This is a genomic window from Mesorhizobium sp. CO1-1-7, assembly GCF_020164885.1.
In the GTDB taxonomy this organism is placed as follows: domain Bacteria; phylum Pseudomonadota; class Alphaproteobacteria; order Rhizobiales; family Rhizobiaceae; genus Mesorhizobium; species Mesorhizobium australicum.
Genome location: NZ_JAIUHA010000009.1, coordinates 114318 through 170741, shown reverse-complemented (window position 1 = coordinate 170741; position 56424 = coordinate 114318). Strand labels below are relative to the sequence as shown.

The following is a 56424-nucleotide window of genomic DNA, read 5'->3' as shown; positions in this document are numbered from 1 at the left end:
GCGAGATCAAGCGGCTTTGCCAGCGGCTTGGCGCAACAACCCTCTACGTCACGCACGATCAGGTCGAGGCCTTGACCATGGCCGACTTCGTCGCGGTCATGCACGCCGGTGAACTGCAGCAGATGGCGCCGCCGGCCGATATCTACGACCGCCCGGCCAACCGTTTCGTTGCCACCTTCGTCGGCAACCCGCCGATGAACATTCTGCCGGTCGCGCTTGCTGAACAATGCATCGCAGTCGGCGGAGTAATGGTTCCGATACAGGCGCCCCGGCTGGCGACATGCCGCGCTGCCCGGGCGGTCGAGATCGGGCTGCGGCCCGAAGACATGAGTGTTGCAGCACCCGGCACGCGGGCCGCTCTACCCGGCGAGATCTATGTCGTCGAACCGATGGGCAACGAGACCTTGGTCAATGTCCGCATCGGCAGCGGCAATGTCTCGGTTCGTGCCGGCCGCGACTTCCGGGGGGCGGTGGGCGCCAACATCGGGCTCACTTTCGATGTGTCGAATGCATGCTTCTTCAATTCCGCCGGCCTGACGGCCGTCCACAGGGTCAACAGTGATGGAGAGTGAAATGACGCAGTCCAGCATTAGCAGACTTACTCGCCGTTCCGTGCTCAAGGGGGGAATTGGCCTTGCACTTGCCACGACGGCCCTTACCGCCCTCGGCCTGCCTGTCCCGGCGAGCGCCGCTGGCAAGAAGGTGATCATTGGCGCCTTCGCCGATGGCGGCCTGACGCCGTTCAAACAGAAGATCATCCCACTGGCCAAGGATGCTGGCTTCGACATCGAATTCCTCGAGGATGAATACGGCGTAACGCTCGAGAAGTGGTTCGCCGACGCCAAGAACAGCGCCGGCCAGTACGACCTCTATCTTCTCGACGATCCATGGGTGCCGCAGTTCGGCGCCGCCAATGTGCTCGAGGATCTTGGAGCGGCCGGCATCGATGGCGGCGACAAGGACTGGATCGGCTCGATGATCGACATGGGCTACTGGCCGCCTCAGAAAGGCCCGCGCGTGAAGGGTTTTGAAACCGCCGCGCCGGCGCTCATCTGCGTGCCGTTCGTCGGCGATCTGCAGACGCTGACTTACCGCAACGATGTCTACACAGGCGGTGCGCCGAAAACCTGGGACGAGGTCATCGCCAAAGGCAAGGCAGGCGTGGTGGCGGGCAAGATCAAATATCCGGTCGTCTTCCGCGGCGTATCAGGCAATCCGATCGTGACCAGCTGGTACCCGGTCTTCCTGTCGTTTGGCGGTTCCTTCTTCGACGACAAGTGGAACCCGGTCTTCAATTCCGCCCAAGGCAAAGCCTCGGCCGAATTCTTCGTCGGCACCATGAAGCAAAACGCGCCGAGCGGTGTCGTCGAGTTCGACTCGGACCAGGAAGGCGCGGCGATCCTCGGCGGCGAAGCAGGTGCAATCATCCAATATTCCGGCAATGCGCTGAAGGCCGACGATCCGACGCAGACAAAGGTGGCTGGCAAGCTCGATTTCGGCGTAGTGCCGAAACAGACGGCGGCGATCGCTCAGATGGGCATCTTCATTGCCGGCATTCCGAAATCGGCGCCCAACAAAGCCAACTCGATCGAGTTCCTGAAATGGTATGTCAGCGCCGACGTCCAGGCCAAGCTGTCCGAAGCAGGTTCCATCCCGGTCAAGCGGAGCGCCTTCGGCGTCGCCAAGCCCGGCAACCGGCTGATCCCCGTCGCCTTGCAGCAGCTCGACGCTGGCGCGCTGCCGAGGCCGCGCACGCCAGATTGGGCCAAGGTTGAGGAACTGCTCGGCATCGAGCTCAACAAGGCGCTGCAGGCTGGCTCGGGAGGCGGGGCCGCATTGGACACCGCCGCCAAGCAGGTCAAGGATTACCTGTCGTCAGTCGGCTATTACTGATGCCAAATCGCGGGGCGCAGAACCGCAAGTACCGTCTGCAGGGGGCGGGGTTCGACCTTGCCCTCCCTTATCTCATGCTCGCGCCAGGCGTGCTGATCGTGCTCGGCGTGCTCGTCTATCCCTTGTGGGACGGCCTGCGCGCCAGCACCAAGGCCTATCGTTATGGCTCGGTGGTCGCCGATGCCGGCATGGGGAACTATATAAAACTGTGGAGCGATCCCCAGTTTTTGAATTCGCTTTTGGTGACGGTCAAATTCGTCGCCCTGGCGGTCACCTTCGAGGCAATTCTGGGCTTTGCCCTGGCGCTGTTTTGCCTGCGCGAATTTCGCGGCATTCGCCTGCTGAGAACCATCCTGATTATCCCGATGGTGATAACGCCGGTCGTGGTCGCCATCGTCTTCCGGCTGATCTATGCCAGCGACGCGGGCATGCTGACGGCAGTCTCCGAGTGGATGGGCGGCGGCCAGGTGCAAATTCTCGGAGATCCCGTCAAGGCGTTCATCGGCCTTGTCGTGCTCGACGTCTGGGAATGGACGCCGCTGATGTTCCTGATCCTTTTGGCCGGCCTGCAGTCGCTGCCGCATGAACCCTTCGAGGCCGCTCGCGTCGACGGCGCTGGCGCGTGGCGGGTGTTTGCCGATCTTACCTTTCCTATGATGCGGCCCGTGCTGGCGATCGCCATCGTGCTGCGAACGATTGAGGCCTTCGGCACGTTCGACCAGGTGTTCGTGCTCACCCGGGGCGGGCCGGGCGAGGCGACGCGGCTGGTTTCGATCTATGGCTACGACACCGCCTTCAAATTCCAGCAGACGGGCTATGCGGCCGCGCTGTTCGTCACTATCGGGCTCGTCGTGCTTGCGCTGGCCCTGAGCGCCGTGCGGCTTCTGCGCAGGGTCGATGCGTCATGAACAATCGTCTGGCGCGGATCGGGTTGATGAGTGCCGTATTGGCCATCGTGCTCTTGCCCGTCTACTGGCTTGTCTCGACATCGCTTAAATCCAATCGCGAGATCACCCAGGAAGGCACACTCTATCCACACGGTCCGACGCTGGACAATTATATCAGGTTGTTCACCGATAAGCAGTTCGGCGCCTATCTGACCAACTCGCTGGTGGTGACGTTCTTCTCCGTGACGATCGCGTTGCTCGGCGGCACCCTTGGCGCCTATGCGATCGCCCGCTTCCGCCTGCCTTTCATGATGGAGCGCAAGGTCGGGCTGTTCCTGCTGACGCTGCGCATCGTGCCCCCGGTCGTGATCCTGATCCCGGTCTATCTGCTGATGCTCAAGCTCGGCCTGCTCGACAGCTGGTTGGGTTTGATCGCCACCTACACCGCCTTCAACATCACCTTCTGCGTCTGGATGATGGAGAGCTTCTTTCGGGAGATCCCCGTGGATCTCGAGGAAGCCGCCATGGTCGATGGCGATTCCCGCTTCGGTGCGTTCCGGCGCATCACGCTGCCGCTGGCAGCTCCCGGCCTCGCGGCGACCGCCATCTTTGCCGTGCTTGTCACTTTCAACGAATTCCTGTTCGCCCTGGCGCTGACGGCCACGCCTCGCGCGATGACGATGCCGCGCGGCACCGCCACGCTGATCGGCCGCATCGACACCGACTGGGCCTCGATGTCGGCCGCCGGCGTTATCGGCGCGTTGCCGATCGTCGTCTTCGCGCTGCTGGTGCAGCGCCACCTGGTTCGCGGACTCACCATGGGAGCCGTGAAATGACGACCCGGCTGGGCAGCCGCTCACGTCAATCAGTCGCTGTCCCGGCCAGGCTGACGGCCGCCCCGGCACCATGCTGCCTTTTAGGAAAATCAAAGAGATGATCGATGTCTGTCTGTTCGGAGCGGGCCTTATCGGCCAGGTACATGCGGCCAACCTCGCGCGCCACCCCCGCGTGCGCCTGCGCTACATCGTCGATCCGAACCCCGAGGCTGCATCGAAGGTTTCGGCCCTGACAGGGGCCGAGATCGCCGACACCCAGACTGTGATGAACGACCCATCAATCGGCATGGTGTTCATTGCTTCGGCGACGAGAACGCATGCCGACCTGGCCATGGCCGCGGCCGCCAGCGGCAAGGCGATCTTCTGTGAAAAGCCGATCGATCTCGATCTCCAGCGCACCGATCAATGTCTGGCGGCTGTCGAGAAGTCAGCTGTGCCCTTTCAGATCGGATTCAACCGTCGGTTCGACCCGAGCTTTCGGGCGCTGAAGGCGCGACTTGCGCAAGGCGAGATCGGTGCCGTCGAACAGGTCATCATCACCAGCCGGGATCCGGAGCCGGAAACCGAGGAAGCGCTGGCGGGAGGAGGGGGGGTCTTCCGGGAGATGACCATTCACGACTTCGACATGGCACGAAACCTGTTGGGCGAGGAGCCGGTCGAGCTCTTCGCGACCGGGTCGTCGCTTGTCGCGCCGCAATATGCCAAGCTGGGGGACTACGATACCGCGATGTTCGTGCTGCGCACGGCGTCGGGCCGGCAATGTCACATCAATAACAGCGTCAGGGCCGCCTACGGCTACGACCAGCGCGTCGAGGTGCATGGCGCGGACGGGATGCTGAGGGCCGGCAACAGGGTGCCGACATCGGTCGAAATGTCAGGCGCAAAGGCGATATCGCGCGACAAGCCCTACTACTTCTTCGTCGAGCGCTATGCCGAGTCCTACGCGGCCGAGATCGATCATTTCATTACCTGCGTTGAAACGGGGCGACGGCCCGACGTCACGGCAAGCGACGGCCGCAAAGCGATGATCCTATGCGAGGCAGCGCTTGCCTCCGCCAAGTCGGGCCGGTTCGAGACCGTCAGGTTTTAGATCAACCGAAATGAGGAGCTTCCGATGAAGATCGGCATGATTACGGACAGCCTCGGCGACCTCTCATTCGACGAGATGTTAGCCGCCTCCGCCGAGCTTGGGCTTCAGACATTGGAGTTCACGTGCGGAAACTGGTCGTCGGCGCCCCATATCGACCTGCAAGCCATGCTCGCGAGCGCTGCCGCGCGCAAGGAGTTCGTCGCCAAGATCCGGGATCACGGGCTGACGATTGCAGCGCTCAATTGCTCGGGCAACCCACTGCACCCGGGCCCCCAGGGGAAACTCCATCATGGTGTGACACAGGACACCATTCGCTTGGCCGGCCTGATGGAGATCGACCGTGTCGTCATGATGTCAGGCTTGCCGGGCGGACCGGGCGACGCCAACCCGAACTGGATCATCACCGATTGGCCGCCGGAATGCCTCAAGATCCAGCGCTATCAGTGGGAGGAGCGGATCATTCCCTACTGGCGCGACCTCGTGGCGTTTTCAAAGAACCTTGGCATTCACAAGCTATGCCTGGAACTGCATGGCCATCAGGCCGTGTACAATGTCCAGACATTGTTCAAGCTGCGTGACGCTGTCGGAGAGACGGTCGGGGCCAACTATGATCCCAGTCACCCGCTGTGGATGGGGGCGGATCCGATTGCCGGCATTCGCACGCTCGGCTCGGCCATCTACTATGTCCACGCCAAGGATACCCGGGTCGAGCCCATCGTCGCAGCCATCGACGGCACGCTGGACCCGCGCCCACCACAACTCTATGCCGAACGAGCGTGGAATTACATCACACTAGGATACGGTCACGGTGAGACCTGGTGGCGGCAGTTCTGTACCGCTCTCAAGCAGGTTGGCTACGACGACGTCTTGTCAATTGAGCACGAGGACATGATGCTGACCCCGATGGAAGGTATGCGAAAATCCGTTGCGCTGCTGCGCAACGTCGCAATCAACCTGTCTTAATCGGCGACTTGGCGAAGTTGGCTGCAAGCGCATCGGGCGCGCCCCCGTCATTGGAGCTGACCGCGATGGCAGCCCGGGTTGGATGGCTTGCCGAACGCAATGCCGCGACTGAATACGTCATCCTTGGCCACGGGGTCACTGCCGGTGTGGACAATGAACGGCACGCCGCGAGCTACGAGCGTCTTTGCCAAGGCGGAGCATTCTCCGTCCTTCAACGAGACATCCAGCACGGCGGCGTCTGGTCGGGCTGCCGCCAAAAAGGTTTCACCTTCCGCACATGACGCCAGCACAACCGCGTTGAAGCCACCGTCATTCAGCGCGGCCTCGATATCGAAAGCGATAAGGGCCTCATCTTCCAGGATGAGGACGACGGGTTTTTCCGAAGGCATCCGTATCAGGCAGGCAGGGGTTGGCTAATCGAGTTCTGCACAGTCTTTGGTTGCCATTTTTCCCGTATGCCCCCCATAACAAATGGTGGTATCCAGTCGCAGACAAGGAAGATGATGGTCGTTTCCAGCCGAGCGCGGCTGCGGAAGCCATCGGGCCAATGCACGTCGGGAGTAATCGCCGACCGCTCCGGCAGGGGATCGCTTGCACCAGCCTTGCAGGCGCGCGGATCGGGCCAATGACAATTGCCGCGTTGAGGCCGCTCCGGCAGTGCTCGGCTCCCGGCGACCTCATGCGTGACCGAAGCGGCACGATCCCTTACCGCCGGAATCGAGGCGGCAAGGGCAGCAAAGTTGGACAGCACTGCCAAAGCACGCCGCACTGGCTTCACCTCAGGCTGCTTTCCTGATGACTGCCTTGAACGGGTGATCCATGGTGAAGGCGTCTGGACGCACCCCCCGTTCAACCTGGCCCCATGTCACAGGGTGTGCGATGGGAAATCCGAGGCGTGCTCGTGGAGAGAACGCGCCCACGGCCGTGTTGCCTCTCCCGTTGCGAAGGTAATCGATGAAAATACGTCCCGTTCTTGCCGCCGGGGCAGCAGACAGGAGGTAGCGGTGGGGATGAGCGTCAGCGAGGCACCGGGCAAGCGATTTGGCGAGTTGCCGGGCGTTGTCGTGGGTCATCTTTGTCTCAAGAGGGGCCATCAAATGGATGCCCTTGCCACCGGTGACCTTGGCCCAACTCTTCAGACCTGAAGCCTCTAAGATGTCACGTAGCGCCAGCGCCGCTTCGATCACCTGCTCCCACTCGACGCCCTCGCCAGGGTCGAGGTCCAGCACGACGCGGTCGGCCCGCTCGATGTCGTCGATGGTGGCGTTCCACGGATGAAGTTCGATAGCATCCATCTCGACCAGCCCGAGTAAACCGGCGAGATCATCCACCCACACCCGCACGCCCTCCCCACCCTCGCGCTTCTGGACGCGCAGCTGATGCACGGCGCCCGGCACATCGGGCAAGGGACCCTTGTGATAGAACGTGGTCCCGCTCGCGTGGCGGACCAGCTTCAGTGGTCGGTGGCCGAGATGGACCAGCGCTTGCTCGGCAACCTGTCCCCAGTAGTGCATAAGGGCTTCTTTGGAAGGCGAGATCGCGTCCGGCAGCAGCTGAAGAACGTTCTCACGGGGAACTGCGTCTCCCTCGGCCCTGTTCCGCCGCTTCGACGGGGCGAGCGGCTTTGCGGGCATCGTGACGAGATCTTCGCGAAGGCCTTTGAATACTGCTTCGCGCAAGATGCCGCGGTCGGTGACGCCGCTGAACTGCACCTCGGCCAGAACGTCCGGCCTAACCCAGGTGGCCTTGGGCTTGTCGATCGGCTCCGACAATGGCGGCTTGTCGACAATCAGCGAGTCCAGTCGCTCCCGGAGCTGTCGCGCGATGCTCAAGCTGTAGCCGCTCTGGGCTTTGCCGGCATAAAGCAGCCGGTCGCCTTCACGCCTGCCGATGTAGAGCGAGGCGATCCGGCGCGGTTGAGCGCCAAGCTTCTCGACGAAAGCCACGACAGGAAAGGTGTCGCTCTTGATGCATTTGACCTTGACCCAGCTTGTCTGAACGCCGGAGCGATAGGGGGAATCGGCAAGCTTTGACACTATGCCTTCCAAGCCCATACGGCAGGCGTGGGCGAACATATCCATGCCGCTCACCTCGAGATGTTCTGCATAGGTTAGCGTCGGCGCTGAACCCATGAGCAGCTTCTCCAAGGCCGCCTTGCGCTTCAAAAGCGGCTGCTGCCGAAGATCGCTGCCGTTGAGATGAAGCAGGTCGAACGCACAGAAGATGAGCCTCGGCGAGGCCGGATTGCCTAGCTCCCGTTCCAAGGCCTGGTAGTCAGGGAGCCCGGTCTCGCCAAGAACGACAGCCTCGCCATCAATGATCGCGGACTTTGCCGGTAGGCTCGCGGCGGTCTCAACGATTCGCTTATACCGATGTGACCAATCGTAACCCCGGCGCGTGAAGGCTCGCGCTGTTGCACCCTCCACAATGAGTTGGGTCCGGTAGCCGTCATACTTGATCTCGTGAAACCAGCTGCCGCCGTCAGGAGCTTTCTCGACCAGCGTTGGCGATTGGAACTCGATGAATGACAGGCGGTATTCGGCCTTGCTCATGCGCACGCGAACTCCTGGAATCGGAGTCAAAACGTGGGACCGCGATGAGTTCCGATAATTTTAGCGAAATTGCATATATCCGGGATGGCGATGTGCCTGCTGACAGACACGTCGCGCGTCTATCCCTATCCTCACAGTTTAACCCAAGGCGCTTTGTACCGTGCGATAGGTCCTGGTAGACCATCCCAGAAGCGGATCAGTTGATCTGAAAAGCTGTTGACGTTGTGGTCTCAGATGCCGTGGCTGCCGCCGCCTCGTCCAGCTCTCGCCGGTTTTCATCCTATTCGTCGCCGGACTGGCGCGTCGGCTCCGCGGCGATGTAGCGACCCCGAACAAGCCTGCCGGGCAGGGCACGCGCGGCCCCTTGTCGCGCAGGGCCTTTTAACGGTCCAGAAGTGTTCATCGCTTATAGCGATCTCATGAAACTGCTGCGACATTTTGCCGAACCGACCGGTCGTCTCTTCCTGATGCGAACGGCTTTGCCCGTCATTGGGCTGACACTGCTCATTGCAGCAGCCGCGACAGGTCTATTGCTTTGGTCCACGATCCAGACTGACCACGTTGCCGCGGCGCGGCAGAAAAGTCTGGTTGGACTGATCACGTCCAAGCTGGAGAGCGCAGTAGCGCACGACCAGGAGAGCGTCACGGTTTGGGACGACGCGGTCAACGCACTGCGCAGCGGCGATGCGAAATGGCTCGATACCAATCTCGGCAGCTGGATGCACACCTATTTCGGTCACGACCAGGCTTATATTCTCGATGCCAATGATGCGCCGGTCTACGCGTTCACCGATGGGTCGACAGCTGACCCGGGCAGCTACCGCGCCATACGCGCGACCACCACGCCCCTGGTCCAGACTTTGAGGGCAAGGTTGAAACGAGGCGATACCGAAGGTGTGACGGAACAGGTGCTCACCATAGGCGCCTCCGATCTGGCCGTTGTCGCCGGCCATCCCGCGGTCGTCAGCATCAAGCCCGTGGTTTCCGACAGTGGCCGCATCGCGCAGGTGCCAGGCCAGGAATTCCTGCATGTGGCCGTTCGCTATCTCGACGGCAGTTTTCTCACCGCCTTGCGCCAAGACTATCTGCTCGATGGCGCGCGGTTCTCCTGGGCCGATAAGCTTGCGTCCGGAGAGGCTTCCTATCCCGTTGTCGACCGATCTGGAACTATCGGCTTCTTCGTTTGGCGGCCGTACCGGCCCGGAGCATTTGTCCTCTTTCAACTCGTGCCCGTTCTCGTCCCCTTGTTCGGCCTGGTGCTGGCGGGCGTCATCATGGCCCTCGTCGGCTTTCGCAGGCGGACACTAAAGCTGATCGAAACCGAGGATCGGATCTACCACCTCGCTCATAACGATCTGCTTACCGCGCTGCCCAATCGCGGTCAGTTCAACGAGCGTCTGGCAGATGCATTGGCGCGCCTGCCGTCGACGGGCGAGCAGCTCGCGGTTCTTTACCTCGACCTCGACCGCTTCAAGCAGGTCAACGACAGCTTTGGCCATCCAGCGGGTGACGAATTGCTCAGGGAATTCGCCGACCGGCTAAGGCGGCTGACGACTGAAGGAGACACGGTGGCGCGTCTGAGCGGCGATGAATTCGTCATCATTCAGCGTTCGGTCGGCGGCGAGGATGAGGTCAAGGCGCTGTGCGAGCACTTGATCGAGTCCGCCCGTCGGCCGTTTCAGGTCGCCGGGATCCAAGTCTTTGTCGGCGTGAGTGTCGGCGTGGCGGTTGCACCCAAGGACGGGTTGGACACGGTCGAGTTGGTGCGGAAAGCCGACGTGGCGCTCTACCATGCCAAAGCGGGGGGCCGCAGCAGCTACGCCTTCTTTGGGCATGAGATGGATCGGACGCTGGCGATGCGCAAAGGCATGGAACAAGACCTGCGCAACGCGCTGGATGCAACCGGTCGGATCCAGGTCCACTATCAGCCCCTATACGACGCTGACACAAACCGGATGACGGGTGTCGAAGCGCTGGCCCGCTGGTCTGATCCGGAGCGGGGCTGGGTTGCACCGGATTTGTTCATACCGCTATCGGAGGAAACCGGTCTGATTGAAAAGCTTGGCGAACTGGTTCTCAGGCAGGCGTGCCTTGACGCGGCGGACTGGCCCATCGAGACCTTGGCGGTGAATGTGTCGGCCCTGCAGCTGAATAATCCCAGTTTCGCCATGCGGGTGACCAGTATCTTGTTGGAGACGCACATGGACCCGCGGCGGCTCGAAATCGAAGTTACCGAAAGCGCTCTGTCGGAGCGCCGGAGCGAATGCCGAAACAACATCGAGGCTCTGCGCAGCATCGGGGTGCGCTTTGCACTCGACGATTTCGGCACCGGCTTCTCCTCCTTGGGAAGACTGCAGACGCTGGAAGTCGACAGGATCAAGATCGACCGAAGCTTCGTGCAGGGCTTTGGTCGTTCCAACGGTGACGAGGCCATCGTTCAGGCGATTATCAACCTGGCCCGTGCGACGGGACTTAGTACAACTGCCGAAGGGGTCGAGACCGAAAGCCAATGCGATTACCTGCGCGAGCTCGGCTGTGACCAGCTCCAAGGCTTTCTACTGTCGAGGCCACTGCCCAAGGGGGAGCTTCAAGAGCTTCTCGGGGTCGTGTCAGCGCGCGCCTCTGCATAGGAAGCCCAGCCGGGCCGAGCCATAGAAGGCTGACCAACGCGCAGCGCAGCGTTCCGGCAATCGATACGGCACTCCTGGCCGGGGGTAGTCTGTCCCGCGTCCCGCCTGCGGCGGCGCCATGCTGACGCTCCTTAGGCTACCCTTTTAACCGGTCTCGTCGTTGCAGTCGGTCCCGCGTCGCGCCTGCGCGCCGCAAGGGCTGACGCTCCTACGGCTGCCCCTTGCATCAGGTGGCCGCTGGCGAGCCCGAGGTGACCGACCTCGCTGGACGCCGCTGGCAGCGCGTAGCCGATCCGTTGAACTTGAGGAGCGGCCGAGGAGTCGGTGCTGCGCATTGGCCACGGGACAACGAGGTTGCTGACGTTCTGCATGGTTCGACACAGAAGCGAGCCGCCTGTCTCTAAAACGCAATTCGGCTGGCGCGCCATGTAACCGACCCTCAGCAGCCCTGGACCTTCAGTGATTTGACCATGCGAATGATAAGCGGATCATAAGGGACCTTCTCGGTGCGAGCATAGTTGACGGTAAACAATGCAGCTCTGTTCCGGCAAATCTTGATAGCCCGGACATAAAGGATCTGGCCCTCCTTCACTCCTGAATAGCTGGCCCATTGCGGCGTCACTCGCTTATAGGTCACCTTCCAGCCGTCGTTCTCGTTCACGGCAATGCGATGCTCGATCTCGGTGCGAAAGCTTGCCTTGCCGAGTTGCGCCCCCCAGACGGCAAGAAATGCTTTGTGTCGGCCTTCGAAGGCTGCCCCTTGATCGGTGCGTTGGGCAAGTGCAAACCCCGGGGGAACGTCGAATACGAACCCGAGATGCTTGATGCCAAAGCCCTCCCATTGCGCCGCACCCAGCAGTGTTGTGGGGATCATCATGGCGCCCAAACTGAGCAGAAAAAGGGGGAGACGTTTCATGGGTGTAATCCTGTCGTCGTGTGGCCTGCGCCTGACAGCGCAGGCCGGCCTGGCGGAGGGCAGCCACCCGCGGCTCCAAAGCCAGCGGACCTTTTCAAATCTGACTTGGCGCTCTTTGTTCCATTAGGAATCAAGAATATGCCAGGCACCCGCGTCGGGGCCTAATGGCGCGCGCCAGTTACAGGTAGCGCTGCCGGCCGGCACCGGCAGCGGCCGGGTTGCCGCGCTGCGCCAAGGTGACCGCTCCAGGAGCCACGGATCGCGCCTCGACGAAAACGGACATATCCACACTGTGTGCGTTGCTGACGAGAAGTGCTGCCGAAATCATTGGTCATCGCTGCCGCTTGCGTGCTGCGCCCGGCAAGGGAAGCGGCGCCGCGGTCTCGTCTGCCTCGCAAACCCGGCACAAATGCGCATCACGCCCGCGCCCTTGCCTGCCTTGCTCTTCGCGGCCTCCGGTCCCTGTCCAGAGAATATTGGGCGGACTCGAAACAGGGAGCGCGACAAGGTGCGCGAGCGAAGATGGAAAAAGTAAAGCTTGAAGAGCTGAAGGACAAGGTGCCCTGCGCCGCCGTGCTTGAGCACGCGGGCTTCGCCCTCGATCTCAAGGAAAGCACGCGCAAGGCGATGAAATATCGCCGCGACGCATCGATAATCATTGTTATCCACGAGGGCAAGGGCTGGTTCGACCCGCTCTCGGATGCCAAGGGAGATGTCTTCGGGCTGCTTGAGCATCTCGAGGGCATTCCCTTCGTCACGGCGATCAACGAAGTCGCGGACCTCGTTGGTATCGCGGTTACCGCGCCGGTGTGGCAGCGCAGCTTCCGTCAGCGGCAGCCCGAACTGTCGATAGCAGATCGCTGGCAGGCCCGGCGCAAGCCATGGCTCGGATCGGCGACTTGGCGCTACCTGCGAGACGGTCGCCATCTCCCCGAGCCGATTCTGCGCGCCGCGGTTATGGCCGGTCTCCTGCGCGAGGGGCCGCATGGCAGCATGTGGGCGGCGCACACTGATGCAGATGGCTCCGTCACCGGCTGGGAAGAACGTGGACTGCACTGGCGCGGCTTTGCCACCGCCGGTGCCAAGGTACTGTTCCGCTTCGGCCGCCCGGAGGCGTCCCGCCTCTGCGTCACCGAGGCGGCCATCGACGCCCTAAGTCTCGCTGCGCTGGAACAGCTTCGTCCCGACACTCTGTACCTCAGCACGGCCGGTGGCTGGTCGCCGGGTACGCACGCAGCGATCCACGCGCTTGCTGTCAGGGCAGGTGTCCAACTCGTCGCCGCCACCGACAACAATGCCCAGGGCGAGGTCTATGCCGGCAGGGTTCTAGCGCTCGCCGAGGCGGTCGGATGCAGCGCCGAGCGGCTGCGCCCAGAATTAGACGACTGGAATGCCGACCTGACATGAAGGCGCAAAAGGATGGGGAGGAGCGGTCTTGACCCCTCCGGTCGCGGTGGCAGCCGCAGGAAGCTGTCCGGAAGGGCTGAAGAAGATGGTGCGCCATAGGGGATGTGCCTGCATGAAGCCGGCCATGAGCCGCGGAGTGGTCGCGATCCGGGTCCGCCGCACTTGCTCGCCAGGCCCAGCTCTGCGCTCCACTGCCATCGAGCGCCCCGAGATCGGTGCGGGTCTCCGACCGGCCGGCGACTATGTCGAACTCGTTCATATCGGCCCCGCGTCGCGCAGCCGCCAAGCATGGCTCTTGGAGCTTGGCTATCCGATTGGGTGACCAAAGCGTCTCGTCGGGTTAAGCCGCGCCGTCGAGGCGGAGTTGCGGGGCCCGTTCACACCCTTCCTGGCGGAGCGGCAGCCGGAGATTGACGCGTTGCCGCGGCTAGCTGGCGCGGCGGACAAGCAATCGCCAACAGTTGTCGACCTGCAGGGCGAGGCGGGGATATCTGCGAGCAGGTGGAGCGATGCAGTTGTTCGCGCGAGACCTGGCGCGCTGCCGGCGATACCGCATCCGGCAAGCACACCGGCACCGTCTTGGTAAGGGTGCTCGCGGCACGATGGGACAGGTCCAGCCCGCTGGTCAGGCACATGGTCTTGAGCGCCTGTCCTTCCCTTTCCGTTTCGATAACTAGGCCCGTGCCGGTCCTCCCCGGGCTTGAAGCGGTCCTGAACCGGCGGTCGTTCACTTCAAGGCCGCGTTCCGCGCCGCGCGGCGGCCGGAGCGATCCAGTCTCGGCATAGCAGCCCCGCGTCCCGCGCGAGGGCTGGGAAGGAGCCCTGCTTGGCCGCAAACCTGCCCTGCTCGCCTCGGTCCACCCGGACCTTGAAGCGAACGCCGCTCGGCCGGTTCTGTGGGTCCGCGCCCGAGGGCGGGCCGGCACGGAGCCGGTCTGCGCTTCGGAAACCGAAGAAAGGATGTGTCATGATCAAGAAAGCTGCCAATCCTCGCTCTACCGCTCGCGTGGTGCCGCTGCGCAAGGCAACCACCTTGCAGATGGTGCGGTTCGCCTGCCCCGATGCCGCGCAGTGCTCTCGCGTTTCCGAGAGCTTCGGCCTGCCTGTCCTCGACAGCGACGGCATCCGCGACCTGCACGAAAAGCTGATCGTCGACACCGCAGCAGCGCTGGACGAGGGGCTTGGCGAGCGCGCCATGCAGATCCACCTGCAGCGCGTCGTCGGGGCCTTCGTCGGGTCCGCCTACGGCGCCGGCCAGTTCTACAGCCGGGCGGTCTCCCAAGCTCGCGACGCAACCGCCAAGTCCGCCTGTGACGATCGGGACGAAGATGTCGGTGGTCCCGTTGGTTTCGACAGCGCCGCCCAGCGCCAGCGCGAGTTCGCTGCGGACATGGCACTCCAGGCCCACGCTTTGCGCATGGCCGCCGAGGGGGCCATCATCGCCTATGAGCACGTTGTTGGCGAGGTCTGAAGCCTTTCGAGCGGTCGGTCGAGAACTCTGGCCCCACAGTCGACCGCAAGGCGGCCGAGCTGCAGATGGCAGCTCTCGGGTAGGCGCCTTCAGGGCGGGGCTCTGCCCCGCTCTTCGCTTGCCGCGCCCCAACTTCTCCCGCCTGCCTCGGCGGGGGAGGTCTACTGAACCCGGGACCCGCCAACTCAACGGATGGTCCTAGGGCGACCCGTTGGCTCGAGTGTTGGTGGCGCATGCGGATTTGCCTCAAGGATCGATAAAGATGGGTCAGGCACTACACAGCCGTTGAGAGATCACGTTGCCGCGGCAATTCCAACGCTGCTCAGCTTGGGTCCGGCAGGTCGCCCGGCCGCGCCAAATGTCCGACAGAATGGCCGCCGCGGTCACGCTGCCGATCCATGGAGCCGCCTTCAGGCCAGTGACATCGGATGCGGCCGAGCACTGCCGGCCCGGACTTGAGCAATCCAATCCCGCTCTTTCGTGATGGCTTTCCTGGTGCGGCGCGGTCTTCCACGATCAACCCGCAAGGGGTCCGCTAGCAAGCTGCGGCCGCTCGGCTGTCGCCTCGCGATGATCGCGCCCGCCGCCGCACCCCGACGCAGCCATTGAGCGGGGATTGGCCCGCTCCAAGATGGAGCCCTCAGATGTCGCACGATCTCACTCTTGCCCAGAAGGCCGCCTGGCATCTCGCCCGCACCCTCATGGCCCCAGTCGTTCTCTTCCAGGTCGACGCCGAATTCGGCATCCTGCCCGCCGACGAGCTCGATGACGCAGAGGTCGAAATCCTCTGCGAATACGATCCCTACCGGGGCGGCCGTGCGATTCGCTGAGCCGACCCTTCTTGCGAGACGTATCGAGGCGGCGCCCAGCGCCGCCTCTTTCGCGCCCCGTCTTTCCCGCGGTCCTGGCGCAGCAAGACAGTCAGCGCAACGGCTGCGCCGTCCTTCGCTGGCGCTATGGCCCTGCGGGTGCGCTGCCCGTCTTCCTTCGCCACCGGCGGACCGTGACGGGCCGCGATCGGCGCGGCCTCCAAAACCAGAGGTTCAGAGAGATGAGCAGAAAAGGGCCGCGCGTCGACATCTATGCGCGGATCACCGATCGGATTGTCGCCGATCTCGAGAGGGGCGTCCGCCCCTGGATGCAGCCATGGCACTGCGCCACCGCCGTCGGTCGGGTGACCCGACCGATACGGCATAACGGCATGCCCTACAACGGCATGAACGTGTTGTTGCTGTGGTCAGAGGCAATCGCGCGGGGCTTCTCCAGCCCGATGTGGATGACCTTCAAGCAGGCGCTCGAGCTCGGCGGGGCGGTGCGCAAGGGAGAGTCGGGCACCCTGGTGGTCTTCGCAGGCCGCCTCACCAAGACGCAAATCGACGCCTCGGGCGAGGAGTTCGACCGCGAGATCCCGTTTCTCAAAGCCTACAGCGTCTTCAACGCCGGCCAGATCGAGGGTCTGCCCGACCAGCTTTATGAGCGGGTTGAGCCGGTTCGTGAGCCGGTCGAGCATATCGTTCACGCCGACCGCTTCTTTGCCAACACCGGTGCGGTCATCCGACACGGCGGCGATCGCGCTTACTTTTCGCCTGCGACCGACCATATCCAGATGCCGCCGCTCCAAGCCTTCCGCGATGCGGCGGCCTATGTCGCGACGCTCAGCCACGAGGCCACACATTGGACATCGGCGCCGCAACGGGTGAACCGCGACCTCAGCCGGTATGCCAAGGATCGCAGCGAGCGGGCGCGGGAGGAGCTCATTGCCGAACTTGGCAGCTGCTTCCTTTGCGCGGATCTGGGCATCGCGCCGGAACTCGAGCCGCGGCCGGATCACGCGAGCTATCTCGCCTCCTGGCTTCAGGTCCTTGCCAGCGACAAGCGGGCGATCTTTTCCGCTGCCGGTCATGCACAGCGAGCCGTCGCCTTCCTGCACGATCTTCAGCCCGCGCCCTCAATGCCACCGGACTGAGCCATCGCTTCGCGGCCCCTCCGAGATACCCGCATTATCACGGTCACACTTGCCGGGCCTCAGGATCGCGCCTGGATATTGGACATAGCATCGCCAGCGGCGGTTTTGGCCTGGCCGAGGGTCCTCTGCTCCACGCAGTTACCAGAGGAGCGTCCACTACGGCCTTTCTTGGTGGCGTATCTCACACCGCGTCCAGCTGCTGCGCAGCCCGACTTCGATCCCGCAACAGCCATGCCGACCTTCTTCCCCGCCGTGCTGCGCGCGGCTTCCTCGCGCGCCAAGAAGCTCGGCGCTGCGCTGCCTTCCACTCGCGTTTTAGCCCTGCGGGTGCGGGCCGGTCGCGTGGTGCCCTGCGATCGCCATCAAGGCCGCGATGGTCGCGACCTGATACAGCAAGGAGAAAACCCATGGCTCAGATCGGCACTTTCACTCGCAACGAAGACGGCTCGTTTGTCGGAGTTATCAAGACGCTCAACCTCAACATCAAGGCCCGCCTGATCGAGGCCGAGAAGGAAAGCGATAAGTCGCCCGACCTTCGGGCCCTCGCAGGGACCATCGAGATTGGCGCCGGCTGGAAGAAGGCAGCCAAGGAAACCGGCCGAGAATACCACTCCGTCAAGCTTGATGATCCAAGCTTCCCCGCTCCGATCTACGCGAGCCTGGTCGAGAATGACGAGGGATACGCTCTCATATGGTCGCGCTGAGGCGGCCACGCATTGGACGCGGCGCTCCCCCGGGGCGCCGCGATCCTGCGAAGGGACAAGGCGAGAACTCCGGCGGCGAAAGCTCGACCGCAAGCCTGCTCATCCGACGGGTCGCGAGCCCTTTGTCGGCGAAGGGTCACCCACGGCGCTCAAGCCAACAGGGTCCCCGACGATCCCGGGGCGTCAGACGATCGTCGCTTCAGCGGCCCAATGCGCCAACCTGTTGGGGACAAGGAGGGGGCAGGTTTTCGCTGTTCCGTTCTCGATGGCCTGGCACCGGCAACCGACCGCGCAGCGCCCGCCGAACAGGCCGGGCGCTTGGCGCAAAGGCGAGGCATGAGGTCATTTGGAATTGGGCGCAGCATCGATGCGCCACGCCTGCCTGCTTACTTCGTGCCAGGGGTCGTGATGATCATCTGTGATGCCTTGCCGGCAAACGGCACCGGCTGGCACGCCGGATCGGGCGCACCTGCCGGGGAGACCTCATGGGGATTGGCCGAATATCCCCGATTGGACTTTTGCGCGGCGAGCCGCGACAGCGCCGCAGCTGCTTGCAGGCAATCGTCGAAAAACTCGACTTTCTGACGCCCACGTGTGCCGATGCGGCCCCATTGCCGTACAAGGGACACGTCACCGAACAGCGTGGGTTGCAATGCCATGACATAGTACCGCGCCATGTTGCGGGCACTGTCTATGCGCCGCAGGAACAGTGGATGGGTCGCGTGCTTCATGCATCGGATTATCTGCGTTCGCCCAAATACCGTCCAATGCATTTTCTGAATCGGTGGTTCGAGACCGATTCAAAACTTTGATCGAATAGCGGGCTTTCGGGCCGGGCCAGTTGCGGCCGGCATGAGCACGTTGCCGCCGGCCGGGAATCGGGGACAGGGCGCGGCGATCGCATCATCGATCGCCCGGATCGTCTCCGGCACTTGCGCCGGCGAGACCCTCGACAAGGTTCAACAGGCCTGATGCCGACGAAGCCGGCATATCAAGCACACGCAAAATCAGTTTCAGCTTATCGTCAGCTTCTTGCCGGTTCTGGCCGAAAAAATGCGGGGCAGCAAAATGGATCATTTCGATCGGTGAGCAGTCGAGAATCTCGCAAACATGAATGAGTCTCGTCGCATGCAGCTTCGAAAAGGCCCGCTCATAGCGTGCAAAGATAGTCTCATGCAGGCCGACCATGGTTCCCATCTGGGCGCGATTGAGCCTTCTGGCTTCGCGGCGTTCGCGCACAAACCGACCGAAGGCCTTCTCCATATCGCCGAAGCTCCGTACGCCTTCGAAGCCGGGTTTCCTGTAGACCGGCTTTTCGGATTCGGCGTCTTCCGTTTCGGTGAGTGCGTGCTCGTGAATGTATTTCTGAAGGTCCTTGATTGCCATTTCGAGGGCTTTTGCCAGCTCCTGTGCGTGTCGAGAAAGCACATCGATAGGACGTGCCTTTCCACCTCAAATTGCCCGATGTGAGAAAAATCAGAGCCAACTTGACCGCGAGTCTAGCAGGGGAGGGGTCTGACATCAAATTCCGCGATCCGCCAGGGAAGAACCACGTGGCTGGAGTTATAGGCCTAGCTCGTCCAAATACTTGACGATCGCCGCTTCCACGATTGCCTGCATCGTTGTGTCGTCATGGAAGGCTGCCAGTTTCAAGCGGCGCTTGGTTGGCCGGTCGAGGTTCACATTGACAAAGCAGCTTTGCCCCTTAACGCGCTCTCGTTTCATCCGGCGCAAGGCTTTTCGGGCCTCCTGTCGAAGGTCGCTCCGGTTCGGCGACGTGCGGTCTGAGTTAGGGTCAGTGCTGACTAGATCCGACGCACGATCTTCATCACCTCTCACCGCTTGCTTCCTGGCAGCGAGCGCGAACTCGTCGAGCGACAGGGTTTCCCTGCCGCTCATCAAGCGGGCCCCGCTTCTGCGCCGGAGCTCAGCAGTGCATCGATTTCGCTCACGATCTCTTGGGTCTCGCGCCGCGCTTTGGCGACAGCCTCGGACAGCGTCTGCATCTGGAGAGTGCCGATGCCGTTTTGAATGTCCTTGTAGACGTTACGCTCCATAACCTCGGTACGAAACAGATAGGTTCCGACCTTGTCCTCAATGATTGGCCTAATCTTGCGGTAGAGCTCTGTCTGGCGAACCGTCATCGAGATGCGGGTTCGCAAAACACCATGCCGGCATGCGCTGGCGCGAGCCTCGTTGATCCTGAGTACGGAGTGAAAGCAGTCGATCGCGCCAAGGACCTCGCGTTTAGACGGCTGCACAGGAGATATCACCAGGTCGGACCAACCAATCACCGGATCGATCGTAGAAATATCCTCTCCAGGCGTGTCGATGAGGAGGTAATCGAAACGGTGGCCATGGCGCTCAACGAACGCGTCCAAGGACTTGGCGGTCTTGTGGCTGAAAACGCTGATGCCTTCCGGCTGCGCGTTCTTGTCGTGGCACTCGCTCCACCATTTGGTCAGATTGCTTCTCCCGTCCATGTCGACCATGGCCACGGCTGAACCGCGCAGTGCGTACTCGCCAGCAATGTTCATCAAGGCGGTGGTCTTGCCGGCGCCCCCCTTGCCATTGATGGCGGAGATCACGACAGGCATGAGCGAGCTCTCCTCATAAACGTGTGTTCCTACATCCACTTGAATCCAGATCTGTTCGAAAGTGGATCAGTGGACAGATGGATTTCCATCAATATAGAAAAACACAGTCAAAACTACAAGAAAAATCAGTTCAATTGCGGTAAACAGGAAAATTCGATGTCAAAGCGGTTGGCAGGATACGCAAAAACGTGATACGTTTTTTCTGACGATCGAGGGACTGGCCCTCGATCCGCGGCTTCGGCCGCGAACAAGGCAGAAGCGTAATGACGAGAGCCGGCGCAGCTATCGCAAGACGGCCGCCGAGGCGGGAGAGGGTCGCACATATCCGGTTCGCCCCGGATGAGCTTGCCGTCATGAAATCGGCCGCGAATGGCGCCGGCATGTCAGTGTCCGCCTTCATCCGCACACTCGCCTGCGAGGGTGCGGGCATCCGCCCGTTTCTCAATGATGCCGATCGCGCGATCCTACAACTCCTCGCCGCGGATCTGAGTGCTGTTGCCAATGGCCTCAATCAAGCCGTACGCGCGCTCAACACGGGGCGGTTAAGCACGGTTTCGGATATCGCCGCAGCTGCCGATGATGCCCGCGCAATTTCATTGACGGTCGCTGCAGAGCTGTCCCAGATGAAGAAACGCGCCGGCGCGGCGCGGCGCTCGGGGGCTGGCTAATGGAATTTTTCCTGGGGGCTTTCGAACGGGAGTGGGAACGGCGTCGCGCAGCGCTGCTTCATGAAATGCAGCGGGGGCGCGACGCGCATGAATGTGACTGGCGGCGAAGGGGCGGGGTGGCGTTGGCACCAGACGAAACGGTAAAGCGAGGGGACAGGGCGCGCGCCGGCCACAATGCCAGCGCGCGTTCCTGTCGCACCGGAGCTGTCGCGCCGAACCGATCGATGCGTCAACGGTTCACAGCCGTGGCTCAAGGGAGCCAGCCTGCGGTGGTCAAGCTCACGTCCTATGGTCGTGGAGCGCGTATGGGTGCGATGGTGAGCTACGTCTCCCGGAATGGCGAACTGGCCGTAGAAACCGACAAGGGCGAGCAGATCATCGGCAAGGCGGGCCTGCTGCAACTTCGCACCGAATGGGAGCATCTTTTTGATAATCGTGCCTCGAGCCGGGACGTAAGTCTGTTCCAGGTGACGGTGAACTTAAAGGCAAGCGATCGCGAGCATGACCAAATCGTTCGCCACGTCCTGCGCGCCGCCTTCGGCGAGCGCCGGTTCGTTTATGCAATGGAGCAAGCGGACGGCGAGCGTTTGCGGGTGCAGGGGGTCCTGCTCCTGCGCGGGCCGGATGGCGAGCGCCTGACCGGCGACGCGAAGGCCGCGGCAATCGCCCAAGAGCGGTTGAACAGGAGCAAGATCGGCAGCGACGTCCAGGCACGGGTTCTGTTCCACGGTCACGGCAATGGCGTTGCCTTCGCAACGAGCCGGATTCGCCAAATGGTGGAGCGCTTCGAAGGGCGGGTCCGTGATGATACGGACAGCCATATCGAGACTGTCAAACAAGCCGGCGATCTCGTCCAGAAAGACTGGCGCAAGCAGATGCAAAGCCGCACAGGACGCGACATCATGCATCTGGTCGCCTCGGCGCGCGCGGGCACCGATCAAGCTGCATTTCGAGATGCCGTGCGGGAGTTCCTTGGCGATCAATTCCCCGGGCATCGGTATGTTTATGCCATGCACGATCCGTCTGACGATCCAAAAGTGGCAGGGCAGGGTGGCAAGCGGCCCCATGTCCACGCCCACGCGATCGTCACCATGCGTGCGGAGACAGGAGAACGCATCGAGACGAGCCCGCGGGAGTTTCGGGAATGGCGCTCACTGATGGCTGAGAAGGCCCGGGAGCACGGAATCCGCATGGAGCTGACCGACCGCCGCGAGTTTGCAAGTGCGCCGGCCTATGCTCGTACTCAGGTGCGTCCTGTCAGCTATGTCGGCAGAAGCGAGCATGAGGGCACCAGCCAGCCGGCACAGGCACGCTATGCAGCCAAACGTTCCAATCTCCGTCACGCGGCGAGGTCCATCCGCAGTACCAAATACGTGACGGAAGTTGGTCAGGCATGGAGCGCAATTGCGCGCGATAGCCAAGATAAGAAGGTGGCCGAGTTCGCCGCAGATCAGCTCGAACGAATCCGGGCCGCGTCACGTTTCACCCAGATCGCGACTGAGAATGAATTCTCTCGGCAAACACCGGACGGGGACGACCCCAAAGCCGTTTTGGCCCGGGAACTTTTTGGAGGCGAGGAAGCTGCCATGCTTGCTATGACACGTCCTGAGTTCGAGGCATACGAAAAGCGGATAGGGACTATTCTGGCGGACATTGAGCGCTCAATCGAGCCATGGGAGCGCAAACAATTCAACGAAGTCGTTGAAGCCGCGCGCGAAGTGATGACCGTCCGGCGGGAAAACCTCCGCATTTCGGAACAACAGCTTGCCGCCAGCGAAGCTGACCACAACACCCCAGTTCGCAGTGGCGAGCTTTCGCAGTTGTTTGAGAGCGGATCTCGAACCCCTCAATCCACATCGAACTCAAAGCACGAGCCGATTTCAGGGAATGCGCCTGTGGTCCGCAGCCGGGAGGTTGCCCAGGAGGATCGGCTGCGCAGCGCCCATCAAGCTCTTGATCCCCGCGATCTACGTGCGGGTGAAAGGACGGGATTGCCCAGGAAAATAGCGGGTCAACAAAGAGGGCTGCCGGAGCCGAGTTCGCCACGACAGGATCCACACCAGCAATCCGCGCAGCGTACGCCAGGATTGGAGCAGGAAATCGAAGAGAGGCACCCGCGTGACCGCAACGAGCGCGAGCGCTAGACCAATGACACCTTCGCGCCTTGTAGAGCCGAGATGTTAGACGGCCGCTCGTAAGTGTCGGATTGGCCTTCCAGGTGAAAGCGACTGCGCGGCTCGCGCGATGCTTTGCGCGTCAATTCCATGGTGCCGATAAAGGTCCGCGATGGTGCCCGACTGGCCGAAATGCTCCACGCCCAGTGAACGGGTCTTGTGACCCTCGACGGATCCGAGCCAAGCAAGCGTGGCGGGATGGCCGTCAAGCACGGTGATGAGCCCACAATGTGAGGGGACGCTGGCAAGCAGTCGCTCAACAGGGCTTTGTGCATGGGCGACGCCGTGCTCCCTGGCGCGCTGCGCGGCCGTCCATCCCGCATTCAGGCGATCTGCAGACGTTACCGCCAAAAGGCCCACATCGCGGCGATCCTCTGCAATCAACCCAATCGCATCAATGGCTTCGGGTGCAACCGCTCCCGTATAGGCGATCACAATCTGGGCATTTGGCCCTGGCTTTCGCATCCAATAGCCTCCATTGAGGATGTCTTCAGCCAACGTCTGATCAATGACGCGTTTGGGTTGTTCAATCGGCCGAGTCGACAGTCTGAGATATACCGAGCCTCCAGTGGCATCCCTGAGCCAGGTCACGGGATCGGGCTGGGTGTCTCCATCGCGCTGGATGTAGTCAAACGAAAATCGCAGAATGGTTGCAAGCTCGTCGACGAAGGCTGGCTCAAAGCTGGCGAGCCCATCCTGAGCCATGCCGATAAGTGGAGTTGCTATCGATTGATGGGCGCCGCCTTCAGGCGCCAAACTGATCCCGGAAGGGGTGGCAACGACAATGAAGCGCGCATCTTGGTAGCAGGCGTAGTTCAGCGCATCGAGCCCACGTTCGATGAACGGGTCATAAAGGGTCCCTATCGGCAAAAGCCGCTCGCCAAATGTCGAATGGGAAAGCCCCAGAGCCGAGAGGTTTATAAACAAGTTCATCTCGGCGATGCCGAGTTCGATATGCTGGCCTTTGGGCGAGAATTGCCAGTTGAAGGTCGACGGGATCCGCTCCTTCTTGAATAGATCCGCCTTCTCTTCCCGGGCAAAGAGCCCCCGACGATTGACCCATGCGCCGAGATTGGTTGAGACGGTGACGTCCGGCGACGTTGTGACGATCCGTCTCGCCAGATCAGTCTCCGTCTTGGCGACCTCGTGGATGAGAATTCCGAAGCCGTGCTGTGTGGAGACAGGAGATTGCACCTCTATGGCAAACGCCTCAGGGACAGCGATTTTCGGTGCCCGGTGGCGGCCACGGCGCCGGGCATTGAATGGAGCTTCCTTGAGGAAAGCAGCCAGCTCAGCGGCAGGCAGCTGAAGACCTTCAAACAATTCCCATTCGCAGCCCGGCCGAATCCGAAGACGAGCGCGCAGGTCTTCGGTCTGCGCGGTGGTCATCAAACCTGCATGATTGTCCTTGTGGCCCGCCAGCGGCAGGCCGAATCCCTTGATCGTGTAGGCGAGAAAGCAGATCGGCCGGTCATGCTTGCGGGCCTCTTCGAAGGTCCTCAACAACAGGGGCAGATCATGACCGCCAAGGTTTGTCATTAAGCACGCAAGGTCTTCGTCCGAACGCTTTTCAATCAACCGGGAGATTTGACCCTGGTCACCGATCTCATCGAGCAGGCGTCTGCGCCACGCTGCCCCACCTTGATAAGCCAGAGCCGAATAGAGCTGGTTGGGACAATTGTCGATCCAGGCGCGTAAAGCCTCGCCCCCAGGCTCCTCGAAGGCTTGCTCGAGCAGGGAGCCGTATTTGAGGATTACCACCTCCCAGCCGAAATCGCGAAACAGAGAGACGAAGCGCTCCCACAAGCCCTCCCTTACGACCGCGTCCAAGCTTTGGCGATTATAATCAACGATCCACCACGTGTTGCGCAGACCGTGTTTCCAACCCTCGAGAAGAGCCTCAAAAATGTTACCCTCATCCATCTCGGCGTCGCCAATAAGCGCGACCATGCGGCCTTCCGGACGGTCCTTGGCCATGCCTTTTGCTCGAAGGTAATCCTGCACCAATGAGGAAAACAGGGTTTGCGCGACGCCCAGTCCGACAGACCCGGTCGAGAAGTCGACATCGTCCGTATCCTTCGTCCGTGATGGATAGGACTGCGCACCTCCATAAGCGCGGAAGGATTCCAGTTTCGACCGTGTCTGGTTGCCGAAGAGATACTGGATGGCGTGAAAGACCGGACTTGCATGCGGTTTCACCGCGACCCTGTCTTCTGGATGCAAGACCGCGAAGTATAGCGCAGTCATGAGCGTGGTGAGCGATGCTGACGAGGCCTGATGCCCTCCAACTTTGAGCCCGTCGTCATTCGGCCGAAGGTTGTTGGCGTTGTGGACCATCCATGTGGAAAGCCACAGTACCTTGCTTTCGAGTTCCTTGAGGCACGCGAGTTGAGGATCGTTCATTTTATAACTCCACCGAGAGGAGGGAGGATAGGAAAATCCAGCGGGCGATTGCGGCTAAAAGCGCGATAAGCTAGAGCCGCTTCGGCCGGACTCAGCTAATTTTTATGCAGGAAACAAAAACCTATGCCAAAAGATGTGATTGACGATATCGATCGCAGGTTGCTGGCTGCACTTCAGTCGGATGCTCACGCGACAACGGAAGATCTCAGCGAGATCGCCGGGCTCTCTCCATCGCCTTGCGCGCGCCGAGTGCGGATGCTCGAAAAATCAGGCGTGATCAGAGCCTACGTGGCAATCGTTGATCAGGTGAAGGTTGGATTGCCCGTTAGCGCCTTTGCTTCCGTCAAGCTTGAGCGACAACGGGAGGAAGAGCTCGATGGTTTTTCGAGCGCGGTCCGTCGTTGGCCGGAAGTCGTCGAATGTTATTTGATGACCGGAAAAATGGATTTCTTGCTGCGTGTCGTCGTCAAGGATCTAGAGGCATATGAAACCTTCCTGAAGCAGAAACTCACCAGGCTCGACGGCGTGGCCTCGATCGAATCCAGCTTTGCGTTGGGCCAGGTGAAGCATGCTCACGGGTTGCCGATCGGCGTCTGACAGCCGGCCTGTAAATCTCGCGGGCGACCAGGGCACGGTAAGCCTATGGTGCCAGATAGCGAACGAATCCTATCGGGCTACGATATTGACGACGTTGATGCCGGCGCCGTTTCGTATTTGCGCTATTGCTAATATTAGTTCATGATCCTTCTGCCGGGGGGGATCGCCGGCATGGCCCGGTTGGGGACCTTCAAGCCCAAATCAACCCCTCGGTAGCCGGGCCGCTCATCATCAATTGGTTGACGAAGGCCGCCGCACAGGCCCGGTGGTATTCCAATGGATGAACTCGGTTCCTTCCCTGTCGATTCCCGCATAGACTTAACAGTCCCTCATGCGGGGTCCGCAAGGGCTCAATCTGGAATTCCCAAGTCTGCGTTTTGCTTCGAAGGGCCACTTCCATAAGCGTGGTCCAGCAGGGCAAGCAGTTTGCGGGCCGAGTCATTGCAACAGGAATAGTGAACTATGTTGTCACGGTCGCGGCGGACGCGGACCAAGCCGAGTGCGCGTAACTTGGCCATGTGCTGTGACAGTGCCGACGAGCTAAGCCCCAGTTGCTCTCGAAGCGCCTCAGCCGGCAATTCGCGGTCGAGCACGAGGTGCATGATCAACAGGCGTCGAGCATTGGCCATCGCCGTCACAAATCTTGCAGCCTCTTTAGCTTTAGTCCCAATTTGTTTCACGCGCCCCCCTGCCGAGCGAAGTTCGGCGACCGATATGCCCATCGTCACGTCGGCGGGCGCCCGTCTTTGAGCCCTGTAGCCACGCCATAGGGGTCCGTCGGGGAGCGCGCGGCGGCCTTCCTGAACGCTGTTTCATCGCGGTACGCGTAAGGGCTGGACGCCTTGCCCATGAAATGCTGGTCGATGTTCCCCTACCCACTGGCGTGCCATTGGGGCGAAGGGGACAAGGAAGTCTAGGTTCACGATCGTTCTACATTGGCTTGCATTGGCAGATTGCGCACGCGATCTTCCAGATCGCGCTGCTTTTCTTCGTTCGAGGCCAGCCGGTTGAAGGCATGTTCGGCAAGCATGGACCCGACGGATATGATCAGGAGCGGCGCGGTCCACGTCCAGCAGGAATGCAAGGCGAAACACGCCAAGCCGGCGACAGCGGCCGAAACCGCAAAGATCGCGAACCGGATCATCTGGGCCATCGTTACTCCCTGTCCAATTAGCATGATCGAGGATTAATGCAGCAAGGGGCTGCATTAGCAATGATTAAAGCAAGCTGGAAGGCCGCAGGAGCGTCATCTCAGTCGCCGAGCTGACACAAAAGCTTTTCACTGACGCCAAAAAGGTCGGCATCAGCAGCACTGAGATCGAGGAAGATACTGGCAGCCCTCACTTGGCAGTCGGGCACGACTTACAGGCGGCGGCCAGCTCAACTCTCTATATGGTTGAATCTAAACGACAATATTCCGTTCCATAATGTATGTTATGCCGCAAAGTGGTATTGCCGCAAAATAGAAATGTCTTGATTCCGCAAAGTAGGAATGTCGCCCTGCTCGTCGATGAGCGAGGGAGATTGCTGAAGGCGTTCAGAGTCGAAGGCGCCGCAGCACTTCGGCACAAGGCTCGAGGACGACCGTCGAACCATCGATTGTCGCCGGCATCGGTGAACTAGCGGTTCAGTTGGTTCGGGAACATTATCTCGACTTCGGGCCGACCTTGGCGGCCGAGAAGTTGGCGGCGAACCACGGCTTGGTCGTGTCACGAGAGACGTTGCGCAAATGGATGGCGGAGGCTGAATTCTGGCTGTCGCGTAAGCAGCGCAGGACGTTCCATCAACCCAGATTACGTCGGGAGTCGTATGGCGAGCTGGTACAGATCGACGGCAGCGATCACCGTTGGTTCGAGGAGCGGGGCGACCCATGTACCCTGCTCGTCTTCATCTACGACGCCAGTGCTTGTCTGAATAGAAGGCTACCGGGCAACCGTGTGCCTTCAGATAGAGCTCGAGCAGTCGGAGAGCACCTTCAGTTACTTCGAGGCCATTCGGTGTTTCGGGTGGCGAAGGCCGAGGCCCGCGCCGGCCGGGGCATGACGCAATTCGGGCGGGCGCTTTCCGAACTCAACATCGAGATTCTCTGCGCAAATTCGAGTCAGGCCAAAGGCCGGGTCGAGCGGGTCAACCGGACCCTCCAGGATGGTCTTGTGAAGGAACTGCGCCTCGCCGGCGTATCGAATATCGATGCGGGCAACGCTTTCCTGCCGGGGTTCGTTGCCGAGGTTTCGCCAAGGTCCCTGCCCGACCGGACAATCTGCATCGCGCATTGAATGTTGCGCCGGATCGGCTGCGTGACGTGCTGGCAAGCGGGAGCAGCGTTATGTCGCCAGCAATTGTCGTTCTCCTACGAACGCAGACAAATCATGCTTGAGAAGAACGAGCTTTCGTGCGGGCTGGTCGGCAAATACGTCGATATCTACGAGTTCGCCGGCGGTCGGCTGGACGTTCGATGGAGAGCGTGTTCCTTGCCTTACACCGTGTTCGACAAGGAGCAGCGCATTACGCACGCGGCGGTCACCGAGAACAAGCGGCTCGGCGAAGTGCTGACCTGGATCAAGCTCAGCAGGACGAGGCGCGGCCTCCGCCGAAAGATCAAGACCAACAGCGAGCAGATCGCTTACAAGAAGCCCGGGTCGAAGCAGGGCCGCAGCACAGATTTCATCAACCACCCTGCCGTCATCGCGCGGCGGGAACAGGCACTGACAAGGGCGGCCGCTGCCGAGTGAGGCGGCTTTCAAAGCTAAAGCCAAGGAGCCAAGCTGGAACGCGCCCGATCGGGCTGTGCAACCCCGACCAGCTGACCCCCGATCGGGCACTCATGTCGGCGCCAGGAAGTGCTACGCTGTCGCATTCTAACTTGCTGGACCCTGCCCCCGCAAACGTAGGATGCGACATTTCTACTTTGCAGAGCCGGCGACATTTCTACATCGCCGCCACAAGTGGTCACACCGGGTGCGTTCTATCTTGAACTGCGACTTTGCAGCGATACCAATGGCTTATCGCATGCATGGAACCGCACATGAAACGCACCTACTCCCAGATCGAGTCAGCCGAGACATTAAGGGGGGTCTCGCTGGAGCATCTGTTATGCGCTTCCTTGGTTTTCGTAATATCCGACTTAGCAGATAAGTTCAGGTTATACGATCTGGCATATATTTACAAAATATACGAACTGATCCTCGCCCCATTTCCTTCAGACCGCCGCCGCGGTCAAACTGCCGGACGCCGTGGTGATTGGGTCATGGCGCATATCGCAGAATATGGCGAACGCGCCTTCACCCGGGTAGCTGAACTCCTTCCTCTGACTTTCCCGAAGCGATCCACGCCAGCGTCAGTGCCGCCGCCCTACCGCAGCTCAGGGCGTTGAAGAGGCGGTATCCTGAGTAGGACAAGAACCACCTCTGATGGAAACGAGCTAGCTCGTGCCGAGCGTTGACGGGCCCTGACTGCATGCATCGTCTTCCTGCCCGGTCGGATCGTCAGGCACGATCTCATCAAAAATCGCGGACCAATTCCGCTTTGCCTTGCCGCTGGAATTTTCGGGTGCCGTGGTGGTCAGTTGTTTCAGTTTTCGAGCTGCAGCAACAAAACGCGCCTCTATTGCAGCTCCGGAGGGAGGCGTAGGCGGATGAGCTGTGCCGAATGCTGCAATGCGGCGATCTTCGGACGCGCCCGACTGGGAATAGGCGTCTGTCAGCGCGGGTATCGCGGCCCGCGGCAGCAGTTCCGTCGCTGGTACATCGGGGGGATTGGATTGCGAGAACCGCTCCATTGCCTTGAATGGGGAAACCGCAAAAAAGCGCAACTTGTCTGCCAGAACAGGCGCCTGCCCTTCTACGAGGATGACCATCTTGTCTGCGGGCATTTGCCTGACTTCCTGAGGCATCATCAGATCGCGTTCGCGGACCTGTTCGACTTTGGTGCGGCGATGCAGCCCCATCAGTTCGATCGTTCTCGACTCCGTCCTGTAACGCACTGTCTTCTTGCCCAGTCCCCTTGAAACGCTCTCGGCCGTGACCTGGTCGTTTGCGCCAAGCACAAGCTGATACCCGCAATTGCCCATAAGCGAATGGCGGGCGGTTTCGCCGTAGATCTCATCCAAGTTTTTGAGGTCCTGGATGATGAAGGCCATTTTTATGTTGTAGCCGGCCACATAGGGCAGCTTGCTCGTGATCTCGGAGACCTTTCTCAGCTGCCGAAACTCGTCCAGCAGAAAGTAGATGGGCAGCGAATTCGGGTCTTGGGTGAGCAGCAGCGTGTCCAGCGTCTGTTGGACAAAAAGCGATAGCAGCGGCTTCAGCATCGCCACGTCGGTGATGTTGGGCGCCAGGTATATCGAGATCGGCCGATGCTTCAGCGCGCGAAGATCCATGTCGGTGACGTTGGTGGCGGCGACCACGCGCTCGTTGCGAAAGGGACGCAGGGCCTTCTGCACGTCGAGCAGCGCGGAGGCAGCGGCGCGCTCCGACAGCGCGATGTAGGCGTTGAAGCTTTCGAGCGTAAAGCGCGACAGGTTCGGCTCCTTTTCCTTGATCAGGCTCATTAGAGCCTGCAGATCGACGCCGCTGTTGAAGAATGAAATCACCTCGCAAAGATTGCGGCGGCCGCGATAGAAGTCGCTCTCGTTCACGTAGCTGATGGCGCCAGCCAGTACCAGCTGCGCAGTCGCCTGCCAGATCGCGTTCTCGGAATCGGTACTCTCGGGGACGAGAATGCTTGCTATATTCAGAATGTCCGTTGTCCGATCGCCCCGGTCGGACCTGATGAAGTCGAGCGGATTGTAACGATGTGTTCTTTCGCTACCCGGCGCGAACAGGAATACCTGGTTTCCGGTTGCCTTGCGATACCCGCCCGTTGAGCGGAAGATTTCGCCTTTCAGGTCGGTAACGATCATCGACCCTTGATGGGTAAGTGCATTTGGGATGACGTAGGACGTCCCCTTTCCCGAGCGCGTCGGACCGATGACCAGGTGATGGCGCTCGTCTTGGACGCGAAGGACATGGCGCCCGTAACGTCCCAGAATGTGTCCGTGACGCCGGAACCATCTGCCATGCCGCAGCGACATTGTATTTTGGAAACGAGCATTGCCAAGCGGTTCGGAAGCACGCTTCAAACCGAGAGAGGCGATCGCACCGGCGATGAGGACCGACACGGCGGCTGCCCCCAGACTGGTCCGCTGCAACACGGCGTTGTGAGGGTAACGGGCAAGCTGCTGGAGCGCTGCGAACGGATTGGTTGTCGCGGTGACCTGCAAGATGCGGCCGTCGCCATACAACAACTGTAGCACCACCCCGTAGGCGAGCAGCCAGACGACAAAACCAATCGCGAGGCAGAAAACGAGATAGGCGATGCGCAACGTGCCGGTCATGATCGATCCATTCTTGAGAAATAGATGTCCGACACGCCACGACGTCCGCCCTCGCGCCTCAGCTGGACAACGATCGGGATGACGCTGCGAATGTAGGAGATAAGGTCGGCTTTCGAGTAAGCTGCCGACAGACCCGATTGCATCACCATCATGGCGAGCTGCTCATAGGCGCCGCGAGGCGTGTCGGCGTGGACTGTCGACATCGAGCCAGGATGGCCCGTGTTGATCGCACGCAGGAACGAGAACGCCTCACCTCCCCTCACTTCGCCCACGAACAGCCGGTCCGGGCGCATGCGCAACGAGGCCTCGAGCAGGTTCTGGATCGTCACACTCGCCGTGCCTTGGTCGCCTTTGGATGAAAGCAGGTGCACGGTGTTGCGGTGGGGAGGAAACAGCTCGCGCGTATCTTCCAACGTGATCAGGCGTTCGCCCTCGTGGACGGCCTTGAGGCAGGCGTTCATGAATGTGGTCTTGCCGCTTGAGGTGCCACCACTGATTAGCATGGAGACGCGGCTGAAAATGGCGCGACGGACAAAGCCATAGGCGTCGTCCCTCCGCAAAAGCTCCGTCAAGCCGCGATCGGCATCGTTCATGCCGCTGATGGCACCGGATACTTTATCGAAGGCGCCAGCGTTGCGGTAATCCTCGAGCGTGAACTCGCCAACGACTTGCTTGCGGATCGAAACCGCGCCCCCCTCGGGCGCTGCCGGCGGCAGCACCAATTGTATGCGCTCCCCAGTTGGAAGGGCTGCGCTGAGGATCGGGTTTGCAGGACCAATGAACTGATTGGTGGCGGCCGCGACCCGTTCGCCCATATGGACGATTTCGGAGGCTGTCAGCTTTGGAATGTGATGGTATTCCATGTGACCGGCACCAAGTCGCTCGACGTAGACATGGCCAGGTTTGTTGATCGATATCTCGACGATCTGCGGATCTGTCAGCAGCGGTTTGAGCGGTTCGAGAGACCGGTGAAGGAAATAGTGCCGGTCATTGTTGCCAGGCTCGATTGAAGCCGCGCTCATGACGAATTTCCTCCAATGCCTCTGAAACTGGATCGTCGTAGACGGCGGAAAAGTCGAGGTCCTGGCGCACGAAGACGAAGATCCGCTCGCCTTGCGGCACGCTGACCGTCGGCGGGATTTTCAGGCTCTCGCCAAGCGCCTGGTTGGCCATGTCCGAGAACGTCTGAGCAATGGTCGAGCGTGCGATATCCTCAGCGCGCCTTGCCCGGTCGCTACCGCCTGTCGCGGCCTGGCTGCCGTAGCCGGTCAAGTAACTGGCGCCGCCGCCGGCGATCGAAAGCAGGATGGCCGCGCCGAAGCGCTCCCGAAACTTGGTGTCGACCCGGCCGGTAAGCCCGGAGCGGCCAAGACTGTCGGAGCCGATCGAGTTCAAGCGGACGCTGACACCGTCATCGCGAAGCAATCGCGTCCAGACGACGAAGATGCGTTTCTGGCCGCGAGTGATTTCGGACTGGTATTCACCGATCAGCCGCGTACCGGTCGGGATAAGTATACGACGGCCGTCGAACGAATAGACGTCCTCGGCGACATTGGCGCGGATCTGACCGGGAAGGTCGCTGACAATCGCGGTCTCGAGAATGCCGGGAATTAGCGTGCCTTCCGCAATCAGTGCATCGACCCGGGCGATCTTCCTGGCCCGTGCCGAGCGATCGCGGACGTTGGCCGCTGCAGCGAGAAACTTGCTGTTAGGGTCTTCGCCGGCAACGGCGCGCGCTTGCGCATCGCCGGCCGAGGCGCCTTGCTCGTCGTTGGTCGAACCCTTTTCGTCGAAGACGATCATCTTGGAACGAAAGCGTTTGGGAAATTCATCGCCTGGGGCTGCCGGGGCGTCGGGAGCGGATACAGGCGCTGGGGGCGGTGGCACATCGAAAGGTGTGGCATCGGGACTCGGCACTGGCGGCGGTGGTGGCGGTGGCGGCAATTCGATCACTTCGGGCGCGGTGGGCTTCGCCGGCTGTTCTCGCTCACGCATGAACGAAGGCGGCCGAAAACTGGTGGTCGAGAACTCCTCGTCACCGGCTGGCACGTGGTGGCCTTGCAAAGGTTGAAGCCCAGCCAAGGTAAAATAGCCCGCCACAAGGCCCAATAGGATCAGGACGACACCACCGGCAAGCTGCTTGCGACGTACGGACCCGTCCGCAACAGCGGGATTGTCATTGCCGGCCAAAGCCTCCAGTTCGGGAGCTCGCTGGATCAATTTCCGCTCCTTCTGCGGACCGTTGCCATGTCGTCTTTTACCGGCGCCAGCGCGTCGGCATTGGGCTCGCCGAAATCGGGCTTTCGAAGATTGAAGATGCACAGCCACTGATTGCCGTCGCGCAACGTGTATTGGGCGGCGACACCGTCGACGACGATGTACTCGCCTTCCTTGCGGAAGTTCCTCAGCGTCTCCGAGAAATCGGATTTGACTGCGAAGATCGCCGCGGCACGCTGGCCGAAACGGAAGAAAGTCTTTGTGCCGTCGTCGAACACCAACGTTGGCTTCAGACCCGCATCGCCGGAAAACGAATAGTCGATGTTGACATTGGCCTTGTCGATGCCGGCGATGTTGGGCCAGGCCGCGCGCTGCTCGGCTTCACTCCTCAGCGCGGCGGCGCGGTCCTTCTCCGGATAAGCGAAACGAATGCCGAACACCTGTCGGCCTCCTGCGGGAGCACTATCCTTCAGCTCCAGAAAGTAAATGCGCCTGCTGGTCACGACGTTCATGTTCGTCGTCACGTTCCTGGCGATCGGCTTGACGAAAAGGATGTTGCCCTGCTCAGCAGGAACGACCTGCCAACTTTCGCTGTCGCCGAGCGATATGGTCTGAAATTTCTCCTCCTCGTCGAAGACGATCATCGTCGATACGCCATAGCTTGCATGCACTTGGACGACGTTGTTCTCCTGATAGGTGACGCTGGTGATGCGCGCGTCCAGGCGACCGGCCTTCGGCGTCTGCGCGCCGAAGGCCGCAGCGGTGAACTCGAAGAGGATCAGATAAGCGACCACGACCAGACCGCGTGCCATCATTCGGAACCGCCCGGTGTCACCGTTTCCTGGTCGCGGCGGTAGCTGTAGACCTGGAAGCCGAGCGGATTTTCGAAGCGCCATTCGTTCTTGAGCGGGCTCTCGGTGTAGCGGAATCTCACCACCGAGATCCAATGCCTGTGAATGGCTTCCGTCTCGCTCTTTTCTGTGGTCGAGAAGCGCACGATCGCCGTACTGGCGTTTGGGAAGGTGACGGACTTGATATCGACAAGCACCCGCTTCAGCCGGCCATAGATCTTCGCCGGATTTTGCGCGTTGGCGGCGCTGAACTGCATCTGCAGGTCGCGGGCCGCCTCGTCGGTCGACAAAAGCGCCGCGATCCCGAAATATTCGTCGATGGCAAAAGGATCATATCCCTCGCGGTTGCGGATGTAGCGAACGACATTGGCCTGGGTGACAGCCTCCTGACCGGTGAGATCAGAGGTCCTCGTCAATCCCGACTTGACCTCGATATAGCCGGTGTTCCTGTCGACCTCGACCACATAGGGCTCGAAGCTCTTCAGCGGCACCATCAGCACCAGCGCCAACAGGGCAAGGGCCGCGATCGAGGCAAATAGCAGCGTGAAAAACCAGGCGATGCGGCTGGAGCGCATGGCGCGCTTGAAGATCTCGTGCTCCCAGACGTCACCGTCCTGGAAGTAGTATCTCAGCTTTTCGTCGAGGGGTTCTGCCATTGGACGTTGCGGAGCGTTGGAGGACAATTCTGTTGCGTTTTGGTGTTACCGCGTCTGTGCATTGGCGGTGATGGCGCGCTGCATGGCCTCGCGCGACGGTGTTTGAGGGCTGCGCAATCGGGCCTGCACACGATTGATGGCGGCCTGCATCTGTGTGGCCGAGCCGGCAACAGCGGCGCGCCCCGAAAGGACGCCGCGGCCGGTAAGGGCTCGCGAACGCTGACCAACCGGCATCGCGAGCCCGCCGACAATGCCTTGCGCCAGCGACTGGATCTGCAAGAGAACGAAACTGCCGGCCAGGCACAACATCACGAAGGCTGCAAGGTCGCTGAGCTTCAGCTCGCGATTGCCTGAGATCTGGTTGATCTTGGTCAGTTCGGGCGCCATCGCCGCGATCAGGAAGGCGGCGATCACGTAGACGAACAACGGGATCAGTGCGTAGAGCAGCGACTGGTTCAGCCATCCCATCGCGTAGTTGCGCGTCACATCAAAGAACATGCAGGCGATGAAGATCGGCGCGGTGCCAAGCAGAACCCACAGGATCACCTTGGCCAGGACCAGGATACCCAGCGCCACGGAGACGAACAGCCCGGCAAAGGCCATGATGATCATGCCGATCAAGGCCGGCAGCACGGAGAAATAGCCGGCCTGCTCGGCAAATGTGGACGCTGCCAGATTGGCGGTCTGCCAGATCTCCGAGAGGCCGTTGCTGGGTTCCGTCACCCCTGTGCCCGATGCGGCCAGTATGGCCCGCCCCGCCGCCTCCGGGACTTTTGTGATCCAGGCATAGACGAGAGCCTGGAAGTGCGACCAGGTGCTGACCAGAACGAGGATCACCATGACGCGAGCGACGCGGCCCACGATCTCGGCAGCGCTGAGCCTCGACGTTCCCAGCACCAATTGCACTCCGTAGAAGAGCACGACCAGCATGAACAGCAGCCGAAGCAGTGGCTCGATGTCCCTGCTCAGAACCTCGAACGCACGCTCGGAGAAATTCTCGCCCGAAGCATCGATGCGCTGCAGCAGTTCGCCGATGAAATTATCCACGTCAGCCCTATTCCGTTCGAGAGGGAAAATCGCCGCCGATCATTGCCCATGCCGCCGCTCTGTCGGGGTTGACCGGCCGCATCGGCCCGCACTCAAGGTGGGTGGCTTGTGCCGCGTAGCTCATCACGGCGGCCGGCCGTTTGCAGGGCGCGGATTTTTCCTTGGGTGTGGCGCACCCGGCAAGCAGCAGCGCCACGACGCTAAGCGCGATCGGTTCGTGCCGGCCTCGTGTCATTCGTAGGTCAGCGCCTTCTTGGTGTTTGAAATATCAGTCAACCTGCGCTGGTTCTCCGCCTGCAGCGCCTGGACGGCACCGTTCATGACGCCGATCATCTCGTTCAGGGTCAGTCCGGTCTGCACCTGCAATTGTGTGTTCTGGTCAATCGAGCCTTTGATGTCCTGAGCCTGGCCGATCCCCTGCCCGGCTCGCTCAAGCGCGGCACGCCGCGTTGCGACAGCCTGTCGCGAGCCAGTGATCAGAGCCGACACGCCGAGCACCGTCTTGACCATCTCCTCGTACGATTTGTCGCTCGCCAGAGAACTTTGCTGTTTGCCAGAAAGCGATTTCACCAGTTGCATGCCGTTGATGAAGGTCGTCGCGGCCTTGGCGATCTCCGGACCCATGGAGCCAAAATCCGGAACGCCATTTTGAAGCATGCTGTCGAAGGAAGGCACCGAGGAGACGCTGAAACCATTGCCGATCGCCAAGTCCTTGAGCGAGCCGACGTCGCTGCCGCGATTGCCGGTAACTGCCTGCAGGGTCTTTTCGACGGTGGTCAGAATATCCCTGTTGGTGTCCAGGATTCTCGCGGTCTTGTCGGCGGTGTCCTTGGCGACGGCATAGTTCGTCCTGTCGATCACCGGAATGTCGGCTTTGGCCGAGGTGACCATCACGGTCGCGGCGACCAGCACAAGAGCACGTTTCATTGGAGACCTCCTTGTTGCGGGTTGAAGAACAGCTCGACCTCTTGCTCGAGCTCGTGGACGCAGGCTTGCGCTTGCCGGCTCCAGACCAGACCGACGCGCGCATCGCAAAATCCGCCTGTCGGCGGCTGGTAGTCGGGCTTCGGACGGCTACCCGAACGGCTGGCGCCTGAAAGGCCGCTCAGCGTCACCGCGTTGCTCGAGTTGACCAGGTCTGCGAAACTGGCGCCCAGTTGGATCAGCCGGTTGAGCATTTCGACATTGGCGTTGCGGGCGCCGGAATTCTTGTCCCAGCTGTCTTGAACCGTGCCGGTGGCAGCCGAGCCGAATTGCTCAAACCAGGACGCCACATCGTTTGAGCCGTCGCCGACCGCACTGGTCAGTCCCATGGCGTCCAGCGTTGCGGTACGCATGCCCTGGAAGGCGGCACCCGTTCCGCCATAGTTCAATGGAATGCCCGACTTGTCCGAGCCGCCAAAGGCCGGCAGCCACTTTTGCGTTATCGCCGCGACATAGCCCTGCGTTTCTCTGAAGGGCGGGATGCCGCCGTACTTTTCGACGCTGCCGGCACCTGCATTGTATGCGGCCAGTGCAAGCGAGGCGTTTCCGTTGAAGCGTTCGAGCTGCTGCTTAAAGTAACGCGCGCCGCCACGCAGATTCTGCTCGACGCTGTTTGCGTCAACGCCAAGCTCCGCCGCCGTTCCCGGCATCAGCTGCGCCAGCCCGATGGCGCCAGCGCTCGATCTTGCACAGGGGTTAAACCTGCTCTCCTGGTAGACCAGGGCCAGAAACTGGTTCTCGTCGACGCCCTCCTCGCGGGCCACCCGCCGGACGAGGCCGGCGATGGTTGGGTTGACGTTGGCGGCGGCAACCGGATCGTCCTTGCGGCCCGGCCGATACATCGCGCATGTGATGCTTTGATCGACGCTGTAGCGATCGCGATCGGCCTTCTCGATTGCCGTGACATTGCCGTTGCGGTCCTTTCGCCTTTCGAGCACCGAGCCGTCGATGGTCACCACATCGGCTGCCGAGGGCGAGGCAAGAAGCAGCAAAAGCAGGGGGAGACGCCGGATCATGTCGATTGCTTCCAACCGCAGAATTCCGCCAGCCAGAGTGCCGGATCATCACCCAGTCGCGCCCGCAGGGCTGCGCATGCCTCGATCGTTTCCTTGCGGCCCGACAGCACTTTGAGGATGTCAGGCATGGTCGAGAGATCAAGGCGGGCAATGACGGAATCGTTGCCGTGCTTGATCAGGAACGTCCGCCGCTCCGGTGGCGTGTTCCTGACAAAGGCGAACTCCTTGGCCGTCAGCCCGAAGCGGCCGACATAGCTCTCCTCATCGGCGCGCGGATTTGGAAAGTGCAGGTTGGTGGAGGACTGCTCGATGAGGGTGTGCGATTGTGGTGCCTTGGCGATGTCGGCCGCCGACTGCGTGCCGAACCCGACGATCCCGTTCAGCTTGCGGATCGTCTTCATCTTGTCGACGATATAGCCGGAGAAGGTCTTGTCCTGCAGAAGCTTCCAGCCCTCGTCCATGAAGATCAGGACGGGATTGCCGGTGAGCAGCTCATCGAGGCGGTGAAAAAGATACATCAGTGCAGGCGTGCGCACCTCGGCATTGTCCAACACATGCGTCATATCGAAACCGAAGATGCGGCTGCCCGAGAAGGACAGGACATCGCGCGGCGCATTGAACAACCAGGCCCTCTCGCCCTCGAACCATGGCCTGAGGCGTGATTGGAGGTCGTTGGCGTCGGAGCGCGATCGCCCCATCAGCAGAGCCGAGAGGTTGGCGAAGGTGCGCTGCTGCGCCGGCACCTGGCAAATGCGCGCGATCGCGCCTTCCAGCGTATGCTCTTCCTCCTGCGAGAAGCCGCGGCCGTCGGCGGGTTGCAGCATCGCCTTGACCAGCCGCAGCAGGAATTCGCGGTTGGCCGGGGTATTCTCCATCTGCAGCGGATTGAAGCCGGTGGCGACGCCGGGCTCCAGCACTTCATAGGTTCCACCGACGGCGCGAATGAAGATCTCGGCGCCGCGATCCTTGTCGAAGAAGACCGCACGCGGCTCTGGCGAGATGCGAAGCGCCTGCGCGAGCAGGAAGCTCAGCACCACGGTCTTGCCGGATCCGGTCGGCCCGGTGACCAGGAAGTGGCCGATGTCGCGCTGGTGGAAGTTGAACCAGTAGGGTGTCTGCGACGTCGTCTCAAGCAGCGCGATCGGCAAGCCCCAGTGATTTCCCGTGGCCCTGCCGGTGGCGAAATTGTGCATCGACGAAAAGCCGGCGAAATTCGCGCTCGACAGCATGGAAGAACGGGCGATGTAGCTGTGGTTGCCTGGCAGCTGCGCCCAGAATGAGGCCTCCATATTGAGGTCTTCGCGCAGCCAGTTGATGTTCATGTCGGTGAGGCAGGCGCCGAGTTCCGAGACGGATTTGTCGACGCCGGCAAGGTCGTGCGCCAGACACAGGAGGCTGAAATGATGATAGCCGAACACGGCCTCCTGGTTGACGAGGCTGTTGAAGGCAAAATCGATGTCGGTCTCGACCGTGCTGCCGCCTTCGTCGGACGCCTGGATCTGCCGCTGCAATCTTGCGATCCGTTCTTGCGCGATCGGCTTGTCGGCGATGGTGAAAGATTGCGTCAGGATGAATTCGTGATTGAGCTGCAGCAGCCCGTCCAGCATGCCCGGTCCTGAAAAAGGCGGGTATTCCTTGATCGAGAGCATGGCGCCGAAGCGGTGGTCAGCCGTCGTCGGACCCTGCGCCTGCAGCGTCCTTTTGGAAAAGTGCAGCCGCGAGGTGCCGATATAGTTGCGGATCGCCATGCGCGGCAGCCGCATGGGGGCAGACGTCCCGCAGGTCAGAAGCGTGTTGAAGAACCCGCACGGCTCCGAATAGGGCTGGCCGTCGCGGTAGACGATGCCAAGCGGCCGGGCTCCATATTTCTGCAGGTCGCGTGCGACAGTGGAGACAATTTCCTCCAACTCGTTGATGCGCTCGAGCACCTGCTGTTTCTGGCTGTCCCTGTCACGCGTCCGGCTGAACACGGCAGAAAGGCTATCGGCTACGCCCAGCGCGCCACGCATGCGGGAGCGAACGATGGTGAGGTACAGCTCGTTTGTGAACATGCGGCGCTGCTTGAGCTCGGCCATGTAGCGTGTGTTGAGGAGAGCGCAGAACGGATCCGAGAAAAAACCGCCGATCTCTGGAATGACTTGCCTGCGAATGACGGTCGACCACAGCGAAAACCTGCTCGAGCCTAGGGCCCGGATCATGGTGTTCTGCACGCTGGCCCGCATGTTGAGTTCGGCCTGGTCCTCGGTCTGGAAGAACAAGCCATCGAGCTTGATGACGCTGAGCAGCGCCCCGCTTTCCAGACCGATCACCGTGTTGGCAAGGTGGCGCATGTAGGGCACGTGCATGGCCATTGGTCTGTCGCGGCGCCGTTGGCGTCCGAAGCCCAGTTCTTCGGCGACAATGTTGAGCATGATCAGGGCCCGTAGGAATTGGTTTGCCAAAAGGTCCTGTTTGGCGTGCGCGGTGTGCGGCGCCCCGCGGTCTGGACCAGATCGAGGATGCGCACGTCACGGCTGCAGAGCGCGAACAGGGCGAGATAAGTGACAGGCGCGATTGCGGCTGCCCAGAAACTGCTGGTCACCAGGAACGCGATGAGCGTGATGCCGAGGATGAGGTAGAAGGCGCTGAGCGGGACTCCCCACATCATCGGCGGCCGGGTGAGCCCGATGACCAGCGGTGTCAGTTGCGGCCTGTCGTCAGAATGATCGCTCATGGCTCAGTTGCCGACAGCCGATATCATCTGGTCGACGATCGCCGGCGCGCCGAACACCAGCCCGATGCCGATCACCACGGCGCCCGCGGTGAACCAGGAGAGGCGTCCGGCGAAGGCCAGAAAGCCAAGCCCGATGACGGCGATGATGGCGAGCAGCCGTCCGAATGGGCCGGTTATGAAATCCACGATCATTTGCACCGCGGTTTCGAGCGGTGCAAATGCGCCGGAGGTCTGCGCCAACGCCGGCTCGGCAATGGCGCACAGCGATACGCCAAGGACCAGGGCGGTGCCTGCAATTCGAAATGCCCGTGTCCGTCGAGCGTTCGAGAGGGCTCGCTTCATGTCTTCCTCCGTCAAAATTGCAGGACGCCGCCGACCCACTGCCGCGGCTTGCCTTTAGAGTTCGCTCCGATGAGAGGAGGCGCCTTGCCGGTGTCGGCAGGATCAGCTGCTATGCCGCTGCCGGCCTGCCGCCTGAGCGGCGGCAGCTTCAGCTGCCGATTGATGACGTCGGCGACGAACCGGACCGTCTCCGGGAAGGGTGGCACGCCGTCATATTGAAGGATTCTCGCCTCGCCGGCGTTGTAGGCGGCGGCAACGATCAGCGGGTTGCGGTAGGTGGCAAACAGATCCCGCAGCAGCCGCACGCCGCCGTCGATGTTTTCGGCCGGATCACAGATGTCGCTGACGCCGAAATGGGCTGCCGTCGACGGCATCAATTGCATCGGGCCACGCGCCCCTTTTGGAGAGTTCCGGCTGTGGTCGAGGCGGCTTTCAGACATCGCGACTGCAAGTGCGAAATCGCGATCGACGCCATACCTGGATGCAGCCTGCGCCACGAGCCGTGCGATCTCTTCCGAATTGAGGGGTGATGGCCCGCATTCAGCGTCGCCGGGAAGTCCGTTGTTAGCCGACGCGAAGTCAAATTGACTATGATCGATGGAGCGCGATGCGCTCGCCGTCTGCCCCGGCGGCGCCACATCCACGTCATTGCGCGTGGGGGCTTGGGTTTGACGAAGTCTGCCTTGGCCATCGAGCACATACTCTCCTGCCCTCTCCGCCCAGCGGCTATGGAAAACGCTGTCGATTATGCCGGCCTCTCCCGCGCTGACCGCGGAGACCGTTGAATTGCGCGGCGGCTGGCGCAGGTCGCGGTTTTCCGCCGCGCTGCTTGCGGAGTATGCCGACGGCCAACTCAGGAGGGCCGAACTCAGCAGCAGGAGCAGCCGCCGGTTTGCCAATATGAACAATGGAGAAACCATCGCAAGTTTCCACGCCGGTGGGTCGAAGTTTCGATAAATCGGTAGCTGACGGAAAAAAGAATGTCAAATCGATATTGTTTTTTGTTGCGCAAAGGATCCGTAATTGGCAAGCTGGATCGAAACGAGATGCTATTTGGGAGTGTCAAACATGAGAGCCAGCGTCGGCGGCAGCTTCGTCCTTTGCCTGGCGTCATTGGTGCCGGCCATCGCGGCCGAACCCGTCGATCAGGCCTACATCAGGTCACTCGCCGCGCCGGGAAAGACGGTCCTGGTCGTCGAATACTACGATGGCCAGGGAAGCATTGCCGAGCGCAAGGGCTTCGCTTCGACGAGCGGCTTCAAGGCCGTCTCGCCGATCGACTTCCGCGTCGATTCAAAAACCGTACTCCGCCTCTATGGCATCGAGCCCTGCGAGGGCGATCTGGTCAACCGCCGCGAGGATTTCTCCGGCACCTGCGCCGACTATGCCAGGAAGGGACTGGGGACGCTGTTGCAATCGCCAAAGGTGATCTTCTGCCGGGCCTTCGTCAGCGAGGCGAATGCGCCGCTTCAGGACGCGACCTGCTACGGCTACTACAATTACCCCGGCAGCGTCGACACGGTCGACATGTTCGAGGAGCAGCTGGTTTCGGTTGGTAGCCACCGGGTGGCAAGGAACCCTGACGGCACTGCGGTGCGCAAGGATCTCGCGGAAGCAGAACAGATCGGTCGCGGCGGTTATGGCATGTGGGCCGATCCCAGGATCAAGGCGCAAGCGCAATGAGGACCGTTCGTATTCTCCTGGCCGGCGCGCTCGCCGCAGGCCCTGCAAGCGCCGCGCCGCCCGGATATTTCGACCTGCGACCGGGCGTGACGCTCGAGACTGGCGATAGTTGGGTCGAAGCCGGCACGAAGTATCGTCTATACGGCACCCAGGCGTGCCTTCGCGGAACTTTCTTCACCGATGCCGCCGGCCACCGTGCCGATTGTGGCGAGGCTTCGCTCGCGGTGTTCGGCGCCCTGATCGCCGACACCAGGCCTGAATGCGCCCCTGTGCTGAGGGTCGGCGACACCGTGCATGTTGCCTGTTTCGTCATGATCGAGGGCGATCGGCTTGATCTCGGCAACCTCATGATCACAAGCGGCTTTGCCTTCGCGGCCCTGCGTGCTGACGGATTGCCCTATCACGCCGGCTACGCCGTCGCCGAGCAGGCGGCGCGCGCCAGACACGCCGGGCTGTGGCAGTTCAAGGACGTCCAGCATCCGGCGATCCTGCTTGGTCAGGCTGCCGGCGCAAAAGCGTCGCGGCCATGACCGCGAGGCATTTGCTTTGGGCGCTGACCGCGCTGGCTTGCTCTTGCCTCCCCTCTCCTTCGCCCGGCGCCGATATCGCCAGAGCGGCTGGGAGCGGGCAAAGTGGTGAGCCTGCTTCCCTGACCGCTGGGCGATCTTCAAAGGCGATTGCGGGACGGGCCAGCGTGATCGACGGCCGCACCTTGTGGTTTCCTCGATCGGCTCAAAAAGTTCGCCTTGCCGGCATCGACAGTTGCGAATTGCCGCAATGGGCCTTCGATGCCAAGCGGCGCGGTGAAAGTGCTGTTCTGAAGCCGGTTCCGTGCGGGGCCTTGGCAAAAGCCTGGCTGAAGCGGATGGTCGGCGACAGACAAGTTGGCTGTCTCCTAGGCGAGTTCCCTGATCGCGACGGTGCCCTCAAAGGCAGGTGTGTCGCCGACGGGCACGACCTTGCCGTGGAGATGCTGCGCGTCGGCTGGGCGCGGGTGGAGACCGGCTCCCCGGTCCACTCGCACTATTTGAAATGGCAACGCTACGCCATGTCGGCGCGCTATGGAATGTGGTCTACATACGTCCTCGACATGGACGAGTGGCGCGCCAAGGCGATCGACAGTAGTTTGGCGCGAAGGCCAGTCGCAGATTCCAATCTAATCGCCGAGCGCAAATATGAGATCACGCCGCCTTTTGTGGACGCCAGAAGGCGCGCTTCCAGCTCGGTTCGGTAGCGCCGAGCCCTCGCAAGTTCGCAACAGCCAAAGTCGCCGCTCTAGATGTGACGCCCACCCACCGGGCACAGTCGAACGGCCACTGACGCGATGAGTACGGCCTCTGGATCACATCAGAGAGTCACGGGTCTTTTCTCCGCAGTAAATCAGCAATGCCCGACTGGAATTCCATGACACTGGCTTTGACTTCGTCGACCTCCGCAGGTCGCAAATGCGTCTTCCGCGCCAGGATTGCAGCAATCAGATAAAGAATTTTCTGCTCGGCCTCGCAGCTTTCAACAGGCTTGCGCTGGACCAGTCGGCGCCACGCAGATCGTTCAAGAGGCCGGCTTACGACCAGAGCCAGCCAGGCGGCAGCCGACAGCAGGCTAAAACGACTGGCGCACCGTTTCCGGGAGAACCTCTCAACGGCGGCCACGAGGCGCCGGTGGCGTTCGATGCAACGTGCCATCCCGGTGGCAGGATTCCCGATTTTGGCGCGGCCGACGTCCGAAGTGGTTGGCGAAACCCGCTCAACGCCTTTGAACGGGTCGCGCTGGGTGGCCGTGTTCCCACTGTGCTCTTGTCCCGTCATTCTTCCCGTCGACCTGAACAGATTGGCACCAGAAGCGATCATCGTGGCCGACATTCCTGTGAATGAATTTTCCTCGCATGTCAGCTTTGGATCTGCTCCGGACGAAATCTGATGAAAGACATTCTTCCTCTGGACTCGGCGTAGGTGAAGGATAGCGCAGTCCCTCCCGGCGCTGTACTAAAGTTAGATGAAATGGCGTTAAGCGCCGGAAACATGTTGTTCGTGCATTAAGTATTCAGGCCTGTCCGCCACCCGTCTCGCGTCCAGTAAGGCGGCTCGGGGACGTTGCACAGCGACTCTGTCCGAACGGGGAGGTTCGTTCTCAAACTGAGCTCAAGACTGGAGTCTGTTGCCCAGCTTTGAGAAGACCGTGCACCAGAAGCGATAGTCCTCCTCGCGCCCGTCGAAGTTCGCAGTCAGCGCGCACCATGCCGCGGCGGTCGCCGCGTCCGGGCCGTAGAGTTCGACCGCAGCCTCTACCGTCGCTGCTGGATCGGCCAATTCCCAGAGCGTCAATTCGCTGTAGCTGGCGGCGAAATCAGAGTGGATTTTTGGCATGCCGGAGGCCTCCCGCGGGTCGGTCCGGCAGGGGCAGCGGTGCGCTGCGGGCCGGACGTTGGGGAACCCACCTGGAGTGAGCCACGATCCCGAGCGGTTACGCTCAGACACTCGTCGTGTCGTCCCTGGCCTTCTACAGCTTCACACGGTGATCGCGGAAACTGGCGCAGATGCAATTGTTGCAGAGCCTTCCTATAAAGACAACCGGTCTGCGCGCGCTGACTTGTGACTGCCCTATTGGCGACCAGCGACAAGACTGGGCTTTGCCCGGCGATGCGATTGCGTGGAAAGGGCCTTAGCTGATCGCACAATTCGCGAGGCGCTCGACAGCTTGCGCCATCTGAGATTCGAAGCGCTCTCTCATCCCAAGAGCCTGGTTAGCTTTCCGCCTGGACTGAAGCGCCTCGTCACGCGCTTGCTCATCGCTGAGCAGCCGATCGATTGCCGCGGCGAATTCACAAGCATCGGATCTCGGCTTCGGCGCAGGGGGCTGGAAATCCGGAGGAAGCCCACGAAAGCCAAGTGGCGACGCGACGATCGCACGGCCGGCGGCGAGAACTTCCAGCGCCTTGATTGCGATCCCCACGCCGGCAATGATCGGCATGGCGACAAGACGCGCCGATGCATAATGAGGCGCCAGGTTCTTAACCGACGCCAAGGTATTGAACCTGGTCGTGCAGGAGGCCCTCCCGCTGCGCCATCGTATGCTCGACGGCCGCAAGGCCAGGCTGAACCGGGTTCGCCAACAAGGCGCCGCAAAGAACCGCCTTCGGTCCAAAGGGCCGACAAGCACGGCTGAGGCGATTTAGGATCAGGCCTGAGGACATCACATTCCCGCTGAGGTCCTTGTGATCGGACTTAGGTCTGAAACGACAGACGAAAAGGTCCCACTCTCGAAAGCGCCTGGAACCAGCCTTGCTTGGGAATGTTGTCGCTGCGAAGGCGGGAGATTCCAACTGAACAGCAGTATTGACTGAGGCGGCGGTTGCTCGCCCCCGTCTCTATAACCGCATTCAGCGTCAAGTGTGGGCACGATCTCGTTGATAACGAGGGTGATGTAGTTAATTATTTACGCAAGGAAACGACATGAATAGATTGATTTGGATCATCGGAGCGGTAGTCGTGGTCGTCGCAATCCTGAGCTTTCTTGGTCTGCGATAACGCGATGATCGTCCAGCAGGCCACCTCCCCGGCAGAGAACGACATACCGAAGCTCAACGCTCGACAGCCAGCGAGGCGGAGGGATGTCGAGTCCTCCGAAGGCGGCCGGCCCGGCCTTCCATCCGAAGAAAAGCGTTTTCGGGTCATGCTCCTGTCCCGGGAAACCGGCATCGACACCGAGCAAGCGCGGGTCCTTGTCGATAGAATCGAAATGGATGGAGCCGCGCTATTCGATGCTGCCCGGCAAACCAAGCGATTAGACTAGAGGTTGAAGCTGAAGAGCAGCCCCAACCTCCTACATGGGTCTCTCGTGTGCCGCCAATGGCCGAACGGTGAAGGCTCCCTCGGAAGGCAAGCCTTATGGGCCTGCTGGCTCCGGGTGCCCGCCACCAAGCGTCATCGGCCGTCGCCGTGCGCTTCACGCCGGATAGCGACGAGAATGACTAATCATTGCTTGGTCAACACGCCGGTATAGGTCTTACCGGCAAGCGCGAATGTTTCGGCCAGAGTTCCATCGGGCAGCATCTGAAAACTGACGTCCGCGCCATTCGGAAGACGGCCAAGCCTCAAGGCATTCCCTACGATCTTTCCTGTGCCGGCAGCCTCACCTGGATTGTTATCGTCCAGAACGCCCCATGCGTAGTTGACGGTCACCTTCCCGTTTGAGGAAACGGACTGAACATCGAGCCTTCCTTCAGATGTGCTCTCCAACCTGCCAACCCAACTGCCCGAAAAGGCGGCATACTTTGACGGCACGTCCTTTCCAGGAGGAGTGATTGTCGGCGATTGAACCATCGTTGCCGGAGGCAGAACAGCCGGACTCGATGCTGGTTCAACAGCGACGGATTGCCGAACTTCTTGAGGTGATTGGCATGCGGCCAAGGCAAGTGCCGCGAAGGCCAGCATAAGATTCCGCATCGGTCTCCCCGTATTGCAGGAAGGGCAATGAAACACCTGTCCGCTTCAACCCAATCTTGCGCGCCTCGGCCCTGACCTCAAGCTCAATGAGAGCCATCGCCCACAGCAGACTATCTGGAAGCTCGCCGATGGGCCGAAGTTCCATGTCTCACTCTTGCCGAACCGATGCAGCACCGCCGAGCTCATTGGCCTCTGTGTTGCCGTTAGCTAAGCAGATCTCGGCCGAGCCGTGGTGCAGGCCACAACATCGCAGGCACAAGTCCGCCTTTGGCACAGGTCGATGCTATCCGAGTTCGTGGATCCTCACGCCCGGCACCACCGTCTTGGCTATCTCGCACAGATGCTGGTGGTGTGTGAGGTAGATCACCTGGCCGGCATCCGCCATTTGACCAAACAACCTGAAAACCTCCTCTGAGCGGACGTGGTCGAACGTCTCCATGATGTCGTCGGCGATGAAGGGGACCGAGGGGCGAAACTGCGCGAATTCGTAATAGCCGGCAAGTCTGAGCGCCAGGTAGAGCTGAAAACGGGCGCCCTTCGAAAGCGCCTCGGTCACTTTCGACTGCCCGTCGCTTTGCAAGGCGATTAGGACTTCGCCACCTTTCACCGGTTGGGTCGTCAGCCCCGAGTAGCGCCCGCGCGTCATCAGCGCGAATGCATCGGAAGCCCGCGCCATCATCCCGGAGCGATGGCGCTCGCGGAAGGCGCGCAAGGCATTTCCGGCGGACATCACGCCCAGCTTCAATTCGATGTAGCGGACCGCCCTGTCCTCTATTTCCAGCAGGATCGTGCGTCGTTCGGCGTCTATTCGGGCGACGGCGCTGTCGCCGCCAATGGCATCGAGCTTGTCGGCGGCACGCGTCTGCCGGATCAGCTGCTGCTGGATTGCTTCGTCAAGGAGCTGAATCCGTTGCTCCCCTTCCGCTTTCTCAATCGCTATGCCTCCGAAATCGAGCGCATCGAGGATCGAGCGCGCCTGCTCGAATGTCTGAACCCCGAGTTCGGCCGCCAGCTGGTCCTCCAGTTCGGTGACTGTCGCGTGTAGACGGTCGCGCTCACGCAACTGGTCGTCGCGTTCCACCACTTCGGCAAGCGTCGTAACGCCAAAGGCGCTCAGCACCTCGTTCTTGCGGCGCTCGTGTACCGAGATCTCGGCGTCAAGGAGCTCACGGCCGTCGAGGAGGCGCTGCAGATCCGCAGCGAGATTTGCCTTCGCCTCGCGCGCGCGATCGGCATCCGCCAAGCGCTCGCCCAGCCGGATCGCCAACTGCTCGGCGTCTTCGCCATTTGCCGGCTCGCCGGCTTCAGTTGTGCCGCGGCGCCCTCGACCACGAAATTATCCCGGTCGGCCTGCATCTTGTCGATGCGCAGTTGCATCGCTTCACGTTCCTGAAGGTTCCTGGCCAGCTCAGCCAGATGGTCGAGAACGATGCCGACGCCCGTTGCGGACAGCCCGTTCTCAAGCCAGGTGCCTCTCAGTGCCTCGACAATGCCGGCCAGCCATTCTTCTTCACGGCGCTCGGCCACGCCCACTGCCCGGCGCCGGGTGGCCAGCTCTTCCTGTCTGGCGGCGACTGTCTTGAGCGCCTCGGCATGTCCGGCGTCCACCTTGCGTTGCCGGTCCAGAAACAACTCAGCAACGCATTATCGTCTCAAGACTGTCGCCACGGTCCGAACCAATGCCGACGCTCTCCAGCGCCCTGGCGAGGTCCAGCCTCTGCCGTGCCTCGTCTTCGCTCGCCCGGCCGACCTTCTTGGCGGCCAGTTCGATCTCCTGCCAGGCAGCGAGCGCATCAGCGCGAGCCGAAGTGCGACGCTCGATCAGTTCGATCAGGTCCTCGAGCGATGCCTCCACAAGTCCAAGCAGGCCGCTGGCTGCCGCGCGCATGTGCGACGATGCGGCGTTGACCTCCATGTCGGCTCGCGCAAGCTTGTCGCCGATACGCGCGATATCGGCCGCGGCTTCCGCCAGGCCGTGCGTTATGGGTCGAATATCGGCGAGCGCGCCCGCGCTAGCCAGCCTGCATGCATTGACGTCGTCGTCGCGTTCCAACGCCGCGGCGAAGGCGTCGGCTGTTTCGCCGCTCAGCGCCGCACGATGCCTTGTCCACGCTTCGTTGCGGCTACGCCGGCAGGCGGCGGCCACCTCATCGTCGGCGACATCGACCGAGGCGCGAAGTGCGCTTAGACGCGCCTCTAGCGTTTCGTGGTTGGCCTGGTGTTCTGCGAGACGTTCGGACAGGACGGCTTTGTTCTTGCCAAGCTGCGCGGCAAGCGTTTTCCAGGCGCCAACCTGTCTGGCGCTCGGAACGGCGATGCAGGCCAACGCCTGCGCGTCGCCAGACCACGGATGCAAGCCGCCGAGGGCGCTCTCCCATTTGACCTCGCCAGCGTCCTGTGCCTCGCGTGCCGCCCTTGATGTCTCCGAGGTGGCCGCTCGCCCTCGCCTTCGCCAGGGCCGCGTTCAGCCTGGCCGGCTCGGGCACTGCCCGCTCCTCGCCAACGCGATCTTGCGCCGCCTGCAGCGCATCGAGAGCGGCTGTGGCCTCATCACGGGCAACGCGTGCAGCAGTGGCAATCCCGGACCGTTGCTCGACCATGGCGCGAACAGCCCCAATGGTAGCGGCCGGCAACAGCAGCGCGGTGGGATCGGCCTCTGAAGACCGTCCGAGCGCGGCGAGTGAGGCCGCAACCGCATTGTCGAGGATCTGCAGGTCTATCCTGCGATTGGGAAGGTGGAGGCCGGCCGAGACGTGGCGCACCTTGCTTTCCCCCAGTCCGCGGATGCGCTCGGAGATGCCGAGGATCGCCTCGTCGACATCGACCGCGGCAATCTTTGTTTTCAGTCGCTCGACCTCATCGATATTTGCCGACAGCCGCGTTCTCAGGCTGGCATCGTCATCGATCAGTCTGGCAGCACTGCCGGTCCAAGTCCGCGCCGGTGAAGCGATGTCGGGCAGCTCGGCCAGCCGGGCGGCCTGGCGCCGGACGTCGGCCAGGATCGGACTGGCGCGCAGGTACTTGGCGATGGTGCCAACCCTGGCCGACAGCAGCAATCGCTCGGCGATGGTTCGATCATATTGTTGCGCCGCCTCACGACGTTCGGTCTCCAGGCTCTCATAGGCCGAGGCCAAAGTGTCGATCTGATCCCTGCTCGATTTCAGCTCGGCAAGACGCTTCTTGAGCAGCGCAAGCTCGGTACCATGCGCCTGTTTCCGGTAGAGCCCATCGGCTTCGGCTTCGAGTGCGCTCAACGTGTCGCTGGCATGTCCAAGTCCGGCGCTGGCGGTAAACAGCAGCTTGCCGAGATCGCCGCGCGACTCCAGGATCGACTTGCCGCCGGCTTCCAGCGTTTCGTCGTCCAGCGAAAACATGGTCTGATAAGCATCGCGCGACAGGCCGGCCAGGTGAGCCGATATCGCCATTTCGCTCACCGGTTGGCCCGTGGCGTCCAAGAGCGAGTTGCTGCGCTGTTTAGTGCGTGTGAAGGCATGCTCCGTGCCAGCCAGCTCGAGCAACCCGCCGATGCGCATGGCGCGTACTCGTGCAGGAAATTGTAGCGGCTGCGCTACTCGATGCCGAACAGCAGATCCAGATAGCCCGACAGCGCCGTCGACTTGCCCGCCTCGTTGAGGCCGAACACGATATGCAGGTCAGGTCCCGATTCCGGCTTGGGTCCGAAATCGATCACCTTGTCGGTGAACTTTCCGTATCGGATGAGGTCAAGGCGTCGAAGCCTCATTGCGCGCCACCCGCCTTGAGACGGGCCGTGACCAGGTCGGCGCCGCCGGCGAGCACCTGGTCAAGGAAGAGCTCCAGCCCGGCCTCGTCCTTTCCGGCGAAGTCGCGCCCTTCGGCAGGAAGGTCCGCAATCATCTTCTGCACGAACGCCCTCGCCTCGGCCCGCAAGGCTTGCGAGCCGGCATCGGCACGCATCGACTGAGCGAGCTCCAAAATCGGATCCGCGCCCTCGTCGGCCGTTCCGGCCCCGGTCGGAGCAACATCAAGCTCCAGCTTTTCCACCCATGTGTCGCCCACCTGTTCGGCTGCCTGCTCGGCCTCGGCGAGCAGCAGGTCCCGGTCGCGGATCAGCGCCCAGGACACAGGTGACGCGACCGCGAGGCTGAGGCGGATAACCGCAATGACGCGACCTGACGGAAGCCCGGGCAGCTGCGGGGCCAATCTAGTGCCTGGCCGTGCTCGACCATCCAGGCGGCGGCGCTGACGCCGTCGGTGCGCCGGCAGTCGCCGACGAAGCGCTTATAGCGGTCCCAATTCACAAACGTGCATTGCACTGGCCTCGAGGCCGCCAGGAACGTGTCGAGCGCTTCGGCCGACCGCCGGCCGCACGGGTATTCGAAGCCCTTGGCGTCGTCGCAGTACTGCTTGCTCTCCGGCGCATCGATGCCGTTGAAGCGGATCCGCTGCCCGTGGATCTCGATTGTGTCGCCGTCAATCACGGAGGCGACGCCCGCGATCGGCGCCGGCTTCGGCCCGACCAAGTTCGACAGGTTCAGATCCGACAGGCCATCGGTGCGTTGCATGACGAACTGCGCGACCAAGGCTGCAGCCGCGGCGATGGTCACGAAGACCAACCTCAGCGGGAGAGTGCGTTGGCGTCGTCTGTGCGGCCGCCCAGCACGAAAGGTCATTGCTGATCCCCTTCGTGTCCGGTTCGACCGCCAGGTTTCGCCTCAGCCGCTCTCCCGCCGCATGGCCGACCAAGACTGTCGAATTGGGTGCTCCGGTCGCACGGGTGATTGCCGGAGTCTCCCCCGTCCCCGCCCTCTTGGCGATTTGGCCTAGATGCCGGTGCTAGCGGAATGCCGCGATATTGCTGCACAACACCAGCGATACGCTGTCCGTCACTCTCAATGTGGGTGTTGTTACTGTCAGGATTGAACGGGTCGACCGTCTGCATAAGCTGGTTCTGCTGGTTGGCATCTCCAGCCGCAGCGTCAGCGTATCGTAGTTGTTGAGATAGTCGGCGGCGCAGCCGCTGACCACCAGGGCTAGGCCAAGGCATGCCGGGATTTGCAGGCTCACCGGCGGCGTCCTCATACCGATGACGGGTTGATGCCCGCGGCCCTGAGCTTCGCGCCGAGATTTGCGCGGGTCGCACAGGCACCCTTGTCGCCTGTGACGCATTTGTTGTTGGCATCCTTCCAGTCCAGAAGTCCCGTGTTGATCCAGCTACCAGGGGCGCGGGCTATCCCGTAGGGTGTCGGAGGCGAAACACTAGCGACGGCTGCGGCTGCTGCAACTCCCTGACCATGAGGCGCGCGCTTCCACCCATTGATGATCAGACAGTTCTTCATGAATTGATCTTCGGCAGCCAAGTTGCCGAGAGCGTTGCCAATTCCGGCACCCGCCACAAAGCCCGGCGATCCGATAGCAATATAGCCTTGATCGGCCGAGCCCTTTTGAAGTTCGCATTGAGCGTGGGCAATGTCGAAACTTGGCCCGTAGCCGATCTGCATATAGTCAGCTTGATTACTCGTCTGGCAGCCGCATAGCACTGCAATGGCACCAAGTGCCACCATTGAATTTATTTTCATCCCCTCGCCCTCCCAAGGCTAAGTGGCAGCATCTATCAAAGTTGATTGTCGTGCAAGCGGCGACAACTACTGTCGTTAATTCAGGCAGAGTGGAGCTTCTAGGCCCTGCATTTAAAAATGCCCCGATATAAGGGCTATTCTCTGCGGGTGAGGGCGGCCCGGCTGCCGGGGGTGTGCTTGGCTTGGGGGGCCGGCAAACCGGACCAGGCCGGTGATCCTCGCGGCAGAAGGATCATGGCTCAGGGATCGAGCGAGATCATCGAAGGCGTGTTCCGTCCTCATGCCGGCCCGGCATCCAACAAGGAGAGTTGTTGGAGGACGCCGAGCCTAACCAGCAATACTAGTGGAGGGTGGGCCGCTAGGCTCGCCGGCTGCCGGACTATGAGCCTTTCCGGCCCCCAGCGAAGCATTCATACGAACGACGTCGCTCGCCGCCGATATGCTACAACTCCCCGCAATGAGACGGGGTCGCATGCGGATCATTCTATTTGCAATTGTGGTGCTGCTGTTCATGGGAGCGGCTTTTGGCTCGCGGCGGAGTTGGTGATCGCAGGCGGTTGACAAGACTCTCTGGCGCAAGGCAAGTTCCGGCCGAAGGTAAAGCGAGGAGCAAACTATGAAGAAGACATACGAAAAACCAGAACTGAAAAAGCGCGAGCGCCTGGGCAGCATCGCAGCCCAGGTGGTCATCGTGTCCGGCCTGAGCAAGACGTGAGCTGCGCGATGAAAACTTACGAGAAGCCTGTTCTGACCAAGCGCGAACGACTTTCGTTTGTAACGGCTGGCCCCGGTCCATCGGTACCGCCGCCGCCACCGCCGGCCTGATATTAACGGTATGTGGTTCAAGGCCCGCTGGCTCACGCTGGCGGGTCTTTCTTATTCCGCTTTGGAAATTCGATCACCTTCCCCTCGGCTCCGGCTCCAGCGGCTCTTGGCCAGGCCGCTCATGCCAGAGGACTTGCCGCAGATCGTGTTGGTCGACCCGCTGACCGCAGTGCGGGCAGTTGTAGAAGTGAAGATGCTCTTCAATGTGCTTCCCTCCATGCAGTTTGCCGGGAATCGGGGGGCCAAGGTCAGGTAGCTTCGTCATGCGGGTGGCAACATCCGGCCACGCCAAACGTTCCGGAACTATTTTAGCTAAAAGCTTATTGAATTGACGGTGGTCGTGAGTGAGTTGATGCGTCTGAAGTTCACTAAGCCGATGGAGCCCGAGCTGGTCGACACCCCGCCAGAGGGCGATGAGTGGATCCACGAGATCAAGTTCGATGGGTACAGGACCCAGGTCATCAAGGATGACGACGGGATTCGGCTGATGACCAAGAATGGCTACGAATGGACCGGCCGCTATATCCAGCTTGCCGGCGAAGCCGCGGCGATCGAAGCGAAAGACTTCATCATCGACGGTGAGGCGATCACCATCAACGAAGCCGGCCTGTCTGACTCCATGCACTGCAATCAGCCGTCACGAGCCGCAAGCCGTCGCGAGACCTCTATCTGGTGGCGTTCGATCTCCTGCACCTCAACGGCCACGATTTGCGCGACATGCCGGTGGAAGACCGCCGCGACATCCTCCAAGGATTGATCCCGACCGGTGGTCGCATCCAGTTCAGCGAAGCAATGCCTGGGACCGGCGATGCAACCTTGTCGACTAAGCTGGTCTTGAGGGCATGGTGTCGAAACGCAATGACAGCAAGTACCGCTCCGGCCCGTCAACGAACTGGCTGAAGGCAAAATGCTACACGGTCGAGGAATATGAGCTGCTAGGCGTCGAGCGTGAGCCCGGCAAGCCGGCATTCGCCCTCATGGCTGATCGGAAGACCGGGCAATATGTCGGATCGGCCTTCAGCCGGGCGGCTATGGAAGCGCGTTCAGGAGCATGCCGGGCCAGCGCCGAATGGCATGAAGCGGCCGGCAACGCAGTGGGTCAAGCCCGGCATCATCGGACGTGTGAAGCACTTGCGCGGCGAGGAGGATTTGCGGCACGCTTCGTTGCAGGATTTTCGAGAGGAAGACGATGGCGGTCGCTAAGGAGTATCGCGCCTGCGCACAGGGGAGCAAGCATCGCATGTGCCATATCGCACGAACACTCGCGCAAGGGATCACAAAAAGAAAAGCCCCGGCGGTGTGCCGGGGCCATCTATCTTGCTTGCCGACGTACTAGAACTTGTAGTTCAGACCGACGCGAACGGTGTGGAAGGGGACTTTGACGTCAACACCAAAACCGCCGCCTCCGGGCGTGAACGTCTCTTTACCCAGGTCCGTGTAAAGATACTCAGACTTGAACGACCAATTGTTGGTGATGGCGTATTCAGCGCCCGCGCCAACGGTCCAGCCGACCCTGGTCTTGGACAAGTCGAGCCCAGGGGCAGAAATCTTTTCGTGACCGTAGGCCAAGCCGCCAGTGCCATAGACCATGAAACGATCGACGGGCGTGTAGCCAAGGCGAGCACGCACCGTGCCGAACCAGTCGACCTTTGCTTCGAGACCGGGGCCGCCGAGCGACAGGTCTGCCTTAATGTCGGAACCCTGGAAGTCGGCTTCGACGCCGTAGACGAATTGGCCAACCTGCCAGTTGTAACCGGCCTGAACGCCGCCCAGGAAGCCGCTCGCACTGATGTCGATCGAGCCAGGGCCGCCGCCGGAAGGAGCAAGATTAAACGTGCCGAAACCGCCGCCTGCGTTCACTCCGATGTAAGCGCCAGTCCAGTCAAAAGAGGCAGCAACCGGTACGGGTTCTGAAACTATGGCGTCGGCAGCATAAGCGCCGCCGGACAGGCCGATCAGCATGGTGGTGGCAAGCAGGACTGATTTCATAGCAGGAACTCTTCAATGAATTGCGACTGCTTGTTTGTAGCTTTCCGCTGAATGTCAGGCTATCGGAAAACTGGTGGCTCCAGGCAAATAGCCACGCGCGTTGCAGTTGTGCCACACTGACAGGTTGCTTGATCGGGCGTTGCCATCAGCCTCGAGTCAGGAGCGGTCGCGAAAGAGTAGAGATTTCGGCACGCAAGGGCAGGAGCGCGTAGCTGCCATGCCGACGCAACAAGGTCGGGATCCAGCTGCTTGAGATAGACGAAAGCCTCTTTGCCGTCATGGCGGATGCTGTCAGCAATCAGGAGGGCGGCGCGATCGAATAGCGGTCCCGAAGTAGACTCTTGCTTTTCGGGTCCCTATCTCTGGTGCATGTGCGGACGAGTTTCGTGAAAACCACAATCCCCGACATGGTTCGTCGGTTCGAATTCGCCCATCCTGGTGAAGTCGAACGGCTTGGCAACAGCTTTCCTCTCTGGAACGGCGCGCCAAGCCTGACCTATCCGATCATCATCCGAGAAGAGCTGTCGACCAGCATGGCCGGCTTTGTTTCGGCGCGCTGGGGCTTGGTCCCCGGTTGGGCTCGGGAAGGTGGCGGCCGCCCGCCACCTGTCAACGCCCGCTGCGAGACGATCGCCAGTAATGGCTTGTTCCGCAAGGCTTACAACGCGCGCCGCTGCCTGGGTGCCCGTCGACGGCTATTTCGAATGGCAGAAGCTCGACGCGTCGATACCGCATGACCACCAGCGCACGCGCCAGATCCCGCCGCTTCAGCGTCACCAGGAACAGGAACCGCAACGCCGAGACCGCGCCGTTGATCGTCGCAGGACCGGCGCCACTCTCATGCTGATGAAGCTGGAAGTGGCGGATGTCCTCAGACGACGCCGCGTCGGGCGAGCGGCCGAGGAACGCGGCGAAGCGCCGGACGTGACGAACGTAATCCTGCTGGGTATGCGAGCCCAGGCCCCGCATG

General features: G+C 61.4%; 54 protein-coding genes and 4 pseudogenes (1 of these 58 cut by a window edge). 22 read left to right on the top strand and 36 right to left on the bottom strand.

The window, feature by feature from the left end; all coding sequences use genetic code 11:
• The 6 genes from LB516_RS20835 to LB516_RS20810 form a co-directional block, all read left to right on the top strand.
• Positions 1 to 572 carry the 3' portion of an ABC transporter ATP-binding protein gene (locus LB516_RS20835; protein WP_140661276.1) on the top strand. It extends 520 nt beyond the left edge of the window, so the window shows 572 of its 1092 coding nt (coding positions 521-1092); the start codon falls outside the window, past its left edge; it ends in the stop codon at positions 570 to 572.
• A gap of 1 nt (position 573) precedes the next feature.
• On the top strand, positions 574 to 1893 hold the full coding sequence (locus tag LB516_RS20830) for an extracellular solute-binding protein (protein ID WP_181172992.1): 1320 nt from the start codon (positions 574 to 576) through the stop codon (positions 1891 to 1893).
• Positions 1893 to 2801 carry a carbohydrate ABC transporter permease gene (locus tag LB516_RS20825; protein ID WP_140661274.1) on the top strand — a complete coding sequence of 303 codons (909 nt, stop codon included), beginning with the start codon at positions 1893 to 1895 and terminating at the stop codon, positions 2799 to 2801. Before LB516_RS20830 ends, LB516_RS20825 begins: the two co-directional genes overlap by 1 nt.
• The gene (locus LB516_RS20820) at positions 2798 to 3616 is read left to right on the top strand and encodes a carbohydrate ABC transporter permease (protein WP_140620454.1); all 819 of its coding nucleotides are present in this window, start codon (positions 2798 to 2800) and stop codon (positions 3614 to 3616) included. The genes LB516_RS20825 and LB516_RS20820 overlap by 4 nt, the downstream gene beginning before the upstream one ends.
• Before the next feature lie 97 nt (positions 3617 to 3713).
• Positions 3714 to 4706, top strand: coding sequence for an inositol 2-dehydrogenase (iolG, locus tag LB516_RS20815; RefSeq protein WP_140620452.1), 993 nt, complete (start codon positions 3714 to 3716; stop codon positions 4704 to 4706).
• Between the two features lie 24 nt (positions 4707 to 4730).
• Positions 4731 to 5669: a sugar phosphate isomerase/epimerase family protein gene (locus tag LB516_RS20810; protein WP_224720307.1), complete on the top strand. Its 939-nt coding sequence runs from the start codon at positions 4731 to 4733 to the stop codon at positions 5667 to 5669.
• A gap of 47 nt (positions 5670 to 5716) precedes the next feature.
• Here the strand turns inward: LB516_RS20810 and LB516_RS20805 are convergent, their stop codons facing one another.
• A complete protein-coding gene (locus LB516_RS20805) occupies positions 5717 to 6058 on the bottom strand; it encodes a response regulator (protein WP_140620447.1) in 342 nt (113 codons plus the stop codon).
• 390 nt (positions 6059 to 6448) lie between these two features.
• The gene (gene ligD, locus LB516_RS20800; protein ID WP_224720306.1) at positions 6449 to 8221 is read right to left on the bottom strand and encodes a DNA ligase D; all 1773 of its coding nucleotides are present in this window, start codon (positions 8219 to 8221) and stop codon (positions 6449 to 6451) included.
• Between the two features lie 419 nt (positions 8222 to 8640).
• Here ligD and LB516_RS20795 point away from each other — a divergent pair, with 419 nt between their 5' ends.
• Complete coding sequence (locus LB516_RS20795) at positions 8641 to 10851, top strand: putative bifunctional diguanylate cyclase/phosphodiesterase (RefSeq protein WP_140661270.1); 2211 nt, start codon at positions 8641 to 8643, stop codon at positions 10849 to 10851.
• A 439-nt stretch (positions 10852 to 11290) separates the two neighbouring features.
• On the opposite strand, the gene LB516_RS20790 is transcribed toward LB516_RS20795, so the two are convergent.
• Positions 11291 to 11767 (bottom strand): hypothetical protein, encoded by a 477-nt coding sequence (locus tag LB516_RS20790; protein ID WP_140661269.1) that lies wholly within the window; start codon positions 11765 to 11767, stop codon positions 11291 to 11293.
• A gap of 522 nt (positions 11768 to 12289) precedes the next feature.
• On the opposite strand from LB516_RS20790, the gene LB516_RS20785 reads away from it, so the two are divergent.
• The 5 genes and pseudogenes from LB516_RS20785 (at position 12290) to LB516_RS20765 (ending at position 17315) form a co-directional block, all read left to right on the top strand.
• The gene (locus tag LB516_RS20785) at positions 12290 to 13174 is read left to right on the top strand and encodes a DUF3991 and toprim domain-containing protein (protein ID WP_140620440.1); all 885 of its coding nucleotides are present in this window, start codon (positions 12290 to 12292) and stop codon (positions 13172 to 13174) included.
• Between the two features lie 967 nt (positions 13175 to 14141).
• Positions 14142 to 14728, top strand: a pseudogene (locus LB516_RS20780) (hypothetical protein).
• 561 nt (positions 14729 to 15289) lie between these two features.
• Positions 15290 to 15475, top strand: a complete 186-nt coding sequence (locus LB516_RS20775) for a hypothetical protein (RefSeq protein ID WP_140620436.1) — start codon at positions 15290 to 15292, stop codon at positions 15473 to 15475.
• A gap of 221 nt (positions 15476 to 15696) precedes the next feature.
• On the top strand, positions 15697 to 16611 hold the full coding sequence (locus tag LB516_RS20770) for an ArdC family protein (RefSeq protein ID WP_140620434.1): 915 nt from the start codon (positions 15697 to 15699) through the stop codon (positions 16609 to 16611).
• 407 nt (positions 16612 to 17018) lie between these two features.
• Positions 17019 to 17315: a DUF736 domain-containing protein gene (locus LB516_RS20765; protein WP_140716087.1), complete on the top strand. Its 297-nt coding sequence runs from the start codon at positions 17019 to 17021 to the stop codon at positions 17313 to 17315.
• 386 nt (positions 17316 to 17701) lie between these two features.
• Here the strand turns inward: LB516_RS20765 and LB516_RS20760 are convergent, their stop codons facing one another.
• From LB516_RS20760 to LB516_RS20745, 4 genes are all read right to left on the bottom strand, one after another.
• Entirely contained in the window at positions 17702 to 18046 is a 345-nt protein-coding gene (locus LB516_RS20760; RefSeq protein WP_411969413.1) for a WGR domain-containing protein, read from the bottom strand.
• A gap of 172 nt (positions 18047 to 18218) precedes the next feature.
• A complete protein-coding gene (locus LB516_RS20755; protein ID WP_140620428.1) occupies positions 18219 to 18701 on the bottom strand; it encodes a helix-turn-helix domain-containing protein in 483 nt (160 codons plus the stop codon).
• 177 nt (positions 18702 to 18878) lie between these two features.
• Positions 18879 to 19214: a hypothetical protein gene (locus LB516_RS20750; protein ID WP_140620426.1), complete on the bottom strand. Its 336-nt coding sequence runs from the start codon at positions 19212 to 19214 to the stop codon at positions 18879 to 18881.
• Positions 19214 to 19912 (bottom strand): ParA family protein, encoded by a 699-nt coding sequence (locus tag LB516_RS20745; protein ID WP_140620424.1) that lies wholly within the window; start codon positions 19910 to 19912, stop codon positions 19214 to 19216. Before LB516_RS20745 ends, LB516_RS20750 begins: the two co-directional genes overlap by 1 nt.
• A 263-nt stretch (positions 19913 to 20175) precedes the next feature.
• Between LB516_RS20745 and LB516_RS20740 the strand changes: the two genes are divergently transcribed.
• Both LB516_RS20740 and LB516_RS20735 read left to right on the top strand, forming a co-directional pair.
• A complete protein-coding gene (locus LB516_RS20740) occupies positions 20176 to 20580 on the top strand; it encodes a plasmid mobilization protein (protein WP_411969411.1) in 405 nt (134 codons plus the stop codon).
• Positions 20580 to 22724: a relaxase/mobilization nuclease domain-containing protein gene (locus tag LB516_RS20735; RefSeq protein ID WP_224720304.1), complete on the top strand. Its 2145-nt coding sequence runs from the start codon at positions 20580 to 20582 to the stop codon at positions 22722 to 22724. Before LB516_RS20740 ends, LB516_RS20735 begins: the two co-directional genes overlap by 1 nt.
• Before the next feature lie 36 nt (positions 22725 to 22760).
• On the opposite strand, the gene LB516_RS20730 is transcribed toward LB516_RS20735, so the two are convergent.
• Positions 22761 to 25157, bottom strand: a complete 2397-nt coding sequence (locus LB516_RS20730; protein ID WP_224643193.1) for a 1-deoxy-D-xylulose-5-phosphate synthase N-terminal domain-containing protein — start codon at positions 25155 to 25157, stop codon at positions 22761 to 22763.
• A gap of 123 nt (positions 25158 to 25280) precedes the next feature.
• Here LB516_RS20730 and LB516_RS20725 point away from each other — a divergent pair, with 123 nt between their 5' ends.
• Entirely contained in the window at positions 25281 to 25754 is a 474-nt protein-coding gene (locus LB516_RS20725; RefSeq protein ID WP_140620416.1) for an Lrp/AsnC family transcriptional regulator, read from the top strand.
• 350 nt (positions 25755 to 26104) lie between these two features.
• On the opposite strand, the gene LB516_RS20720 is transcribed toward LB516_RS20725, so the two are convergent.
• Both LB516_RS20720 and LB516_RS20715 read right to left on the bottom strand, forming a co-directional pair.
• Positions 26105 to 26434 (bottom strand): ArsR/SmtB family transcription factor, encoded by a 330-nt coding sequence (locus LB516_RS20720; RefSeq protein ID WP_224643194.1) that lies wholly within the window; start codon positions 26432 to 26434, stop codon positions 26105 to 26107.
• A 239-nt stretch (positions 26435 to 26673) separates the two neighbouring features.
• Positions 26674 to 26907: a hypothetical protein gene (locus LB516_RS20715; RefSeq protein ID WP_140620412.1), complete on the bottom strand. Its 234-nt coding sequence runs from the start codon at positions 26905 to 26907 to the stop codon at positions 26674 to 26676.
• Between the two features lie 278 nt (positions 26908 to 27185).
• Between LB516_RS20715 and LB516_RS20710 the strand changes: the two are divergent.
• A pseudogene (locus tag LB516_RS20710) lies at positions 27186 to 28486 on the top strand (ISNCY family transposase).
• A gap of 293 nt (positions 28487 to 28779) precedes the next feature.
• Positions 28780 to 29127, top strand: a complete 348-nt coding sequence (locus tag LB516_RS20705; protein WP_224720303.1) for a hypothetical protein — start codon at positions 28780 to 28782, stop codon at positions 29125 to 29127.
• 48 nt (positions 29128 to 29175) lie between these two features.
• Here the strand turns inward: LB516_RS20705 and LB516_RS20700 are convergent, their stop codons facing one another.
• The 12 genes from LB516_RS20700 to LB516_RS20645 form a co-directional block, all read right to left on the bottom strand.
• Complete coding sequence (locus LB516_RS20700; RefSeq protein WP_224720302.1) at positions 29176 to 31128, bottom strand: type IV secretory system conjugative DNA transfer family protein; 1953 nt, start codon at positions 31126 to 31128, stop codon at positions 29176 to 29178.
• Complete coding sequence (gene virB11, locus LB516_RS20695; RefSeq protein WP_224720301.1) at positions 31125 to 32150, bottom strand: P-type DNA transfer ATPase VirB11; 1026 nt, start codon at positions 32148 to 32150, stop codon at positions 31125 to 31127. Before virB11 ends, LB516_RS20700 begins: the two co-directional genes overlap by 4 nt.
• Positions 32116 to 33345 (bottom strand): type IV secretion system protein VirB10, encoded by a 1230-nt coding sequence (gene virB10 / locus LB516_RS20690; RefSeq protein WP_224720329.1) that lies wholly within the window; start codon positions 33343 to 33345, stop codon positions 32116 to 32118. The genes virB11 and virB10 overlap by 35 nt, the downstream gene beginning before the upstream one ends.
• Positions 33345 to 34157: a TrbG/VirB9 family P-type conjugative transfer protein gene (locus LB516_RS20685; RefSeq protein WP_224720328.1), complete on the bottom strand. Its 813-nt coding sequence runs from the start codon at positions 34155 to 34157 to the stop codon at positions 33345 to 33347. The genes virB10 and LB516_RS20685 overlap by 1 nt, the downstream gene beginning before the upstream one ends.
• On the bottom strand, positions 34157 to 34852 hold the full coding sequence (locus tag LB516_RS20680) for a virB8 family protein (protein ID WP_224720300.1): 696 nt from the start codon (positions 34850 to 34852) through the stop codon (positions 34157 to 34159). The genes LB516_RS20685 and LB516_RS20680 overlap by 1 nt, the downstream gene beginning before the upstream one ends.
• A 45-nt stretch (positions 34853 to 34897) precedes the next feature.
• Entirely contained in the window at positions 34898 to 35899 is a 1002-nt protein-coding gene (locus tag LB516_RS20675; protein WP_140661267.1) for a type IV secretion system protein, read from the bottom strand.
• 231 nt (positions 35900 to 36130) lie between these two features.
• Positions 36131 to 36826 carry a type IV secretion system protein gene (locus LB516_RS20670; protein ID WP_224720299.1) on the bottom strand — a complete coding sequence of 232 codons (696 nt, stop codon included), beginning with the start codon at positions 36824 to 36826 and terminating at the stop codon, positions 36131 to 36133.
• Positions 36823 to 37899: a lytic transglycosylase domain-containing protein gene (locus tag LB516_RS20665; RefSeq protein WP_224720298.1), complete on the bottom strand. Its 1077-nt coding sequence runs from the start codon at positions 37897 to 37899 to the stop codon at positions 36823 to 36825. The genes LB516_RS20670 and LB516_RS20665 overlap by 4 nt, the downstream gene beginning before the upstream one ends.
• A complete protein-coding gene (locus LB516_RS20660) occupies positions 37896 to 40310 on the bottom strand; it encodes a VirB4 family type IV secretion system protein (RefSeq protein WP_224720297.1) in 2415 nt (804 codons plus the stop codon). Before LB516_RS20660 ends, LB516_RS20665 begins: the two co-directional genes overlap by 4 nt.
• Before the next feature lie 2 nt (positions 40311 to 40312).
• Positions 40313 to 40612, bottom strand: a complete 300-nt coding sequence (locus tag LB516_RS20655; RefSeq protein WP_140620392.1) for a type IV secretion system protein VirB3 — start codon at positions 40610 to 40612, stop codon at positions 40313 to 40315.
• Between the two features lie 3 nt (positions 40613 to 40615).
• On the bottom strand, positions 40616 to 40954 hold the full coding sequence (locus LB516_RS20650) for a TrbC/VirB2 family protein (protein WP_140620390.1): 339 nt from the start codon (positions 40952 to 40954) through the stop codon (positions 40616 to 40618).
• Positions 40955 to 40965: 11 nt separating this feature from the next.
• On the bottom strand, positions 40966 to 41874 hold the full coding sequence (locus LB516_RS20645) for a lytic transglycosylase domain-containing protein (RefSeq protein ID WP_140620388.1): 909 nt from the start codon (positions 41872 to 41874) through the stop codon (positions 40966 to 40968).
• 148 nt (positions 41875 to 42022) lie between these two features.
• Between LB516_RS20645 and LB516_RS20640 the strand changes: the two genes are divergently transcribed.
• The 3 genes from LB516_RS20640 to LB516_RS20630 all read left to right on the top strand — a co-directional run bounded on the left by LB516_RS20640 (position 42023) and on the right by LB516_RS20630 (position 43871).
• Positions 42023 to 42637: a hypothetical protein gene (locus LB516_RS20640; protein ID WP_224720296.1), complete on the top strand. Its 615-nt coding sequence runs from the start codon at positions 42023 to 42025 to the stop codon at positions 42635 to 42637.
• Positions 42634 to 43167: a thermonuclease family protein gene (locus LB516_RS20635; RefSeq protein ID WP_224720295.1), complete on the top strand. Its 534-nt coding sequence runs from the start codon at positions 42634 to 42636 to the stop codon at positions 43165 to 43167. Before LB516_RS20640 ends, LB516_RS20635 begins: the two co-directional genes overlap by 4 nt.
• A gap of 164 nt (positions 43168 to 43331) precedes the next feature.
• Positions 43332 to 43871, top strand: a complete 540-nt coding sequence (locus LB516_RS20630; RefSeq protein ID WP_224720294.1) for a thermonuclease family protein — start codon at positions 43332 to 43334, stop codon at positions 43869 to 43871.
• Positions 43872 to 43992: 121 nt separating this feature from the next.
• On the opposite strand, the gene LB516_RS20625 is transcribed toward LB516_RS20630, so the two are convergent.
• The 12 genes from LB516_RS20625 to LB516_RS20575 all read right to left on the bottom strand — a co-directional run bounded on the left by LB516_RS20625 (position 43993) and on the right by LB516_RS20575 (position 52640).
• Positions 43993 to 44499, bottom strand: a complete 507-nt coding sequence (locus LB516_RS20625; RefSeq protein WP_224720293.1) for a hypothetical protein — start codon at positions 44497 to 44499, stop codon at positions 43993 to 43995.
• 279 nt (positions 44500 to 44778) lie between these two features.
• Entirely contained in the window at positions 44779 to 45003 is a 225-nt protein-coding gene (locus LB516_RS20620) for a hypothetical protein (protein WP_224682167.1), read from the bottom strand.
• A 295-nt stretch (positions 45004 to 45298) separates the two neighbouring features.
• A complete protein-coding gene (locus LB516_RS20615; protein WP_224720292.1) occupies positions 45299 to 45796 on the bottom strand; it encodes a glycosyltransferase family 4 protein in 498 nt (165 codons plus the stop codon).
• A gap of 815 nt (positions 45797 to 46611) precedes the next feature.
• Entirely contained in the window at positions 46612 to 47082 is a 471-nt protein-coding gene (locus LB516_RS20610; RefSeq protein WP_224720291.1) for a hypothetical protein, read from the bottom strand.
• 283 nt (positions 47083 to 47365) lie between these two features.
• A complete protein-coding gene (locus LB516_RS20605) occupies positions 47366 to 48325 on the bottom strand; it encodes an ATP-binding protein (RefSeq protein WP_224720290.1) in 960 nt (319 codons plus the stop codon).
• 390 nt (positions 48326 to 48715) lie between these two features.
• Entirely contained in the window at positions 48716 to 49228 is a 513-nt protein-coding gene (locus LB516_RS20600; RefSeq protein ID WP_224720289.1) for a hypothetical protein, read from the bottom strand.
• 1 nt (position 49229) lies between these two features.
• The gene (locus LB516_RS20595; protein ID WP_263492596.1) at positions 49230 to 50615 is read right to left on the bottom strand and encodes an AAA family ATPase; all 1386 of its coding nucleotides are present in this window, start codon (positions 50613 to 50615) and stop codon (positions 49230 to 49232) included.
• A gap of 35 nt (positions 50616 to 50650) precedes the next feature.
• Positions 50651 to 50824, bottom strand: a complete 174-nt coding sequence (locus LB516_RS28930) for an AAA family ATPase (protein WP_263492595.1) — start codon at positions 50822 to 50824, stop codon at positions 50651 to 50653.
• Positions 50821 to 51186 (bottom strand): hypothetical protein, encoded by a 366-nt coding sequence (locus LB516_RS20590; RefSeq protein ID WP_224720288.1) that lies wholly within the window; start codon positions 51184 to 51186, stop codon positions 50821 to 50823. The genes LB516_RS28930 and LB516_RS20590 overlap by 4 nt, the downstream gene beginning before the upstream one ends.
• Positions 51171 to 51668, bottom strand: a complete 498-nt coding sequence (locus LB516_RS20585) for a thermonuclease family protein (protein ID WP_224720287.1) — start codon at positions 51666 to 51668, stop codon at positions 51171 to 51173. Before LB516_RS20585 ends, LB516_RS20590 begins: the two co-directional genes overlap by 16 nt.
• A 229-nt stretch (positions 51669 to 51897) precedes the next feature.
• Complete coding sequence (locus LB516_RS20580; RefSeq protein WP_224720286.1) at positions 51898 to 52128, bottom strand: hypothetical protein; 231 nt, start codon at positions 52126 to 52128, stop codon at positions 51898 to 51900.
• Between the two features lie 11 nt (positions 52129 to 52139).
• Positions 52140 to 52640, bottom strand: a complete 501-nt coding sequence (locus tag LB516_RS20575; protein WP_224720285.1) for a hypothetical protein — start codon at positions 52638 to 52640, stop codon at positions 52140 to 52142.
• 1177 nt (positions 52641 to 53817) lie between these two features.
• On the opposite strand from LB516_RS20575, the pseudogene LB516_RS20570 reads away from it, so the two are divergent.
• Positions 53818 to 54668, top strand: a pseudogene (locus LB516_RS20570) (RNA ligase family protein).
• 129 nt (positions 54669 to 54797) lie between these two features.
• On the opposite strand, the gene LB516_RS20565 reads toward LB516_RS20570, so the two are convergent.
• The gene (locus tag LB516_RS20565) at positions 54798 to 55454 is read right to left on the bottom strand and encodes an outer membrane protein (RefSeq protein ID WP_224720284.1); all 657 of its coding nucleotides are present in this window, start codon (positions 55452 to 55454) and stop codon (positions 54798 to 54800) included.
• 386 nt (positions 55455 to 55840) lie between these two features.
• On the opposite strand from LB516_RS20565, the gene LB516_RS29045 reads away from it, so the two are divergent.
• A complete protein-coding gene (locus LB516_RS29045; protein ID WP_224720283.1) occupies positions 55841 to 56191 on the top strand; it encodes an SOS response-associated peptidase family protein in 351 nt (116 codons plus the stop codon).
• 85 nt (positions 56192 to 56276) lie between these two features.
• Here LB516_RS29045 and LB516_RS29040 read toward each other — a convergent pair.
• Positions 56277 to 56423 (bottom strand): annotated as a pseudogene (locus tag LB516_RS29040) (phage integrase N-terminal SAM-like domain-containing protein); the annotation flags it as partial.
• Between the last annotated feature and the right edge of the window lies 1 nt (position 56424).

What these genes read in the sequence shown, in the direction of transcription:
- LB516_RS20785 (WP_140620440.1), top strand. Translation starts at nt 12,290, where the DNA reads ATGGAAAAAGTAAAGCTTGAAGAGCTGAAGGACAAGGTGCCCTGCGCC.
- LB516_RS20660 (WP_224720297.1), bottom strand. Translation starts at nt 40,310, where the DNA reads ATGCTCAACATTGTCGCCGAAGAACTGGGCTTCGGACGCCAACGGCGC.
- LB516_RS20645 (WP_140620388.1), bottom strand. Translation starts at nt 41,874, where the DNA reads ATGGTTTCTCCATTGTTCATATTGGCAAACCGGCGGCTGCTCCTGCTG.
- LB516_RS20740 (WP_411969411.1), top strand. Translation starts at nt 20,176, where the DNA reads ATGACGAGAGCCGGCGCAGCTATCGCAAGACGGCCGCCGAGGCGGGAG.
- LB516_RS20685 (WP_224720328.1), bottom strand. Translation starts at nt 34,157, where the DNA reads ATGGCACGCGGTCTGGTCGTGGTCGCTTATCTGATCCTCTTCGAGTTC.
- LB516_RS20610 (WP_224720291.1), bottom strand. Translation starts at nt 47,082, where the DNA reads ATGCGGAATCTTATGCTGGCCTTCGCGGCACTTGCCTTGGCCGCATGC.
- LB516_RS20635 (WP_224720295.1), top strand. Translation starts at nt 42,634, where the DNA reads ATGAGGACCGTTCGTATTCTCCTGGCCGGCGCGCTCGCCGCAGGCCCT.
- ligD (WP_224720306.1), bottom strand. Translation starts at nt 8,221, where the DNA reads ATGAGCAAGGCCGAATACCGCCTGTCATTCATCGAGTTCCAATCGCCA.
- LB516_RS20715 (WP_140620412.1), bottom strand. Translation starts at nt 26,907, where the DNA reads ATGGCCCAGATGATCCGGTTCGCGATCTTTGCGGTTTCGGCCGCTGTC.
- LB516_RS20775 (WP_140620436.1), top strand. Translation starts at nt 15,290, where the DNA reads ATGTCGCACGATCTCACTCTTGCCCAGAAGGCCGCCTGGCATCTCGCC.
- LB516_RS20805 (WP_140620447.1), bottom strand. Translation starts at nt 6,058, where the DNA reads ATGCCTTCGGAAAAACCCGTCGTCCTCATCCTGGAAGATGAGGCCCTT.
- LB516_RS20760 (WP_411969413.1), bottom strand. Translation starts at nt 18,046, where the DNA reads ATGAAGCACGCGACCCATCCACTGTTCCTGCGGCGCATAGACAGTGCC.
- LB516_RS20730 (WP_224643193.1), bottom strand. Translation starts at nt 25,157, where the DNA reads ATGAACGATCCTCAACTCGCGTGCCTCAAGGAACTCGAAAGCAAGGTA.
- LB516_RS20620 (WP_224682167.1), bottom strand. Translation starts at nt 45,003, where the DNA reads ATGCCAAAAATCCACTCTGATTTCGCCGCCAGCTACAGCGAATTGACG.
- LB516_RS20670 (WP_224720299.1), bottom strand. Translation starts at nt 36,826, where the DNA reads ATGAAACGTGCTCTTGTGCTGGTCGCCGCGACCGTGATGGTCACCTCG.
- LB516_RS20755 (WP_140620428.1), bottom strand. Translation starts at nt 18,701, where the DNA reads ATGGCAATCAAGGACCTTCAGAAATACATTCACGAGCACGCACTCACC.
- LB516_RS20625 (WP_224720293.1), bottom strand. Translation starts at nt 44,499, where the DNA reads ATGTCGGCCACGATGATCGCTTCTGGTGCCAATCTGTTCAGGTCGACG.
- LB516_RS20680 (WP_224720300.1), bottom strand. Translation starts at nt 34,852, where the DNA reads ATGGCAGAACCCCTCGACGAAAAGCTGAGATACTACTTCCAGGACGGT.
- LB516_RS20575 (WP_224720285.1), bottom strand. Translation starts at nt 52,640, where the DNA reads ATGAAAATAAATTCAATGGTGGCACTTGGTGCCATTGCAGTGCTATGC.
- LB516_RS20795 (WP_140661270.1), top strand. Translation starts at nt 8,641, where the DNA reads ATGAAACTGCTGCGACATTTTGCCGAACCGACCGGTCGTCTCTTCCTG.
- LB516_RS20565 (WP_224720284.1), bottom strand. Translation starts at nt 55,454, where the DNA reads ATGAAATCAGTCCTGCTTGCCACCACCATGCTGATCGGCCTGTCCGGC.
- LB516_RS20735 (WP_224720304.1), top strand. Translation starts at nt 20,580, where the DNA reads ATGGAATTTTTCCTGGGGGCTTTCGAACGGGAGTGGGAACGGCGTCGC.
- LB516_RS20665 (WP_224720298.1), bottom strand. Translation starts at nt 37,899, where the DNA reads ATGATCCGGCGTCTCCCCCTGCTTTTGCTGCTTCTTGCCTCGCCCTCG.
- LB516_RS20825 (WP_140661274.1), top strand. Translation starts at nt 1,893, where the DNA reads ATGCCAAATCGCGGGGCGCAGAACCGCAAGTACCGTCTGCAGGGGGCG.
- LB516_RS20750 (WP_140620426.1), bottom strand. Translation starts at nt 19,214, where the DNA reads ATGAGCGGCAGGGAAACCCTGTCGCTCGACGAGTTCGCGCTCGCTGCC.
- LB516_RS20640 (WP_224720296.1), top strand. Translation starts at nt 42,023, where the DNA reads ATGAGAGCCAGCGTCGGCGGCAGCTTCGTCCTTTGCCTGGCGTCATTG.
- iolG (WP_140620452.1), top strand. Translation starts at nt 3,714, where the DNA reads ATGATCGATGTCTGTCTGTTCGGAGCGGGCCTTATCGGCCAGGTACAT.
- LB516_RS20820 (WP_140620454.1), top strand. Translation starts at nt 2,798, where the DNA reads ATGAACAATCGTCTGGCGCGGATCGGGTTGATGAGTGCCGTATTGGCC.
- LB516_RS20770 (WP_140620434.1), top strand. Translation starts at nt 15,697, where the DNA reads ATGAGCAGAAAAGGGCCGCGCGTCGACATCTATGCGCGGATCACCGAT.
- LB516_RS20725 (WP_140620416.1), top strand. Translation starts at nt 25,281, where the DNA reads ATGCCAAAAGATGTGATTGACGATATCGATCGCAGGTTGCTGGCTGCA.
- LB516_RS20765 (WP_140716087.1), top strand. Translation starts at nt 17,019, where the DNA reads ATGGCTCAGATCGGCACTTTCACTCGCAACGAAGACGGCTCGTTTGTC.
- LB516_RS28930 (WP_263492595.1), bottom strand. Translation starts at nt 50,824, where the DNA reads ATGAGGCTTCGACGCCTTGACCTCATCCGATACGGAAAGTTCACCGAC.
- virB11 (WP_224720301.1), bottom strand. Translation starts at nt 32,150, where the DNA reads ATGAGCGCGGCTTCAATCGAGCCTGGCAACAATGACCGGCACTATTTC.
- LB516_RS20810 (WP_224720307.1), top strand. Translation starts at nt 4,731, where the DNA reads ATGAAGATCGGCATGATTACGGACAGCCTCGGCGACCTCTCATTCGAC.
- LB516_RS20655 (WP_140620392.1), bottom strand. Translation starts at nt 40,612, where the DNA reads ATGAGCGATCATTCTGACGACAGGCCGCAACTGACACCGCTGGTCATC.
- LB516_RS20700 (WP_224720302.1), bottom strand. Translation starts at nt 31,128, where the DNA reads ATGACCGGCACGTTGCGCATCGCCTATCTCGTTTTCTGCCTCGCGATT.
- LB516_RS20790 (WP_140661269.1), bottom strand. Translation starts at nt 11,767, where the DNA reads ATGAAACGTCTCCCCCTTTTTCTGCTCAGTTTGGGCGCCATGATGATC.
- LB516_RS20830 (WP_181172992.1), top strand. Translation starts at nt 574, where the DNA reads ATGACGCAGTCCAGCATTAGCAGACTTACTCGCCGTTCCGTGCTCAAG.
- LB516_RS20745 (WP_140620424.1), bottom strand. Translation starts at nt 19,912, where the DNA reads ATGCCTGTCGTGATCTCCGCCATCAATGGCAAGGGGGGCGCCGGCAAG.
- LB516_RS20650 (WP_140620390.1), bottom strand. Translation starts at nt 40,954, where the DNA reads ATGAAGCGAGCCCTCTCGAACGCTCGACGGACACGGGCATTTCGAATT.
- LB516_RS20705 (WP_224720303.1), top strand. Translation starts at nt 28,780, where the DNA reads ATGAAACGCACCTACTCCCAGATCGAGTCAGCCGAGACATTAAGGGGG.
- LB516_RS20595 (WP_263492596.1), bottom strand. Translation starts at nt 50,615, where the DNA reads ATGCGCATCGGCGGGTTGCTCGAGCTGGCTGGCACGGAGCATGCCTTC.